Raw genomic sequence first — 57671 nt, 5'->3', positions numbered from 1 at the left:
CGTAACCAATGATATCGGTGCCGCGCGGCGTAATACGCAGTTCATAAGCACCGGAAACCGCATTTGCACCCTGGAAATGATTAACGGCGATACGGGTATGAACCGCATAACCCGCTGACTGCGGTTTGAGCCCCATCAAATCGAAACGCTGTTTAACCGCATCAGCCTGGTTGTCCGCCAATACCTCAAGATGCAAGGCAACGCCACGGCTCAGATCGACATCCGCCGCATGAACTTTCACCGAACGCGGCGTTGGGGTGATTTGTCCGCGCAGCGCGCTGGCAGGCAGTTGCGCCACATCGGCATTCTTTGAGAAGCGACTTTGCGGCAGCATTAGCACGTTTTTATCGTCGGCAATGCGCTTCCATTGGCCGCCAAACGGCTTAACAAAGTCGCTGAGGTTTTCGGTATCGGTGCTGGTGATAATTTTTGGCGTGGCATTGGCGGCGGTGACATACCAGCGCGGCATCACGTCGGTGATAAACAGCTGCCAGTATTCATTGACGATAGGGATCTCAATCGACTCACCCGCCGCGATACCTTTGAATTTCTCCGTCGGTTCCAGACGGGTTAAATCGCCGACGATATGAGTCATTTTGAACTGATCGTTATCCACCCGCAGCGTTTCGTGCACGTTGCTCATGTAGATTGCCCAGTTTTTACTGGTGAGCGCCGGACCGTTGTTGGTCAGCGTGATGGTAGCGGTGTTGCAGGATGCCCAATCGGCACCGAGTTTCGCGCAGTTCACGCCGTGATCGGCCGCCTGGTTGTCAGTGACCTGATACTGCACGCCGAACTGACTGATTTGATCGACGACCTGCTGATTACTGCGCGGGGATGAACTGCAGGCGGCAAGGCTCATCACGCTCAGCGCCAGTAAACTGATTTTTAACTTTTTCATGTTGTTATCCTTCTCCACGGAGGTAAGTCTCTGGCTCCTGCCAGATCGGGGTCAAAACAGGGTGAATGGCGCGACGACCATAAATTTGATGTCTTTCTCGTCCTGGAAGATGTTGCCGTAGCCGCCGCTATAGCTGGGAAGATCGCTGTGATTGTCGTAGCGGGTGTAGTGCAGTTTGAATTGGGTGTCTTTGGCGCGGCCTTGCTGGATGGTGTAAACCAGGTCGAGGCTCCATGCGGACTCTTTCAGGCGCTGATTTTGGTCGTACAGGGGATTGGTGGAAGGCTTCGCGTCCCAACCGTAGGCGTACGATGTACCGACTTGCCAGCCAGGTAATTGCCAGTGTCCCAAATCGACCATCACACCGGCGAAGAGCGCTTTCTCACCGTTGGCGTTCCAGTCCGAGCGTGAATCCCACCACACATCCATGCGGCCATTCGAGCTGGCGTAAGACGGCGTCATACGTTGCAGGAAGAAGCCCTGATTACCCTCGGCTTTTACCCATGTGCCTTCCAGGCGGAAATCGAACGCGCCGAGCGTGTAGCCGAACGTCAGCGCCTGCAGCCACGCGAGGCCATCGTAAACATCGTTCACCTGGCCAACGCCGCTGTTGTCACGATCCTTCGCGCCATAAAATTGATAACTGGTGCGCAGCGGTGCATCGGCCAGCGGCAGCTGATAAGAGGCTTTGGCGAAATACTGATCCATGTAATTCGCCGCCTGGCCGTAGGCGCCTTCCAGCACCAGCGCATTTTTAAAATCGTATTTGGCACCAAAGGATTGCAGCCACGGAATCTCCGTCACGCCATCGGCTTTACGGAAGTTGTACATGTCGCGATACCACGGCGCTTTGTATTCGTCAGTCCACATCCAGGAGACGGAAAGGGCGCCGGCGTCGCTAAAATCAAAGGTGGTGCCGGCCTCAACGCCGCGATAGGTGCCGGGCAGGAAGCTCCAGTGCGGTGCCAGCAGCGTCTGCCCGGTGGGCTGCAGATAGCCTGCGCGCAGCCAGTTATCCTGCCATTTTGCCTTGATGGCGGCTTTATAGAGACTTAAGCCGCTCTTATCTCCGCTCCAGTCCTCATCCCAGCGCGTACGGGCATTGCTGAAACCAATTTCATTCGGTGCCGCCGGGCCGCCGTTGCTTAACTCCAGCGCGCCAAACGCTGCCAGATCGAGGCCGATCACCTCACCGGCGTAACCGGATGAGAAGTCGAGATTGGCATTCGCAGAGGCGTGATGCAGATTGGCATCATACTGACCGTACGAGCCTTTTTGCGGATCCATCTCTTTGCGATCGCGCTGGCGTTGCCAGTAAAACAGATTGCCAGAGAGAGTGGCGTCTTCGACAAAACCCACGGCGTGTGCGGAGGGAACCGGCACAAAAGTGCCGGCAAACAGGGCAGAGACAATGGCCGCAGAGAGCGGCGCGCGTGGAATCCGACGCATAGCAAATCCTCCGTGATGCTTCCATGAATAATTAACAAATCCGTATTGTTTCGTCATGAAACAAGTTGCCGGCGATGCTATTTTTCGCGACGCGAATTATCAATGGAATTTATTACAAAGTATGACGCAGCACGCAAAAAAGCGTCGTTTTAAGGCGTTTTATCAATAAGTTACATGAATGTGTAATTTGTTGCTTTGTGAGCCAGATTCCAGGAAAGCGGCGTTTACTTGCTTTACCCCAACTTGTTCCCTATGCTCGCCAACGTAGTTTTGACTCGGGGTGCCCCTTTAATACAGGGCTGAGATACACCCGCCGACCTGATCTGGATAATGCCAGCGTAGGGAAGTCAGATGCCTGACCGCATTCGCCTTCTTGATCGCCGGTTGGGAGCCTTATGAAACAGCCTGACCTTCTTTCCCCCGCGCAACTCGCGCACTCTCTGCAATTGCTGCGTCAGCAAGCGCCGCTGGTGCACTGCATGACCAATGACGTGGTGCAAACCTTTACTGCCAACGTGCTGCTGGCACTGCAAGCTTCGCCCGCGATGGTGATCGATCCTGAAGAAGCGGCGCAGTTTGCCGGTTTTGCCGATGCGTTGTTGATAAACGTAGGTACGCTGACGCGCGAACGTCGTGATGCGATGTGGGCGGCGGTGCAAGCGGCGCAAACCGCAGGCACGCCGTGGACGCTGGATCCGGTGGCGGTCGGCGCACTAACGCTGCGCACCGCATTCTGTCAACAGTTACTGAGCCTGCAACCGGCGGCGATTCGCGGTAACGCTTCAGAAATTCTCGCACTGGCGCAACAGGCTAGCGGCGGACGCGGTGTCGACAGTCTGCATCAGGCCGATATCGCGTTAAGCGCTGCCCAGCAGCTGGCGCGTGATTACCACACCGTTGTGGCGGTGACCGGTGAAGTGGATTATGTCACTGACGGCGTGCAGACATTCGCCATCCCCGGCGGCAGCCCGCTGATGACGCGCGTGGTTGGCACCGGCTGCGCGTTGACGGCGGTGGTTGCCGCCTGCACCAGCTTGCCGGGCGATCGCCTGCAGCATGTCGCTGCGGCCTGCCGCGTGATGTCGCTGGCGGGTGAGCAGACAGCGCGCCAGGTCGCCGGGCCAGGCAGCTTTGCCGCTGCTTTCCTCGATACGCTGTGGACGCTGGAGGTCGAGGCATGAAACGCATCAATGCATTGACCATTGCTGGCACCGATCCGAGCGGCGGCGCAGGTATTCAGGCCGACCTCAAAGCTTTCTCCGCGCTGGGCGCGTATGGCACCAGCGTCATCACCGCGCTGGTGGCGCAGAACACCTGCGGCGTGCAGTCGGTGTATCGCATCGAACCTGATTTTGTTGGCGCACAGCTCGATTCGGTGCTGAATGATGTGCGCATTGATGCTGCGAAGATAGGCATGCTGTCCGAAACCGCTATTGTCGAGGTGGTCGCCGAGCGGCTGAAACGGGCCAGCCTGCCGTTTGTGGTGCTGGATACGGTGATGATTGCCAAAAGCGGCGATGCGCTGCTGTCGCCGGATGCGGTGGCGAGCGTGCGCGAATTGCTGCTGCCGCAGGTATCGCTGATCACACCAAACCTGCCGGAAGCCGCCGCGCTGCTGGGACGCGCGATGGCGCAGGATGAGAAAACCATGTTGCAGCAGGGCGATGCGCTGCTCGATCTTGGCTGCGAAGCGGTGCTGATGAAGGGCGGACACCTTAGCGATGCCGAAAGCCCGGACTGGCTGATTACCCGCGACGGACGTCAGCGCTTTACCGCGCCGCGCGTCAATACGCGCCACACGCACGGCACCGGATGCTCGCTTTCAGCCGCGCTGGCGGCGTTGCGTCCGCGCCATGATTGCTGGGCGGCAACGGTCGCTGAAGCCAAGGCGTGGCTGCAACAGGCGCTGCTGCACGCCGATTCGCTGGAGGTCGGCAAAGGCATTGGGCCGGTGCACCATTTCCATCAATGGTGGTAGGGCGTAACGCCAGATTGCCGCTTTTTCACTGCGCATCCGTCTGAAAAATGGAGTCAGCAATTTGCCAGCCTGGCGCTTTCCGGTCCAGGCTGTTGGGGGCGAATCGGCAACGGCCGGTTCCAATCCAGCCATTTATCAGGAGCGAACATGACGGACATCGTACAGTTATTGGGCAAAGAGGCGGATAGCCTTCTTCAACATCGCTGCATGACCATTCCAGCGGATAGCCTCTATTTACCCGGCGCGGATTATGTTGATCGCGTAATGATCGACAACAATCGTTCTCCTGCCGTACTGCGCAACATGCAAACGCTGTACAACACCGGACGTTTAGCCGGCACCGGCTATTTGTCGATTTTGCCGGTCGATCAGGGCGTTGAGCACTCGGCGGGCGCATCCTTTGCGGCCAATCCAGCTTATTTTGATCCAAAAAACATTGTTGAGCTGGCGATTGAAGCCGGCTGTAACTGCGTCGCCTCTACCTACGGCGTGCTGGCTTCGGTTTCTCGCCGCTACGCGCACCGCATTCCGTTTATGGTGAAGCTAAACCACAACGAAACGCTGAGCTATCCGACGCAATACGATCAGACGTTGTACGCCAGCGTGGAACAGGCCTTTAATCTGGGCGCGGTGGCGGTTGGCGCCACCATCTACTTCGGTTCCGAACAATCACGTCGCCAGATTGAAGAGATCTCGGCGGCTTTTGAACGTGCGCACGAGCTGGGCATGGTGACGGTGCTCTGGGCCTATCTGCGTAATGATGCGTTCAAGAAAGAGGGCGTCGATTACCACGCCAGCGCCGATTTAACCGGCCAGGCCAACCATCTGGCGGCGACCATCGGTGCGGATATCGTCAAGCAGAAGATGGCGGAGAATAACGGCGGCTATAACGCGGTGAAGTTTGGTCACACCGATGAGCGCGTCTACAGCAAGCTGACTACGGAAAACCCGATAGATTTGGTGCGTTACCAGCTGGCGAACTGCTATATGGGACGCGCGGGTTTGATCAATTCCGGCGGCGCTTCTGCGGGTGAAACGGATATCGCGGAGTCGGTGCGTACGGCGGTGATCAATAAGCGTGCCGGCGGCATGGGGCTGATTCTGGGGCGCAAGGCGTTTAAGAAGACGTTGAAAGAGGGCGTGCAGCTGATTAATGCGGTGCAGGATGTGTATTTGTCGAAGGATGTGACGATTGCTTGATTGAGTGGGGTCTGTGCTCGCTGTCCCCCATCCCGGCCTTCCCCCGCGAGCGGGGGAAGGAGATGCTGCCATATGCGGCTTCAACACTTACATTTTGCAGCATCTTCCTCCCCCATTAATGGGGGAGGACCCAGGAGGGGGACCGCGAGCACTAAATCAAGGCGCCTCAAACCACTCACTATTACGCTCGGCAATCGGCGTAATGGTCAAAATCATCTCCTGCAGATGACGGCGCATTGCGCTTTCAGCTGCCTCAACATCATGCTCTTTCAACGCGTTATAGATATCTTCATGCTGCTGAATCAAACGCTCCGGCGGTGACACTTCGCTCAGGGTCAGAAAGCGCACGCGGTCCATGGTAGCTTTAATGTTCTCCACCGTTTCCCACGCCAGCAGGCAATTAATCCCTTCAGCAATTAAGCGGTGAAACTCATCGTCCAGCCCCAGGAAAGCCTGGCTGTCATGACGTTCAGCGGCGAGACGCTGCAGCTGCAGGTTATGCTCCAGTGCCATCAATCCGGTCGCACCCATCTCCTGCGCGGCGCGGCGAACCACGGCGATCTCTACCGCTTCCCGGATAAAACGACCGTCGGCCACGCGCTGAGCGGAGATTTTGCGCACGAAGGTGCCGCGCTGCGGTAGCACCTGCACCAGTCCGGCTTCCGCCAGCTTGATAAAGGCTTCACGTACCGGCTGACGTGACACGTTAAAACGCGCCGACACTTCCTTCTCCGACAGCAGCGAGCCCGGATGAATAACGCAGGTCACAATATCTTTGCGCAGATAACGATAGATCTGCTGATTTACCGGTTCGCTGGTGGTTATGGTATAGGCAGTCGACATGCAGCAATATCCGTATTACGGCTGGCATCTGCCAGCCCGTTAAGAAAGGTTCAGTCTAATCAGCACGCTGCGTCTGCGCTACACATTTGTGCAGGCGCTTAGCCTTGTGTGACGAGGCTTTGAACGGTGGCGCGCGCGCCCTGTTTAACCAGTTGCTGATAGAGTTCAGTCACGCGTGAGACAAAGGCGGGCTGCTGCTGCAGATCGTCACCGAACACGGCGTTGAGGCTGAGCAACGCCTTAACGCGTGGCGCACCGTCCTCACTGTTTGCCACAATGTCCGCCAGCTGATCTTTCAGCGGATCGCGAATCTCCATGGCCTGACCTTGCTCATCCACGCCGCTGACGTAGCGCATCCAGCCCGCCACGCCCAGCAACACGAAATCGCACGAGGTGCCATTGCGCAGATGCCAGCGCGCGCTATCCAGCAGGCGCTGCGGCAGTTTTTGTGTGCCATCGGTGGCGATTTGATAGGTACGATGTTTGATGGCGCGATTCTCGTAACGCGCAATCAGGGAATCAGCGTAGGCGTCGAGATCGACGCCTTGCGTGCGCAGCGTCGGCGCCTGATCCTGCAACATCAACGCGCGCGCCGCCGCACGATAGCTGGCATCCGCCATGCAATCGCTGATGTGTTCATAACCGGCGAGAAAACCGAGATACGCGAGGAACGAGTGGCTGCCGTTGAGCATCCGCAGCTTCATCTCTTCGAACGGCAGCACATCGCTGACCAGCTCCGCACCCGCGTTTTCCCACGCCGGACGTCCGTTAACGAAGTTATCTTCGATGACCCACTGGAAAAACGGTTCGGCTTCAACCGCCACCGGATCGCGGCTGCCCAAACGTTCCGTCAGCGTGTCGAACGCTGCATCGGTCATGGCCGGGACGATGCGATCAACCATGGTCGAAGGGAAAGTAATGTGCGCCTGGATATACTCCGCCAGCGCAGGGTTGTGGCGCGCGGCCAACTGGGTGATCACGTTGCGCGTGACATGACCGTTCTCTGGCATATTGTCGCAGGACATCACGCTAAACGGCGGCAAATTGCGTTCGCGGCGGCGGATAATGGCCGCCAGAATCAAGCCGGGCAGCGAACGTGGCTCACCAGGATGAGCGAGGTCGTGCACAATATCGGGATGATCGGGATTGAGCTTGCCGCTCGACGGCATGTAGCAATAACCTTTCTCGGTTACGGTCATCGAGACAATCGCCACGTCCGGCTGGCTCATCGCCTCGATCACCGCCTCAATGCCGTCGCCTTTGCCATGCAGCGCTTGCGTCACCACGCCAATCACCCGCGTGTGTAATCTCTCATCCGCCATTTCGGTTAGCGTGTAGAGCAGATCCTGCTGACGCAGCGCCTGAATCAGCGTGCCGCTGTTGAGATTCACTTCGCAATAGCCCCAGTCGCTGCCCTGAGCGGCCAGCTTATCGGTCGCCAGCGCCTGATGCGCGCGGTGGAAGGCACCAAAGCCGATGTGCACCATGCGGGTCTTGAGTTGGCTACGATCGTAAGCGGGGCGTTGGACATCAGCGGGGAGGCGTTCAAGCTCTAACATAGTCATTCCTTTTAGCAAATGGGGCGCTCAGCGCCCCATGAGATTTACACTGAAACCGGTTTATTGGTGGCTTTTGGTTCACGAATCACCAGCAGCACCAGCAGCGCACCGACGCCAGCCACCGCACCTGCGAGGATAAAGGCGCTGTCAAACTTACCGGAGTGCTGCACGATGAAGCCAGTCACCACCGGGCCGATCACACCGGACAAGCTACCAATCAGATGGATAAAGCCACTGATGCTGCCGACACGGCTTTTGTGCACCACGTCCTGCACAATCGCCCAGTAAATTGCGCCGGTGATGTAGAGGAAGAAGATCGAGATCGACATCATGATCACCGCCGAGTTGACCTCTTTTATCGTACCTGCCAGCGCCACGCAAATCGCCGCGGCGGTAAGTGAAACCACCAGCACAATTTTTCGTGAAAGCAGCAGCTTGCCGGTGATGTTGAAAATCTTATCGGAGATCCAACCACCCAGCGCCAGGCCCACGAAGCCAACAATCCACGGGATCATGGTGGTGATGCTCATCGCTTTGATATCGAGGCCGTGCGCCTGCACCAGATACGCCGGGAACCAGCTCAGGAAGAAGAACAGAATGTAGTTGTAGCAGAAGAAGGCAAAGGCGGTGACCAGAATGATCGGCTGGCGCAGATAAAAGCCTAAACCATGCGCGGCGCCGCTTGAGTCGATCACGTCGGCCGGTTCTTCGGCTTTCAGTTTTTCTACTAAGGCGCGCTCTTCTGCCGAGACGCGCTTACTTTTCGCCGGATTATCTGACGCGAAGAAGAACCACAGCGCCAGCCAGACGAAGCCAATCGCGGCGATCACTACAAACGCCGGACGCCAGCCGAACGACAGCGCCAGATAGCCAACAATCGGACCGGCAACCGCGCCACCCAGCGGTGAACCCGAGCTGAGTAAGCCCATTGCGGTGGCGGCCTGTTTTTTCGGGAACCAGCCGTTAATGGCTTTGTTCGCTGAGGCAGAGATGGGGCCTTCCGCCATGCCAAACAGCACGCGCAGAATCATCATCGACCAGAAGCCAGTCGCCATCGCGGTCAGGCCGCAGAACAGCGACCACATGCCAACGGCGGTGCCGAGCACGATGGTCGGGCCAAATTTATCCGTCGCCAGCCCACCGATGAAGTTAAACAGGGCATAACCGAAGAAGAAGCTGCCGAAAATCATGCCGAACTGCTCGGCGTTGATCATCAGGTCTTTTTCCACCAGCGGTACCGTCAGAGAGAGGGCGATACGATCAAGGTAGTTGATCATAAACACCAGGAACAACAGCAGTACGAGGGTCCAGCGCAGGTTCTTAAACATAGAAACTCCGTCATCGTCATTTTTTATAGTAATAATGCCGGCGGGTAAGGGACCGGCATGGGGACACCTGGTGTGCGGGTTAACTTAACCCATTTGTAGGATCACTTTGCAGCAGGTGCGGGGATCTTTTTCGAACAGCGTCATGGCTTGCTCAACGTCTGCCAGCGGGAAATAGTGCGTCACCAGTTTCTCCGGCTGGATCTGGCCTTGCTCAATCCACTCAATCACCTGCGGGAAGCGATTGCTGTTGAGACGCGAGGTGAACAGCGACAGCTCTTTGCTGGTGAGACTTTGCTGCGTGATGCTGCACGGCTCGCCAGAAAAACCCAGCAGGCCGATACGCGCCGCCGGTGAGGCGAGGGCGGCGGCTTCTGCCAGGATCGAAGGATGGCAGGCGGCGTCGATAATCAGCGTTGGTTGCACGCCTTCCAGCTGCGCGGCGAGCGGAATTTCGCTGTTGTTGAACACCTGATCGGCACCGTTTTCCTGCGCCAGCGCCAGCCGTTCTGGCAGACGATCAACCACCAATACCTGTTCAACGCCATACACGCCTTTCAGCACCTGAATGGCGGTAAGGCCCATTGGCCCGGCACCGTAAATCAGTGCCACATCGTTTGGTTGTGGTTTGAGGAAGGCGGTGATATTGGCCGCGATGGTGAAAGGTTCGACCATGCTGGCGAGTTTGTCGGGAACGCTATCCGGCAGGCGGAAGGCGTTTTTTGCTGGCGCCACGGCATATTCGCTAAAGCCACCGTCGCGGTGCACGCCAATCACCTGCAACTCTTTGCAGACGTTTGGGCGACCAATCGAGCAGGGATAGCAGTGACCGCAGCTGACCACCGGATCGACCGCCACGCGTTCGCCAATGCGGCTGGCGGCAACGTCATCGCCAACCGCATCAATCAGGCCAAAGAATTCGTGACCAATCACGCGTGGATATTTAGCGAAAGGATTGTGACCGTGCCAGATATGCACATCGGAACCGCAGATGCTGGCAAATTTCACCTTCACGCGTACTTCACCTGCAGCGGGTTGCGGCAGCGGACGCTCTGCCAATACCAGTTCGCCCGGTTGCTCAATCACTACACTTTTCATCATTTACTCCTTGCTGGCTGCCACCTTCAGTGGCTCAACCGGCTTTAACGGGAATGCAATGATGAAAAAATACGCGCACAAATACTACCATACAAGTCGGCGTTACAGAGTTGTGAACAGAATCACAGGGCGCGTGGCTGCCCTCACCCCAACCCTCTCCCAAAGGAGAGGAAGCCGATCGGCGTACGCATAAAGGAATGTTGCATTGGACTGTTCCCTCTCCCGCTGGGAGAGGGCTAGGGTGAGGGAAAAAGCGCACCCAAATCGCAGACATAAAAAAAGCAGCCTTGTAGGCTGCTCTTTTTAAGAATTTGGCTCCTCTGACTGGACTCGAACCAGTGACATACGGATTAACAGTCCGCCGTTCTACCGACTGAACTACAGAGGAATCGTTTGAACGGGGCGCATATTATCGAGCGGACCTCGCCTTGTCAAAACACTTTTTCACAATTCGGTCTGACTGCTGAATAAAGCGTCAATTGCACGCTCGGCATCAACTCAGCGCCGCAAAATCGCCGCTGACGGCAGCTTTTTTGTGACGATGATCACCATCTCTATGCAAAATTACATTCTGATTTGTCGATTTTGTCAGATACCTCGCATGCATGATCACAGATATTTCATTTCGCCGTTGTCGGGGCAAAAAGCGAAACATATATTCCAGATCAACTCTTAAGCGAATGCGGGAATAGTCATGAACAAAGTCAGAATCGGAATGATTGGTAGTGGTTACATCGGTCGTTGTCACGCGATTGCTTACGCTCAGGCACCTACGGTTTTTGCCCTGAAAGGCGAGATCGTGCGTGAGATGCTGGCGGAAGTGAATCCTGAGCTGGCAGCGAAACAGGCGGCAACCTTTGGATTTGCCCGTTCAACTGGCGACTGGCATGAGCTGGTGCGCGATCCTAACATCGATGTGGTTGATATCTGCGCGCCGAACTTCCTGCATAAAGAGATGGCGCTGGAAGCGATTCGCAACGGCAAACACGTTTACTCGGAGAAACCGCTATCGCTATCAGTGGCCGATGCGGAAGAGATGGTACAAGCGGCGCAGCAGGCCGGCGTTAAAACGCTGGTCGGCTTTAACTACATGAAAAACCCCACCAGCCAACTGGCGCGCGAGATTATCGCGCGTGGTGAAATCGGCGATGTGGTGCACTTCTACGGCACGCACAATGAAGATTATCTGGCACGGCCGGAAACGCCGCTCGATTGGCACTGCCAGAAAGCGTTGGCCGGATTAGGCGCGCTTGGCGACCTCGCTGCGCATATTGTGAATATGGCGCACTATCTGGTCGGTGATATTGAAGAAGTCAGCGGCGATATGATGACGGTGATTAAAGAGCGTCCGGATCCGAAGGATGCTTCACGCCTGCTGCCGGTGGAAAACGAAGATCAGGCCAGCGCCTTGCTGCGCTTTAAAAACGGTGCGCACGGCGTGTTTGAAACCTCGCGTATCGCCTGCGGCAGCAAAATGGGCCTGACCTATGTGGTCACCGGTACCAAAGGCACGCTGCGTTATACCCAGGAACGTATGGCCGAGTTGGAGCTGTATATTCACGATGAACCGGCAGGCCGCCAGGGTTTCAAAACCATTTTGACCGGTCCGGCGCATCCGGATTACGCCAATTTCTGCGTCTCTGCCGGGCACGGCATCGGTTTCAACGATCAGAAAACCGTCGAGATTCGCGATTTAATCAATGGCATTGCCGCTGGCGATCGCATGTGGCCAGATTTCGCCGAAGGATTGCAGGTGCAGAAGGTGCTGGAAGCTGTTGCGGTTTCCGCACTGGAACGCCGCTGGATGAAAGTGTAATTACAGTTAACTGAACAACATCGTAGCGGCGCAATGTATTGCGCGCCGTTGAAAGCGCGCCGCTACGGTAATGTGCATTAAGCAAGTAACGGGCATTGCGGCGGCAAACGGCAGCTCAGTGCGCCCGCCATCACTTCAATCTCAAACTCACTTCCCGTCAGCGGTTCGCCATCCAGATTAAACGTCATCTCATGGGGTGAACGGATGGTGAGCGACTGCAGCTGCGCCGTGACGATATTCGGATTTTCATCATCACGCGTCAGCGAATGCAGCAACGTTGGCAGCAGCTCTTGCGCGGTGACGATGCTGAGGTTGAGCTGTCCATCATTGATAAGTGCATCCGGGCAGAGCTTTTGTCCGCCGCCGGCCTGACGTCCATTGCCGATGCCAATTACCAGCGCATCGCCTTGCCAGTTAAAGCCGGGGCCGCTGATTTCACAGCGATCCGGTTTCAGCGCATCGACGCGCATCAAACCATGAATAAAGTACGACACGCCGCCGAGTGCCGATTTCAGCTTTTCAGGCGTTTCGGTGGTGATGCGTGTACCAAATCCGCCGGTCGCCATATTGATAAAGTAGCGATCGCCGTTCACGCGCGCCAAATCGATAGCCGTGGCTTTTCCCACCAGCGCGAGACGTAAAGCCGGTTCCATCCCTTCAGGAATACCGACGCTGGTGGCGAAATCATTGGCGGTGCCGAGCGGTAAAATGCCCAGCGCCGGACGCTGCTGCTCGGGTAATCCCGCCAGCGCGGTCGCGATCTCATTAATGGTGCCATCACCGCCGCCAGCCACCACGGTTTCTGCCTGCAAAGCGACCGCTTCTTGTACATAACGATCGCCATCACCTTTTTCCCAGGTGACGCGCACCGCCAGATTAAAGCCTTCATCACGCAGCGTATTCACCGCAGCGCGCAAATCTTCATTACCTGCGCCTTTCCCGTTGAGGATCAGCAGCGTCAGCGGTTTGTTTTGCATTATCAGTTCCTTGATGCTAGAGACAGAGCACTGGTTATAGCATAGCTGGGGAGAGAACTTTATCGGCGGGCGACGAAAAAATCGGTGGGCGATTAAAAAAGAAAACCCGCACGGGGGAGCCGGGCGGGTGAATGAGGTGGTTCCTGGTACTACCTGCTTTTATTCTTACTCGTTAGCAGCAGGCGAGATTCTAAAGCGAGGCGAAGAAAGGGTCTGTGATCCTACTCTAACTTCGCCATTTTCTTTTCTTTATGTGCGATTTTTCCCGTGAGGATCGTAGGTGCTGTTGCCATCGGTGAAGTTACGCAGCAGCAGGGCGAAGGCGAGGTTGACCGATTTCGGGACCGGGATCCACACGCGGTGTCCATCGCCTGGCGCCACGTCCACCGCCGATCCTTTATCGTTCTGCATGGTTTCCAGCGTGCAATTAAGGTTGCCTTCGGGCGTCATGATCTCGACAGAATCCCCGAGCATAAACTTATTCTTCACCGCAATTTGCGCCCAGTCGCCGCGACGTTCGCCGGTGAATTCGCCGACAAACTGCTGGCGCTCGGAGATGGAGAAACCTTGCTGGTAGTTCTGATAGCTGTCATGGGTATGACGACGCAGAAAGCCTTCGGTGTAACCGCGATGCGCCAAACCTTCCAGCGTCTCCAGCAGCGCTGGATCGAAGGGTTTACCCGCAGCGGCATCGTCAATGGCACGGCGATAAACCTGTGCGGTACGCGCGCAGTAGTAGAAGGATTTAGTGCGGCCTTCGATTTTCAGCGAGTGAACACCCATTTGGCTTAGGCGTTCAACGTGCGCCACCGCGCGCAGATCTTTAGAGTTCATGATGTAGGTGCCGTGTTCATCTTCGAAGGCGCTCATCACCTCACCCGGCTTCATCTTCTCTTCCAGCAGGAACACGCGGTCGGTGGTGGCGCCGACGCCCAAAGTCGGCTCCTGCACCTTAACCGGCTCATGGAAACCGACGATATTGCCCATCTCATCCTGCTTGCCTTCTTCCACTTTGTATTCCCAGCGGCAGGCATTGGTGCAGGTCCCTTGATTAGGATCGCGTTTGTTGAGGTAGCCCGAGAGCAGGCAGCGGCCGGAGTAAGCCATGCACAGCGCGCCGTGCACGAAGATCTCAATCTCCATTTCCGGCACCTGCTGACGGATTTCTGCAATCTCATCCAGCGATAGCTCGCGTGAAAGAATCACGCGCGTCAGCCCCATCTGCTGCCAGAATTTCACCGTGGCCCAGTTGACCGCGTTGGCCTGCACCGACAGATGAATCGACATCTGCGGAAAGGCTTCACGCACCAGCATAATCAAGCCGGGATCGGACATGATCAGCGCGTCCGGCTGCATGGCAATGACCGGCGTCAGATCGCGGATAAAGGTTTTCAGTTTGGCGTTGTGCGGGGCGATGTTGACCACCACGTAGAATTTCTTACCGAGCGCATGGGCTTCATTGATGCCCTGCGCCAGAATCTCGTGGGTGAATTCGTTGTTGCGCACGCGCAGGCTGTAGCGCGGTTGGCCAGCGTAGACGGCATCAGCGCCGTAGGCAAAGGCATAGCGCATATTCTTCAGCGATCCCGCTGGAGAAAGCAGTTCAGGTTTTAACATGGATTTTCTCACTGATGTCAGGTCAGCATGCCATCGTGGATGGCAGGTGCAGCGGCCGCATTATACGGCCCTGCAAAAGGTGGGGAATTGTAGGCAGGCCCGCACCCGATGTAAATTGACCTGGATCAATGTAAGCCGTTGCAGGCTACAGCAAGCGGCAGACGTCCGCTTCCCAGCGATACCCCATGCCGTACACCGCGCGGATAAACGGCTGTTCCGCATCGAGGCTTTCCAGCTTGCGGCGCAGGTTTTTGATGTGACTGTCGATAGTGCGATCGGTGACTACGCGGTAATCGTCGTAGAGATGATTGAGCAACTGCTCGCGCGAGAACACTTTTCCCGGCTCCAGCGCCAGCGTTTTCAGCAGACGAAATTCGGCGGGCGTCAGCTCCAGTTGTTGTTCACGCCAGCTGGCCTGAAAGCGGCTCTCATCAATATGCAGAGGCGATTCCTGCTGCGCCTCTTCCGGCGAACGTTTGACGCGGCGCAAAATGGTTTTGACGCGCGCCACCACTTCACGCGGGCTGAACGGCTTGCAGATATAGTCATCCGCGCCGATTTCCAGCCCCAGCAGGCGATCAATCTCCTCGGTGCGCGCGGTCACCATGATGATCGGCAGTTCCGAGAAACGGCGAATTTCGCGGCACAGCGTTAAGCCGTCGCGGCCGGGCAGCATCAAATCCAGCAGCATCAGGTCCGGCGGCGTGTGCTGAACATAGCTCAACACCGCGTTACCGTCGGCAATGTGGTGCGTGCGATAGTTGGACGCCTGCAGATAATCAATCATCAGCTGCGCCAGTTTGGGTTCATCTTCTACAACAAGGATCAGAGGGTCGCTATTTTCCGGGCTCATAAGTGGCGTCTAGTGAGGAACATACGGCAAGTTTAGCGTGATTTGCAGTCCACCTAAATCAGAGTGATCCGCACTGATGCTGCCGTCATGCGCTTCCACGATATTTTTACAGATCGCCAGGCCAAGCCCAGAGCCGCCGCTGGCGCGATTGCGTGAACTTTCTGCGCGGAAAAATCGTTCAAATAATTGTGCCTGATGGGCCGGATCTACGCCCGGCGCGCTGTCCGCAAACCGCAGCTGCCAGTTTTCGCCCGCCAGCTGCATCGAGAGCTGCACCGCGCCACCGCTGTCGGTGTAACGCAGGCTGTTTTCCAGCAAATTGGTGAACAGCTGCATCAGGCGATCGGGATCGCCAAAGCTCTCCGCCTGCGCGGGTAACGCCAGATTAAGAGCTAAGCCGCGGCTGCGATAACGTTCGCCGAAGCTGCCGGCCACCACTTCCAGCAGAGTGACCAGGTCAACCGGCTGCTTGCGATAGGCGAGGGCGCCCGCGTCAGATAATGACAGCTGATGCAGATCCTCCACCAGTTTGGTCAGTACCACCACTTCGCTTTGTAGCGAGCTGATGGCTTCCGGCGTCAGCTTGCGCACGCCATCCTGCATCGCTTCCAGCTCACCACGCAGAATCGCCAGCGGCGTGCGCAGTTCATGGGAGATGTCGGCCATAAAGGCGCGGCGGTTGCTTTCGTTCTTTTCCAGCGAACTGGCAAGCTGGTTGAAGTCGCGGCCCAGTTGGCCGAGTTCATCGCTGCTGCCGACTTCCACGCGGGTAGCGAAATTGCCCGCCGCCAAATGGTGCGTGCCATCCACCAGCCGTTTTACCGGTGCCAGTAAACCGCGCGCCAGCAGCCAGGTGACCAGCGCGGCGAGTAACCCGGTCAGCGCCACAATCATCCAACTGGTGCGCCGCTGTTGCTGATCAAAGTTGATGTCGGTGCTGCGCGTCAGACGTTCAGCCGGTGAGGCAATCACCCAGCCAACAATTTTGCCGTTGCTGGTGGTGATATTGCGCCTTGTGCCTTCCGGCGGCACCGGCTGGCGCGGCCCTGACAGCACTTTGTATTGCTGGTCGATAATCCAGAACTGCGTGCGCCAGCCGTGCGGCGGTAACTGATTCACGCTGCCCGGATTCTGCTCCAGCGAGCGCAAAATAGAAAAAATCAGCTTGTCATTGCTGCGCAGAAAATCCCAGCTACCGTGCTGTTCATACTGATCGGCCAGCGCATCGCTCAGCAGGGTTAAGCGCTGCTCGTTGCCTTTTTTGATGTAATCCACAAAGCCGTGCTCAAAGCTGAGCCGCACGCCCCAATGCATGGTGATGATCACCAGCATGCAGGTGGAAAAAATCGCCGCAAACAGCTTGGCACCAATGCCCCATTTTACCGGCCGCTTCATCCTTTGCTCCTGCCTCTAAGGTCAACGTTTTTACTGACATCCTTCGGTACGCGCCAGAACACCAACGCCGGCAGCGCAATCATCAGCGCCATGCACAGATAGGTGTAAATGAAGGTTTGATGCGCCGCCGCGCTGTCGGTTACCACGCCGTGGCCAAATGCGCCCAGCAGCAAACCGGCCACGGTGACGCCAATACTCATCGACAGCTGCATGATCATCGACAACAACGAGTTGCCGCTGGAAGCCAGATCGTCCGGCAGCTCTTTCAGCGTCAGCGTGTTCATCGAAGAGAAGCGGATGGCGTTGACCATGCCCTGCAGTAATAACACCACCGGCAGTAGCCAAATCCATCCCAGCAGCGCCACCAGCGGGAACAGCAGCACCACCAGCGCCAGCGCCAGGGTCGCGCCGACCAGCGCATTGCGATAGCCGAACAGGTTGACGATGCGCACCACCACGCGCTTAGTGCCCATGTTGCCGAGCACCATTGGAATCATCATCAATCCTGCGTGGAATGGGCTGTAGCCGAGGCCGACCTGCAGGAAAATGGGCGTCATAAACGGCAGCATGCCGCTACCGATGCGGCCGGTAAAACTGCCGAACAGGCCAATCGAATAGATGCGGTTATCAAACAGTTTCAGGCTGAACAGCGCGTTATCGTTGTTGCGGCCGTGCATCAGGTAGAACAGCAGCGAAAACACCCCAACCAGAATCAGTAAGCCGAGCAACAGCGGCGATCCGCCGGCGCTGCGCTGACCATCCAGCGCCAGCGTTAAGGTCGCCATGCCGACGGCCAGCAGCACAAAACCGAGGAAATCGAAGCGCCGCGTCTGCATGGTGTAATTCGGCATCAGCGTCAGCGTGGCAATCGCACCAATGATGCCAACCGGAATGTTGATCAGGAAAATCCAGTGCCAGCTGGCGTACTCCACCAGAATCCCGCCCAGCGCCGGGCCGAGCAGCGGACCAATTTGTCCCGGCGTGGTGACGAAGGTCATCGCCGACATATATTGCTCGCGCGGCACAATTTTCATCACCGTTAAGCGGCCAACCGGCACCATCATCGCGCCACCAATGCCTTGCACCACGCGCGCCATAATCAGCTCATCGAGCGTGGCGGAGAAGGCGCACAGCAGCGAGCCGATGCTGAACAGCACAATCGCGCAGAAGAAGATATTGCGCACGCCAAAACGGTCCGCCAGCCAGCCGCTGATCGGCAACGTAATCGCCACGGTCAGCACATAAGAGACGATCACCGAGTGCATATTCAGCGGGCTGACGTTGAGATCGCGCGCCATCGACGGGATCGCGGTATTGACGATGGTGGTATCCAGCGCCTGCATAAAGAAGCCAAACGCGACGATCCACAGCTGCCAGCGCACGGTGGCGTTTTGAGGTGACATGCAGGTACCCGTTAAGTCAGATCCAGTTTTCGCAGATCAGCCCATTCACGCGTGAAAACTCACGCAAATTGTTCGATACCAACGTCAGGGCGGCACTGCGGGCATGAGCGGCGATATGAAGATCGTTCAGGCCGATAGGCGTGCCATTTTTCTCAAGCTCTGCGCGGATAGCGCCATAGTGGAAAGCGGCTTTGGCATCGTAATTCAGCACATCAAGGCGTGAGACAAAATCTTCAACGATGCGTAAGTTCCGCTCTGGAAAGGCGCTCTTTTCTGAGCCATGAAACAGCTCCGCCAGGGTGATCGTCGAGATAACCATCCGGCCGACATTGGCGTTGAAACGTTCGAGCACCTCAATCGGCCGCCGCTTGATGACGTAGATAACAATATTGGTATCCAGCATGTAGCGATGCATTAAAACGCTTCCCGCTCAGATTGTTCCTGCGAAGCACGCTCATCCATAAAATCATCGCTCACCGTCGGACCGTCGAGGAAAAAACTGTCCCAGGCGTTCTCTATGGGCGTGAGGATGCGCTCCTTGCCAATCGCTCTGACGGTGACGTTTTTCACATCATCAGGAAAACGAACGTCTGCTGGAATGCGAACGTTTTGCGTCCTGTTGCTGGTAAACACGGTACCTTGTGACATATAAACCTCCACAGTAATGAATGGGTTAAAGTTTACGCTCTTCATGCTACATAGCAAGCGTATGTAGCAAGTCATTCAGCTATCAGTTGAACCTTTGTCTTACGCCGCCGCAGCTTATCCATCATCAAATAGACCACCGGCGTGGTGTAGAGCGTCAGCAGCTGGCTCATTACCAAACCCCCGGCGATGGTGATGCCGAGCGGCTGACGCAGCTCCGCGCCGTCACCGCTGGTCAGCACCAGCGGCAGTGCGCCAAACAGTGCGGCGAGCGTGGTCATCAGAATCGGGCGGAAACGCAGCTGGCACGCCTGGAAAATCGCATCGCGCGGCGACAGATTGCCGTTGCGCTCGGCATCCAGCGCAAAGTCGACCATCATGATGGCGTTCTTCTTCACGATACCGATCAGCAGCAAAATGCCGATCAGCGCAATCAGGCTGAACGGCGTGTTGAACAGCTCCAGCGCCAGCAGCGCGCCGACGCCCGCCGACGGCAGCGTGGAGAGAATGGTCAGCGGATGCACGTAGCTCTCATACAGAATGCCCAGCACGATATACACCGCCGCAATCGCCGCCAGCATCAGGTAGAGCTGATTGGATTGCGACTGCTGGAACACCTGCGCGGTGCCGGCAAAGCTGCCGCGCACGCTGGAAGGCACGCCAAGCGCGGTGATGGTGCGGTCAATAGCTTCAGACGCCTGCGACAGCGATACGCCTTCCGGCAGGTTGAAGGAAACGGTGGATGCCGCCGACAAGCCTTCGTGGTTCACCGACAGCGGCGCGTTGGCCGGTTGCCATTTGGCAAACCAGCTCAGCGGAATCGCTTTGCCGTCGCTGTTAATCACAAACATCTGATCGAGTGAACTGATGTCCTGGGTGTAGCGCGGATCAACTTCCATCACCACTTTGTACTGATTAAGCGGCTGATAAATGGTGGAGATCTGGCGCTGACCAAAGGCGTTATTCAGCAGGGCATTAGCGGCAGAGACATCAATGCCGAGCCGCGCCATGCTTTCACGGTCGTAGGTCAGATTCATTTCGCTGCCGTTGTCCTGCTGATCCGAGTTGACGTCCGCCAGCTCGGGCAGGGCGGCGAACGCCTGACGGATTTTCGGCTCCCATTCGCGCAAATCATTCAGGTTATCCGACAGCAAACTGTACTGATAGCTGGCGTTGGACTCACGTCCGCCAATGCGAATGTCCTGCACCGCGTTGAGATAGAGATTGGCACCGGGCTCTTTCGCCAGCTTGATACGCAGCCGGGCAATCACTTCCTGCGCGCTTTCGCTGCGCTCGGAGAGCGGCTTGAGCGAGACGAACATCGAACCGCTGTTGGTACGTGAACCGCCGGTAAAGCCGGTGACGTTATCCACTGCCGGATCGGCTTTGATGATGTTCATGAAATCCTGCAGCTTGCCGCGCATCGCCTGGAACGAAATGCTCTGATCCGCCGAGATAAATCCTTGTAAGCGGCCGGTATCCTGTTCCGGCATAAAGGTTTTCGGGATCGAGATGAACAGCCAAACGGTGAGCGCCACGGTGCCGAGCAGCAACATCAGCACCCAAATGGCGTGATTCAGCACCCAACCCAATGAGCGCGCGTAGCCGTTTTGCACCTTCATCAGCAGCTTGCCGAAACCGCGGATGCGTGGCTGGCTGCGCTTGACCTGCGGCTTCAGCAGATAGGCGCACATCATCGGCGTCAGCGTGACCGAGATAAACAGCGAGATCAGAATCGCCACCGACAGCGTAATGGCGAACTCCGAGAAGAAGCGACCAATAATGCCGCCAATCATCAGCAGCGGCAGGAACACGGCAATCAGCGACAGGCTCATCGACAGCACGGTAAAACCGACCTCGCGCACGCCGGTCAGCGCCGCCTGCAGCGGTTTCATGCCCGCTTCGACGTGGCGCGCAATGTTCTCCAGCACCACAATGGCGTCATCGACAACAAAACCGGTGGCGATGGTCAACGCCATCAGCGACAGGTTATTCAGGCTGAAGCCACACAGATACATGGCGGCGAAGGTGCCAATCAATGAAACTGGCACCGCAGCGGCGGGAATCAGCGTGGCGCGCCAGTCACGCAGGAAGGCAAACACCACCAGAATCACCAGCGCGACGGCGATGATCAGCGACTGCTCCACTTCATGCAGCGAGGCGCGAATCGTTGGCGAACGGTCCTGCGCAATTTGCAGATCGATGGCGGCGGGGATCACGTCGTGCAGTTCCGGCAATTCGCCACGAATGCGATCGACGGTATCGATGATGTTGGCTTCCGGCGATTTACGCACCACCAGCAGCACCGCCGCTTTACCGTTGGTCATCCCGGCGTTGCGCACATCCTGCACCGAATCCTGCACGTTAGCGACATCGCTGAGGCGCACCGCCGCACCGTTGTTGTAATGCACCACCAGCGGCTGATATTCGCTGGCGGTTTGCAATTCTCCGTTGGTACGTAACTGCCAGCGCTGCTGCACATCGTCAATCGCGCCCTGCGGACGGCGCTGGTTGGCGTTGCTGATGGCGGTGCGCACCGCATCCAGTGATACGCCCTGGTTGAACAGCGCCTGCGGATTGAGTTCAACGCGCACCGCCGGCAGCGAACTGCCGCCGACTGTCACATCGCCCACGCCCTCAATCTGCGACAGTTTCTGCGCCAGTTGCGTTGAGGCGTAATCATACAGCTGACCGGGATTATAAATGTCTGAGGTCAGCGTCAGGATCATGATTGGCGCATCGGAAGGGTTGGCTTTGCGATAGCTGGGACGACTCGGCATGCCGGTTGGCAGCAGGCTTTGTGCGGCGTTGATCGCCGCCTGCACATCGCGCGCCGCACCGTTGATGTCGCGATCAAAATCGAACACCAGAATGATGCGCGTGCTGCCTAGCGAGCTGGTGGAGGTCATTTCGCTGACGCCCGCGATGCGCCCCAGCGAGCGCTCCAACGGCGTTGCCACCGATGCCGCCATGGTTTCCGGCGACGCACCGGGCAGCGAAGCCGAAATCAAAATCACCGGGAAATCCAGCTGTGGCAGCGGCGCCACCGGCAGCAGACGGAAGCCGAGAATACCGGCCAGCGCAATCGCCAGCGTCAGCAAAGTGGTGGCGACCGGACGATGGATAAACAGCGCGAAAAACTTCACGACTGCGCCTCCGGGCGCTTAAAGCGACGGCGCGTGGCGTGCGACAGGCGATCAAACAGCAGATAGATCACTGGCGTGGTGAACAGCGTCAGCACCTGGCTCACCACCAAACCGCCCACCATGGCGATGCCCAGCGGACGACGCAACTCCGCGCCAACGCCGGTGCTCAGCATCAGCGGCAGTGCACCGAGCAGTGCCGCCAATGTAGTCATCAGAATTGGGCGGAAACGCAGCAAGCACGCCTGATAAATCGCCTCGCGCGGCGGCATGCCTTGCTCACGTTCCGCTGCCAGCGCGAAGTCGATCATCATGATGGCGTTTTTCTTCACGATACCGATCAGCAAAATAATGCCGATAATGGCGATGATATCCAGCTCATTACCGCTCAGCATCAGCGCCAGCAGCGCGCCGACACCGGCGGTGGGCAGCGTCGAGAGAATGGTGATGGGATGGATAAAGCTCTCATACAACACGCCGAGCACGATATACATCGCCACCACCGCCGCCACAATCAGCCACACGGTGCTGGACAGCGCCGCTTCAAAGGCCAGCGTGCTGCCCTGGAACTGCGTCATCATTTCGGCGGGCATGCCCACCTGATCTTCCGCTGCGCTCACCGCTTTCACCGCATCGCCCAACGAATACCCTTCCGCGACATCAAACGAGAAGGTCGCCGACGGGAACTGGTCGAGATGGTTGATGCTGAGCGCGGCGTGGCGCTGCTCAATCTGCGCGATGGCGCTAAGCGGCACGCTGCCGCCGTCGCTGCTGGTCAAGCGAATGCCGTCCAGACTCGCCAGTCCTGGCGTGGCGTCGCTGTTCTGCTCCAGCACCACGCGATACTGATTAGCCTGGGTGTAAATGGTGGAGATTAGGCGCTGGCCAAAGGCGTTATACAGCGCGTTATCCACGTCGGCCATGCTGATGCCGAGGCGGCTGGCGCTGTCACGATCGACTCTTACAAAGGCTTCCAGACCTTGATCCTGCCAGTCGCTGCTGACGTCGCTCAGTTGTGGCAGCGTGTTAAGTTGCGCCAGCAGTTTCGGCACCCACAAACTCAGCGACTCCAGCGAACCCGATTGCAGCGTGAACTGGTACGGCGTGCGGCTCGCCTGGGTATCAATGGTCAAATCCTGCACCGGCTGCAGCCACAGGGAAATGCCGGGCACTTTGGCTAACGCCTGTTGCAGACGCTGCTGCACAGCCGGAATGCGATCGTTACGCTCATCCAGCGGCTTCAGGTTGATTTGCAGGCGCGCGCTGTTGAGCGCGGCGTTGGTGCCATCGACGCCGACAAACGAGGTCATGCTCTGCACCGCCGGATCTTTCATGATGATCGAGGCGACATCGCGCGTGCGCTCTGCCATGTTGGCGTAAGAGACCGACTGCGGCGCCTGCAAGGTGCCCTGAATAATGCTGTTATCCTGCTGCGGGAAGAAGCCTTTGGGGATCACGATCCACAGCAACACGGTGATCAGCAAGGTGCCGAGCGCTACCGATAAGGTGATCCACGGATGCAGCAGCACGCGCGTTAAGCCGCGTCCGTAACGGGCAATAATGCGGTCAAACATCGCTTCGCTGGCCCGCGAGAAGCGGTTCTGCTTGCGCAGCGATTCGGCGCTTAACATGCGGGCGCACATCATCGGCGTCAGCGTCAGCGACACCACGGCGGAGATCAAAATCGCCACCGCCAGCGTCACGGCGAATTCGCGGAACAGGCGGCCAATCACATCGCCCATAAACAGCAGCGGAATGAGCACCGCAATCAGCGAGAAGGTGAGGGAGATAATGGTGAAGCCAATCTCGCCCGCGCCTTTCAGCGCCGCCGTCAGCGGCTTTTCGCCTTTTTCGATATAGCGCGAGATGTTCTCGATCACCACGATGGCGTCATCAACCACAAAACCGGTGGCGATGGTCAGCGCCATCAGCGTCAGGTTGTTGATCGAGAAGCCCAGGAAATACATCGCGGCAAAGGTGCCGACCAGCGACAACGGCACGGCGACGGCGGGAATGAGGGTCGCCGGAACGTTACGCAGGAACAGGTAGATGATCATCACCACCAAACCCATCGCCAGCATCAGTTCGTGCTGGGTATCGCTGACCGACGCGCGGATGTTGGTGGTGCGGTCGGTAAGCAGTTTCACCTCCACCGATTTCGGCAGCGTGGCGGTTAATCCGGGCAGCATGGCGCGAATATTATCGGCGGTGGCGATGATGTTAGCGCCGGGCTGGCGCTGCACGTTCAGCACAATCGCCTGCTGACGGTTCGCCCAGGCGCCCAGCCAGCTGTTTTCGGCACCTTGTTCGATTGTCGCCACATCGCCCAGTCGCACCGGCGCGCCGTTGTTATAGCTGATGATCAGCTTGCGATAGTCTTCCGCCGAGGTCATCTGATCGTTAGCCGACAGCGTAATTGAGCGCGTTGGGCCGTCGAGGCTGCCTTTCGCCGAATTGACGTTAGCGTTAGTAATGGCGGTGCGCACCGATTCGCTGGTCAGGCCGAGCGCGGCCAGCGCCTGGGTGTTCATCTTCACGCGCACCGCAGGACGTTGCCCGCCCGACAGCGTGACTAAACCCACGCCCGAAACCTGAGAAATCTTCTGCGCCACGCGTGTTTCCACCATATCCTGCACCTGCGTGAGCGGCATGCTGGTGGTGGTGACGGCGAGCGTCATGATCGGCGGGTCGGCCGGATTTACTTTGCTGTAGACCGGTGGATTTGGCAGATCGCTCGGCAGCAGATTGGTGGCGGAGTTGATCGCTGCCTGCACTTCCTGCTCGGCAACATCCAGTGGCAGCGTCAGCTGAAACTGCAATGTCACTACCGACGCGCCGCCCGAACTCTGCGACGCCATCTGCTTCAGGCCAGACATCTGGCCAAACTGGCGTTCCAGCGGCGCGGTAATGGAAGAGGTCACCACATCGGGAGAAGCGCCGGGATAGAGCGTAACCACCTGAATAGTCGGATAATCGACTTCAGGTAACGCGGAGACCGGCAGAAAACGGTAGCCGAGCACGCCGGCTAACAGAATGGCGATCATTAGCAGCGTGGTGGCGACCGGGCGCAGAATAAACAGGCGCGAAGGTCCACCGCTGCTGTCAGGAGGCATCACCTGCATTATTGACGCTCTCCGCGTGCGGGCTGCGCAGCGCGCGTGCTGTGGGTCGCGGCGCTTTGCGGTGCCACCACTTCAACGGTGGCACCTTCCGTCAGGCGATCGAGCCCGTCGGTCACCACGCGTTCGCCTGCTTCGAGGCCCGCGCTGATCACCACTTTCTGGCTGTCCTGTAACCCAGCGGTGACGCGTTTTTTGCTCACTTTGTTATCACTGTTGACCACCCAGACAAAGTGACCGTCGTTGCTCATCTGCAACGCGGCGGTGGGGATCACCACCGCATCCTGCAAGGTGTCCACTTTCAGACGCGCATTGACAAACTGATTAGGGAACAGCGTGTCATCTTCGTTGCTGAAGCGTGCTTTGAGTTTGATGGTGCCGGTGGTGGCATCAATCTGGTTATCGAGGCTCAACAGCTTGCCGCTGGTCAGCAGCGTTTTGTTGCTGCGATCCCAGGCTTCGACGATCAGCGGCTGTCCGCTTTTCTGCGCTTTGAGGATTTGGCTGATGTTGTTCTCGGCGACGCTGAACACCACGTCAATGGGGTGCGTTTCGGTGATCACCACCAATCCGGTGGTATCGCCGGAGGTGATGTAGTTGCCGACATCCACCTGCTTCAAGCCGACGCGTCCACCAATCGGCGCAGTAATGCGGCTGTAGGTGAGATTAAGCTGGGCGCTGGCGACGTTGCCTTCATCAGCTTTAAGGGTGCCGAGCGTTTCGCTCACCAGCGAACGTTGCGTATCGAGTTCCTGCTGCGATACCAGCGAGGTTTTCGCCAGTTTTTCATAGCGACTGAGATCGCGGCGCGCGTTGGCAAGCGTAGCCTGGTCTTTTGCCAGTTGGCCCTGCGCCTGAGTTAATGCCACCTGATAAGGGCGTGGGTCGATTTCCGCCAGCAGCGCGCCAGCGGCCACTTGCTCTCCTTCCTGGAAGTGCAGCGCCATCAATTGGCCGTCAACGCGGCTGCGCACCGTAACGGTGTTGGCGGCGGTCACGGTGCCAAGGCCACTGAGGAAATACGGCACGCTTTGGGTGGTGGCAGCGGCGGCTTGCACTGGCGCTAAGGGGCGTTTGCCACCTGCGCCGCGACCACGCTGCTGCTGACCTTCGGCCTGCGGCTGTTTATTCGGTTCCGCTGGATGCTGCCACCAATAATATCCGCCCGCCAGCACGGCAATCACGGCTACGGCCAGTAAGCTTGTTTTAATTCGACGGTTCATCAAGGCGTGTGCTCTCCAGCATTTTTCGTTTTCCCCAATGCGAAATATAAAAATAGCCATTTCGCAAACGAATGATTGTAGTCGCCCGGACCGGGCAAAAATTGAAGGAAATAAGAATATCGCCCCATTGAAGGTAAGTATTCATATTCTGTAAATATTCTGCCAGCAATAGGCATAAGCGCGGCAATTTCCTTTGCTAAGCTCAATACAGACCTGTCTCGTTTGAATAAGGAGAACAAAATGAGTCAACAGAAACTCCGCCAGCTCGGCGACAGCGGTATTGAAGTTCCCCGTCTCACCTTTGGCGGCAATGTGTTTGGCTGGACGGTGGATGAGAAAACCTCATTTTCCCTGCTTGATGCGCTGGTGGAGAAGGGCTTGTTCTTCATCGATACCGCCGACGTTTATTCGCGCTGGGCGCCGGGTAACGAAGGTGGCGAATCGGAAACCATCATCGGTAAATGGCTGAAGAAAAGCGGCAAGCGCGACAGCATCGTGCTGGCAACCAAAGTTGGCATGGAGCTGTCGCCGGAGAAAACCGGCCTCAAACCGGCTTACATTCGTCAGGCGGTAGAAGATTCGCTGCGCCGCCTGCAAACCGACGTCATCGATCTTTATCAGGCGCACCGCGATGATGACGCGACGCCGCTGCTGGACACGCTGAAAGCCTTTGATTCGCTGATCAAAGAGGGCAAAGTGCGTGCCATTGGCGCGTCTAACTACAACGCTAAACGTCTGCAGGAAGCGCTGGACGTGAGCAAGCAACATGGCCTGGCGCGCTATGAAACCCTGCAGCCGGAATACAATCTCTACGATCGCCAGGAGTATGAAAGCGGTCTGGAGCAGGTTGCGGTGAAAAATGGCCTCGGCGTGATTAACTACTATTCGCTGGCCAGCGGCTTCCTCAGCGGTAAGTACAAAAAGCCAGAGGATGCCAGCAAAAGTCAGCGCGGGCAGGGCATCGTCGACAAGTACCTGAATGAACGCGGTAAGCGCATTGTTGAAGCGCTGGAAGATGTCGCCGCCTCGCACGATGTGTCGGCAACGCAGGTGGCGCTGGCGTGGCAGATTGCCCGTCCGAGCATTACCGCCCCGATTGTCAGCGCCACGTCGCTGGAGCAGTTGGATGAGTTGGTGAAAGCCACCCAGCTCGAGCTCAGCAAGCAAGAGATCGAAGAGCTGGCGAGCGCCAGCAAACTGTAAGGTTTTCAGGGACGCTGCGGCGTCCCGCTATTTTCCAGCTCTGCCTCACAAAAAATGCCATTTCCCACAAAAGATTTTCAATCATCGACAGACGTCACAATTGCGCTAACGCACTATCATCCTGCGGTAAACTGCGCACATATTTGCAAAAACTGACAAATCCTCAGCACTATCCTCTGTTCGATCCATTCCAGTAACTTCATATAAGAATAACCATCATGAACAGAAAAGAAGCAGTGCAGCATTTACCCCGCCTGGCAGCGGGAACTCTGATGTTTGCGATGCTGAGTGCATCTGCGCTGGCCGCTGATGCTTTCAGTTACGACTCTCCCTATATGTTTGGTGATTGGGGCGGTTACCGAACGCAGCTGGAAAATGACGGCATAAAATTCGACGTTAACTACACCATGGAAAGCGGCTCCAATCTGGCGGGCGGCGCCGATACCAACACCTCAATGCGCTACAGCGATCAGTGGGCGTTTGGCGCTAACTTCGACCTGGAAAAACTGCTCAACTGGCAGGATGCGCAATTCCAGATGACGATTACCGATCGTAATGGTCAGAACATTTCCGACCAGGTCGCCGATCGTCGCACCGGCATGTTGTCCTCCACTCAGGAAGTGTACGGACGCGGCCAAACCTGGCGTTTAACCCAGTTCTGGTTAAGCAAAGGTCTGTTCGATAACACCGTGAACCTGAAAGCCGGTCGCGTTACCGTCGGTGAAGATTTCGATAACTTTGACAGTAAGTTCCAGAACCTGGCGTTCGGTAGCGGCCAGGCCGGTAACTGGCGTGGCGATCGCTGGTTCAACTGGCCGGTGTCCCAATGGGGCGGCCGCGTGAAGGTGAATATCACACCTGAGGTGTTCTTCCAGGTGGGCTTCTATAACCAGAACCGCGCCAACTACGATCGCGGCGACGGCTTCCGTCTCGATACCAGCAACTCCGAAGGCAATCTGGTGCCGGTAGAGTTGGGCTGGAAACCGACGTTAGGCGCCGACAAGCTGCCGGGTAATTACCGTATCGGCTATTACTACTCTTCGGCTAACGGCGACAACTACGGCAGCTGGCGCGATGGGGCTTATCAAAGCCAGGATCACGCATACGGTGGCTACGTGCTGTTGCAACAGCAGCTGACCGCGCAGGGCGGCGATGCCAGCCGTGGTTTGGGCGTCACCGTTCAAGCGGTGATGAACGACCATAAAACCTCGAAAACGGATAACTATCAGTCGGTGAGCTTCACCTGGAAAGGGCCGTTTGATGCGCGTCCGCAGGATGAGATTGGTGTGGGTGCGGCACGTATTCACGTTAACAGCGCTTACACGCGTTCGCAGCGTGAGCAGAACAACGCGAACGGTGAGACCGACTTCAATAGCCCAACCTATCTGCCGATTCAGGATGGATCAGAGTATAACTATGAGATCTACTACAACGCGCAGCTGACCAAATGGCTGCAATTGCGTCCGAACCTGCAATATGTGGTGGCGCCGGGGGCGGTAAGTGAAGTGAAAGATGCGTTTGTGGGTGGGATCAGTGCGAACGTGAATTTCTAATCTGGCAGAATGTGTGACTTTGCCCTCTCCCTTTGGGAGAGGGCAGGGAGAGGGAATTATCTGAACATCACTTCGGCCCAGCGGGCGAGGCCGGCGGTCACCGAGGCGAAGTCATCGCCGCTGGCGATAGGCGTATCGGGCAGCGCCTGTTGTAGCGCCGCGCGCAACACCGGAGAACGTGCGCTACCGCCGGTGAGATAAATCACTTCCGGCTTGGTTTCGCAGGTGGCGAGCGCCAGATGCACTTGCTCCAGAATGCGTTCCAGCGGTTGATTAATCGCTTCTTCCAGCTGCGCAGCGCTGATTTGCGCCTGCAATTGCGCGGCGATAAACGCCAGCGAGGCATCGGTCTCTTTCACCTCCGACAGCGCAATCTTGCTCTCTTCCGCCGCACGCACCAGACGATAGCTCAGCTTCTGCTGCCACACTTTCAGCAGGTGCGCCACTTTGTCGCTGTGTTCAGCATCGCGGATCAAATCGCGCAGCAGTTTGCCGCTGGCCGCGGAATAGAAGTCGCTTTGTGCCGGAACGTCGTTGATCGCCACCGCATTCCACCACGGCAGCGCGGGCAGCGCGGTGCCTTTTTGCGTATTGCCACCGAGCCCCAGCAGCGGCATCAGGGTTTTAAACGCCAGCATAATGTCGAGATCGTTTCCGCCCACGCGGCATCCGCTGTGGCCAAGTAAACTTTCACGGCGATCGGTTTTATGACGCCATTCCGGCCCCATCAGCAGCATCGAGCAGTCGGTGGTGCCGCCGCCGATATCGACGACTAATACGCGCGTCTCTTTCTGCAGCGTGGCTTCGAAATCGAGGCCCGCCGCCACCGGCTCAAACTGGAACTCCACATCACGAAAACCGGCGCGCTGTGCCGCACGCAGCAGAATGCCTTGCGCCTGCTGGTTAGCCTCTTCGCCGCCTAAACCCTGGAAGTTAATCGGGCGGCCAATCACCGCTTGCTCAATCGGGCGATCGAGCTGGGTTTCGCCTTGCTGACGAATGTGCAGCATCATCGCGCACACCAAATCTTCAAAGAAGGCGATCTGCTGTGGCTTCAGGCCGTTAGCGCCGAGGAAGGATTTCGGTGACTTCACGAACCACACTTCTTCGGGATCGACCATATATTGCTGCAGCGCGGTCAAACCGAACTGCACGCTGCCTGGCGTGACGTCGATATCTTCTTCGCGGTTATAGCGCAGCGCACGCTGCAATAAGGCGGTGCCTTCGCTGTCGGGCGTTGGCACCTGATGATGGCGATGCAGCCATTCGCTGATCGCTTCACGCGTTGGCGCGCAAATCATGGAGGGAAGCAAGCGCTGACCATTCTCCAGTGTCAGCAGGCGCGGCGTGCCATTATCGCTGACCGCAATTGAGCAGTTTGCTGTGCCGTAATCGAATCCGATAAACATATTTATCCCCCATGCCGGAAAAAAGGGGGCGACTTTAGCGCAGCCAGCACGGGCTGGCAATGGGCAGACGTGGCAGATTACATCTGCACTTCCTGATAAACGTGATACTGACCACGGCCCGCGTGTTTTGCGCTGTAACAGGCGACATCGGCCTGTGACATCACCACATTGCTGATGCAGTTACGTTGATCAATTTGCGTGATGCCGGCACTCGCGCCGACGTGATAAGTCTGCTCCTGCCACATAAAGCGATATTCGCTCACGGCGGTGACGATACGCTGCACCACGTCGCGCACCTGATCCACTTCGCAATTCGGCATTAGCACGCCAAATTCGTCGCCGCCCAAACGCGCCAGCATATCGCTGCTGCGCAGATGATGCGGCATCAGCTCTGCCAGTTCGCGCAGCAGCGCATCACCGGCGGCATGCCCGGCGGTATCGTTCACCGCCTTGAATTTATCCAGATCGATAAATACCAAGACGTGATGGGTGTGGTTGGCCGCCGCATCGTTCACCAACTGCTTCAAACGCTGCTCGAAGCTGTGGCGATTTGGCAGGCGCGTCAGCATATCGTGTGAAGCGCTGTAGCTCAGGCGCTTCATCACCTTGCGCGATTCACTGACGTCCTGAATAACCATCACCGCGCCGATGCTGGCGCCGGTCAGGGTTTTCAGCGGCGTGATGCTGTAGTGGATCTCCACGCGCGTGCCGTCTGGTGTATGCAGCACCAGCTCTTCATCGAGTTCGGGAGAGATTTTTTCGTCCGGCAGCTGGCACAACAGCAAATTATCGACGCGCGGGCCGCTCGCGCCGCGCGTGATGTTAAGCAGTTCGGTAATGGGTACGCCTGCGGCTTTTTCCTGTGGCCAGCCGCTCAGCGTTTCGGCCACCGGATTCATAAAGGTGACGCGCATTTCATCATCGGTACTGATCACCGCTTCACCGATGGAATCGAGGGTGATCGCCATGCGCTCTTTTTCCTGGAACAGCGCTTCATTCAGCGCGCGCAGCGGCGTGATGTCCTGACAGATGCCGAGCATACGTTCAATCTGACCATCCTGACTCAGAATGCGGTTGGCCTCAGAGCGCACGTAGCGCGGGCCTTCCGGTAAATTAATCCGGTATTCCAGCTGGAAAGCGCTGCGGCGTTCGATGGCCTGCTGCACCGCAAGCGTGGCGGTTTCCCGCTCGGCCGGATCAAGCAGATGCACCCACAGATCGTAGGTGGGCGTCTGGTGCGGACTTAAGCCAAATAGCTCATACATGCGCTTGTCCCACAACATCTCGCCGGTCAGCAGATTCCACTCCCAGACGCCAATGCCGCCAGCTTCATTGGCCAGCGTGATGCGCTCCATCAAGCGTCGATTAATCTGCTCACTCTGCTTCAATTCGGAGATATCGATAATCTGCGCGATGAAGTAGTGCGGCTGTTGCGCGGCGTCGCGCACCATCGATACCGTCAGGCGCGCCCAGACGATTTCGCCATCCTTGCGGAAATAGCGCTTCTCCATGGTGTAGGTCATGATTTCACCCGCCACCAATCGCTCCAGCTGCTGTAAATCGTTGTTGAGATCGTCGGGATGGGTGATTTGCTGGAAGGTGAGCTTTTTCAGCTCATCGGCCGGGAAACCCAGCGTCTGGCACAGCGAATGATTGACCTGCTGCCAACCGCCATTCGGCGAAACCAGCGCCATGCCAATCGCGGAGTATTCCATAGCGTTACGGAAGCGGGTTTCACTCTCGCTGATATGATGCTTCTCGCGCTGGAAGGCATCCATCACCAGCGCCATCACGTGGCTCGGCAGCAGCACCAACAGAAATGGCAGCCATGTGCTGACCTGGCCGAGCAGCATGCCGTTTTGCGCCAGGTTGACCCAGTTAAAGGCCAGCAGAATCGAGATGAAACTGGCGTTGAGGAAGAACAGCAGAAACGCTTCGAACTTGGGTAGCCGCACCGAGCACCAAAAAAGAATCACCACAATAAAAGTGAAGGGCCACGGCAGAAAACGCAGCGACAAATAGCTGGCGAGCAGCGTGACAAGCAGCGTCAGGCCGGTTTCCAACTGACGGCCTGGCGTCAAAATCTGGCGCAGCGGTTTATTTGGCCACAGCAATAACACCGGGCCAAACGCCAGCACGCCGATCACCTCAGAAATCACCCACGTCGAGAAGAAGGGCAGTGACGCATTGCTGCCCACATGCAGCATCCACAATGCCACGACGCCACCTAACAGCGGCGCAATCAGGCCGGCGCACAGGGCAAAGCGCACCCAGTCGAGTAAAGAATTGAGCGGGGCGCGGCGATCGAGCAGCGCGCGCAGCATCACGCCGCCCAGAATCGCCTGCACCATATTTAAGATGGCGAACTTAATGTTGCTGAGCGCGGGGCCAATAATGATCAGATTGGCTAACGCGGTACCCAGTACGCAGGCAAGCAGCAGCAAGGGAACGTGTTTGGAGTGGGCGCGAAACACGATCACCGTCATCAGCGCGGTGGAGTACCAAAGCGGCGAAATACGGCCACTGACAACAATCAGTTCCAGGCAAAATAGCGTCAGTAGAAAAGTGAGCCCGCCAATGAACAAGGCATTGAGCCAGGTTCGCTGTGGCCTTTCCTGTGAAGTTAGTATCTCGAGGGTCATGCAAGAATCCAGCAGCGCGCACCTGATTCACGATGGAAAATGCGCCAATCAATCACTATTTTGCATGCTAGCACATCTGTTTGAGATGTCTGCGGGGAATTCGACTTTAGTCGTTATTCACTGAATTGATTGGCCCTTTGCGCGCAAAGGGCCAAACGGGATTAGCGAAAAAGATCGGCGCGGGTAAACGGCTTTTCTAAGCCGGCAAGATTGGCAGAGAAGCGTTCGAGGAACTGTTGCGTGGTGGCGACGCGGCCGTGGCTCAGCAGCAACAGCGGCACCAGCAGCGCGACGCCAATCTGCGGCAGGCTAAAGCCCTTTAGTGAAGTGCGGCGCTGCGTCAGCAGGAATGCGGTGCTAAGCGTAAAGCCGAGCATCAGGCCCGCCAGCACTTCGCTTTTGGAATGCGCGTGGATGACCAGGCGCGACAGGCCAACCATCAGCGGGATCAGATAGCCGATGCCAATGGTAAACAGGCGCCAGCGCGGCGACCAGCGGCCGGAGATCAGCCACATCATCACCGGCCAGAGCGTGGCCGACATCGCGCTGTGGCCGCTGAAGCCGGTAAAGTTGAATCGGGCGCTACCAATGCCAAAGCCGAGAAACAGGATTTTCGAGACGCTCACCACCAGGCCAGCCAGACCAAACGCCAGCACCCAATACCAGACGGTTTGGCGGTTGTCGCTTTTCCATGGCAAGACCAGCGCGATGATCACCGCGGTCGGGATCAGCAACATGCTGTCGCCAAAATAGGTCAGGGTTTTCCAGCTCATACTTTTCCTTGCGGCTATATTCGGAGTGCCAACGCCGGCTGCAGTGTTGGCAGATCAACAGTGTATCGATTAAGCGTCTGGCTGCAAAAGGGGATATTCTGAAAAGCCGTTGGCCCATTTCTCTGGCATCAACCCGGTGAAATACCTATAATTGCCGCCAACTAACCCTCTCATTCGGCCCGTTGCAGCTTCGGCTTAGGCAGGCTCCAGTTATCAGGTCTTAAAAAAGTATGACTGACAAGTCTCATCAGTGCGTGATCGTTGGCATCGCAGGTGCATCCGCATCCGGAAAAAGTCTTATCGCCAGCACGCTCTATCGTGAAATCCGTGACCAGGTCGGTGACGAGCATATCGGTGTGATCCCCGAAGATGCCTACTATAAAGATCAGAGCCACCTCACCATGGAAGAGAGGGTCAAAACCAACTATGACCATCCGAGTGCGATGGATCATGATCTGTTGTTGCAGCACCTGCGCGCGCTTAAAGCTGGTCAGGAAATTGAGTTGCCGGTTTACAGCTATGTTGAGCACACCCGCACCAGCGACTGTATTCATCTCAAATCGAAAAAAGTCATCATTCTCGAAGGCATCTTGCTGTTAACCGATGCGCGCTTGCGTCAGGAGATGAATTTCTCCATCTTCGTCGATACACCGCTGGATATCTGTTTGATGCGCCGCATGAAGCGCGATGTGAATGAGCGCGGTCGCTCCATGGATTCGGTGATGAGCCAGTATCAGAAGACCGTGCGTCCGATGTTCCTGCAATTTATTGAACCTTCCAAGCAGTACGCTGACATCATTGTGCCGCGCGGCGGAAAAAACCGTATCGCCATTGATATCCTCAAGGCCAAGATTAATCAGTATCTTTGACGACATGGCGTCCGCCCCGGCGTGACGCGCTGTCGTAGCCATTCGCTACACTTAATTCATGGAGTACCTGCGATGAGATTATGCGATCGCGATATTGAAGCCTGGCTGGACAACGGAAAGTTGGCGATTGAGCCGCGCCCGCCAGTGGAACGCATCAACGGCGCCACGGTGGATGTGCGCCTCGGCAATCAGTTCCGCACTTTTAGCGGTCATACGGCGGCGTTTATTGATTTGAGTGGTCCAAAGCATGAAGTCAGTGCCGCACTGGACCGTGTGATGAGCGACGAGATTGTGCTGCCGGAAGGCGAAGCCTTTTTCCTGCATCCTGGCGAGCTGGCGCTGGCGGTGACGCTGGAATCGGTCACCATTCCTGACGATCTGGTCGGCTGGCTGGATGGCCGCTCGTCGCTGGCACGCCTGGGTTTAATGGTGCACGTCACGGCGCACCGTATCGATCCGGGCTGGCAAGGCCGCATCGTGCTGGAGTTCTATAATTCAGGCAAACTGCCGCTGGCGCTGCGTCCAGGTATGTTAATTGGTGCATTGAGCTTTGAGCCGCTGTCGGGCCCAGCTGCGCGACCGTATAACCGTCGCGAAGATGCCAAATATCGTGGTCAGCAGGGCGCGGATGCCAGCCGCATCGACAAAGACTGACTATCAGTAAGTGGCCGGGGTGAGCGAGTGCAGCCAACGCTGCTGCAACGTGAAGTATGAAGGCAATGAGGATGTGATGAGAAGAGTGATAACAACGCTGGCCATCCTGTTAGTGGTGGTGGTAGCGGGCATGACGGCATTGGTGTTGCTGGTCAATCCCAACGACTTTCGCACCTACATGGTAAAGCAGGTAGAACAGCGCAGTGGTTATCAGCTTCAGGTAGGCGGCGATCTGCGCTGGCACGTCTGGCCGCAGCTTAGCATTCTCGCCGGACGCATGAGTCTGACCGCGCCGGGTGCGACGCAGCCGATGGTCACCGCCGATAATATGCGCCTGGATGTCCATCTCTGGCCGCTGTTGTCGCATCAGCTGAGCGTCAGCCAGGTGATGCTGAAAAACGCCATCATCCGCGTCACGCCAGACAGCGCCGCACAAAAGCCGAGCGGCGCGCCAGTAGGCCCGGGTGATGCCGAGCCAGTGAGCAGCAGCGATAACGGCTGGTCATTCACGATTGGCAAACTGCGTCTTGCCGACAGCCTGCTGATTTGGCAGCAGCCCGGCGGCGACGAATATAATTTCCGCGACCTCAATCTCAACCTCGATCAGGATGCCAGCAAGCAGGCCAGCATCAATCTGGCTACCCGGATTTCGCGTAATCAGCGCAATGTTAGCGTCAATCTCAAAGGGCAGATGAATGTGGCTCAATATCCACATCGTCTGGTCGGACAGCTGGATGAGTTGAATTACGCCATCGACGGCGCCAATCTGCCGACGCAGGGCATCAAAGGCACCTTGAGCGGTCAGGGCGAATGGAACGGTGACAATCAGCGTTTCTCCCTACAGAAGATGCAGCTCACCGCCAATGACAGCGCACTGGATGGCAGCGCCGAGGGGCGTCTGGCGCTGCCGCAGCAGCTTAATCTGGCGCTACACGCCACCCGTTTAGACATCGACGCGTTGATGGCGAATGCACCGGTGACGGATAGCAGCGCGCCGCAGCGAGCCAATGTGGTGAGCACGCCAGTGATTGCTGAACCGCGAATGCGTGATAACAGCAACTCGCCGCTGAATCAGCTGGATTTGACGCTCAATCTCACCGCCGATAGCAGCGTGTGGCGCGGCCTGACGCTGACCAACTTGCAGATCGATGCCAGCAATCAGCAAGGTTTGATGACGCTAAGTAAGCTGCAAGGCAAATTTGGCGAAGGCCATTTCTCCGTTCCTGGTTCGGTGGATATCCGCAAACCGGTGACGCAAGTGGCATTCCAGCCTGAGCTGGATAACATTGCCATTGCGCCGCTGCTGAAAGCATTAGAACTGCCAGAAACGCTGCAAGGCACGGTTTCACTGCAAGGCGATGTGAGCGGCGCTGGATTGAGCATTGAAGAGGCAAAACGTAACTGGCAGGGCAGTGCGGATCTGGAAGCCACTAATTTGCAGCTTTCGCAGCTGAATCTGCAGCAGATGGTGCGCCGTGCGGTGGCGCGCGTCAGTAATCGTGTCACCAACGATCAACCCGACGATCAGGGCATTCAGCAGTTGAGTGGGCGCGTGAGTCTCAAGCAAGGCATCTTCAGCCTGCCGGATCTGCAGGGCGGCAACAGTCGTCTGGCGGTGCAGACCAAAGGCAATGTCGATATGGTTAAACAGCAGCTCGACGTCACCATTAATATGATGCTGCGCGGCTGGCAGGGCGACGATAAATTAGCCGCGCTGCTGAATCAGCAAACTATTCCGCTGCGCATGTACGGCGGCTGGAATAATCTGCAGTACTCGTTGCCGGTGGATGATGTGGTGCGTCAGCAACTGCAAAGCGAAGCGAAGTCGCGGCTCAATCAGTGGCTGGATCGCCAACAACCGGCGAAGCAGCCGTAGGGGCGCCATTTATGGCGCAATGCCGCTCAGTTAAGCGCCGTCTCAAATCACCGCACATTCCGTAGCGGCGCGATTTATCGCGCAAAGAATTGCGCCGCTACAATGTGTGCTCTCAATAATTATGGTTTTCATGTTTTAACTGACGAGCATTACGCCATTTATGGCGACCGGGTTAATTACGGTGCTATCGGCACTATTTCCACTTTCTGCACGCGGTGATTTTCTACCTGCAACGTTCGCAGCAGATAATCACCGATCTGTAACTCTTCGCCTTCCTGCGGCACATGTTGCAGGCTGTCCATCAGTAATCCCGCCAGCGTGTGGTAATTGCGCTTTTCATCAAGTGGCAGCTGCACGTAGACGGCTAAATCCTCTAACGGCATATGACCATTCGCCACCCAACCGCCGTCGGGCAGCACTTGAATATCATAGCGCGCATCGATTTTTTCCCCTTCATTCGGCAGATTGCCGGCGATGGTTTCCATCAGGTCGCTCAGCGTGACCACGCCTTCCACCGAACCAAACTCATCCACCACAAAGGCGAAGTGGGTGCGCGCGTTGCGGAACTGTTCCAGCGCCTGTAATAAGGTGACGCGCTCAGGAAAGATCAACGGCTGGCGAATCAGCGAGCGTAAATCCAGTGATTTGCTGTGCAACGACTGATGCAGGAGATCAATCACGTGCACCACACCGAGCGGGTCGCGGCCCTGTTCGGTCACCAGAATACGCGTGTGTTGATTGCGATCGAGCTTCGCCATAATCTCCGCCGGATCTTCGGTGAGGTCGATATGCTCGACGTCGTGGCGCGACGTCATGATGCTATTAATCTGGCGCTGACCCAGCTCCAGTACGCGCGCAATCATGCGCCGTTCCTGACGGTTAAATAGTGCGCCTTCTTCGCTATCGCTTACCAGTGACGCGGTATCGGCGTCCAGTTCCGCACGCTGCGCCTCGCCGCGCAGAATGCGCAAAACGGCTTCTGACGTGCGCTGACGCAGTGGACGGCCGGCAGTGAGAAAGCGGCGGCGATTGAACATCGCCAACTGATTGAGTATCTCAATGACGATAGAGAAACCAATCGCCGCGTAAAGATACCCTTTCGGAATAATGAAGCCTAACCCCTCGGCCACCAGGCTGAAGCCGATCATGAGCAGGAAGCTCAGACAGAGAATCACGATGGTTGGATGGCCGTTAACGAAACGCGTCAGTGGCTTACTCGCCAGCAGCATCAGCAGAATCGCCACCGTTACAGCCGCCATCATCACCGGCAGCTCGTTGACCATGCCAACGGCGGTAATCACCGAGTCCAGCGAGAAGATGGCGTCCAGCACCACTATTTGCGCCACCACCGGCCAGAATTTAGCACCGTTCTTATTTTGACCAGTTTCCTCGTCAGCGCCTTCCAGGCGACTGTTTAACTCGGTGGTGGCCTTATAAAGAAGAAAGAAACCACCGCACAGCAGCAGCAGATCGCGGGCGCTGAAGTCGTGGTGCAACAGAGTAAACAGCGGTTGTGTCAGGGTTACCAGCCAGGAAAGTGAGGCGAGCAGCACTAAACGCGACACCAGCGCGAGAAGCAGGCCGATAATGCGCGCACGGTCGCGTTCCTTCGGCGGCAGCTTTTCGACGAGGATGGCAATGAAAACGAGGTTATCAATGCCCAACACCAGCTCCAGAACGATTAGCGTTACTAATCCTGCCCAGAGCGACGGATCAATGATCCACTCCAACATGTGTTAATCACCTTAATGTCTGTGTTATGCGCTTAATCTGATGATAGTGAAACGGCGTTAAGCCTGTAAATAGCCGCTGACTCGGTCAATTGGCGGGTCAGCTACGAGAGAAGAATATCGCTGATTGCCGATTTGCACCGATAAGATGAAAGTATGGATAAAGATTGCACCTGAATGAAAGAGACAATTATTTTTTTTCAGCAGATAACCACGTGCATTTTTAATGCAGTCTATTGCGTGGTTGAGTATCGAATTAATCTGAATTTTGCAGGGGAATGGCCTGAAAGGGCTGGCATCAATACTTATCGCTGGTAGTCTTTTTCCTAAAATAGTGCAGGGAACACGGGGCCTACTTGTAAACAAGCCAGTAATAACTAGTATAGCAACGTGTTAGTAAATGTCTGCGCCAAAGTTGTTTATAGCGTGCTCCTTAGCCTCTTAATGTTGCGAACTGTGATCGCACGCGGACCACGGCCAGTAATTAGCGCAAAAATGCCGCATAAAACAAGTTGTAATTAGGATGAAAGCGGTATTGGCAGCGACAGCCAAGGGCGGTAGCGTGTCTGAAGCGCCTTTCTCTTGGTTTAATGGTCTGCCACTGTGGTAAGGGAAGTCGGACTAATCTGTTGGTATTAATCACAATTCTCTTGCTTACTATTGTGAGAATTGATTTGGCCTCAGAGAATTTACCGCAGATTGCCTCAACAAATGCAGTGAATATTTCGCTCATTTATCAGACAGCGTTGAGGCATTAGGGATTAAAGAAATAATATAAAAGAGTTAACTATGCGCGATAACGAAATTACATATAAAAGTCTTCTGACAAAAATTTTACTGGCGTGCTCGGATTTAATTTGTTTCAACGCAGCATTATTTATTGCGATGGCATTGATTAATTCGTTTACCCATTCTCCACTGGCAGATATATCTGAAAAATACCTGCATTTAAAAATTGCTACGCACATTGCGCTTTCCGTTATTTGCGTGGGCTGGTTCTGGGTTCGCCTGCGTCATTATACCTATCGCAAGCCATTCTGGTTCGAGCTCAAAGAGATCTTTCGTACCATTCTTATTTTCTCTGTCATCGATTTGTCAATTTCAGCCCTTTCACAGTGGCAAATGTCGCGCTTTGTCTGGGTAGCGACCTGGGTTCTGGCGTTGATTATGATTCCTTTAGCGCGCGCCATCTCTAAGCGTGTGCTGAATCATTATGGCATGTGGAAGAAGCAAACCATCATCATCGGCAGCAGCCGCAATGCCCAGGAAGCCTGGCAGGCGCTGCAGAGCGAAGAGGTGATGGGCTTCGATGTTATCGCCTTCTTCGATGTCGATAAGAGCAGCCCACAGGCCAGCATCTCAGGCGTGCCTGTGCTGCATAATGAACAAGAGTTGTGGCAGCTGACCAACAGCGAAACCCAATTCATCGTGGCGGTTGAGTTCGAACAGAGCCAGCACCGCGACCACTGGCTGAAAACCCTGGCGATGCACAATTGCCGCTCGGTTTCTGTTATTCCAACACTGCGCGGTGTACCGCTGTACGGCACCGACATGGCTTACATCTTTAGCCATGAAGTGATGATTCTGCGTGTGAATAACAATCTGGCCAAGCGCACGTCACGTTTCCTTAAGCGTGCATTCGATATCGTCGGCGCGCTGAGCATTATCCTCGCGCTGTCCCCGGCGTTGCTGGTCCTTGGATTTATGGTTGGCCGCGATGGCGGACCACCGATTTACGGTCATGAACGTGTGGGCTTAGGCGGCCGTAAGTTCAAATGCCTGAAATTCCGCTCAATGGTGATTAACTCGAAAGAGGTGCTGGAAGAGGTACTGCGTACCGATCCTGTTGCCCGCGCCGAGTGGGATAAAGATTTCAAACTGAAGAACGATCCGCGCATCACCAAAGTCGGCCATTTCATCCGTAAAACCAGTCTGGATGAGCTGCCGCAGCTGTGGAACGTGGTACGTGGCGATATGAGCCTGGTGGGGCCGCGCCCGGTGATTGAAGATGAGCTCTGCCGTTATGCCGGTGATGTCGATTATTACCTGATGGCGAAACCAGGCATGACGGGATTGTGGCAGGTTAGCGGTCGTAACGACGTTGACTATGAAACACGCGTCTATTTCGACTCGTGGTATGTCAAGAACTGGTCGCTGTGGAATGACATCGCGATTCTGTTTAAGACGGTTGGCGTAGTGCTGAAACGCGACGGCGCCTATTGATAGACAGCGAAGCCGGGGAGGGCATGAAGCTTCCCGGTTGAAAACTGCGGGTGCTGGGTGTGTCGTTATTAGACAGCTGCACTGATTGAGTCTGTATAACCATTTTAATTGATGTCGTCTTTAGACTCGGTGACAACATAAAACCAAGGGAGCGCATAATAATGACCCACAGTTTCAGTGTTTAACCCGTCACATTCCATTTTTGTAAGACGCTACACAGCGGGCGATTTCGCCTCTATCAATCAATAACTGATAGCGAAGAATCAGATGATAATGAAAATTAAATTGATACCTTTACTGGTATCCGCGACTTTTCTCTCCGGATGCACCATTGAGCCGGGTTCTCACCTTTCCACCAGTGGAAAAGATGTCATAGAGCAACAGGATAGCAACTATGACATCGACAAATATGTCAACGTCTTCCCGCTGACGCCGCGTCTGGTTGAACAGATGCGTCCGAAGCCGTTAGTCGCGCAGGCTAACCCGATGCTGCAAAATGAAATTCAGAGCTACGAATACCGTATCGGTGTCGGCGACGTGCTTAACGTCACCGTCTGGGATCACCCAGAGTTGACCACACCTGCCGGTCAGTACCGTAGCGCCAGCGACACCGGTAACTGGGTACAGGCAGATGGCACCATTTTCTACCCGTACATCGGTAAAGTGCGCGTAGCAGGCCGAACGGTTACCGAGATCCGCAGCGAAGTGGCGCGTCGTCTGGCGCAATACATCGAAAGTCCGCAGGTTGACGTTAACGTCGCCTCGTTCCGTTCGCAGAAAGCGTACGTGACCGGTTCGGTCACCACCTCCGGACAACAGGCGATCACTAACGTGCCGCTGACCGTGCTGGATGCCGTCAACGCCGCCGGCGGTTTAGCGGCTGACGCTGACTGGCGCAACGTGGTGCTGACGCACAACGGCAAAGAACAACGTCTCTCGTTGCAGGCGCTGATGCAAAACGGCGACCTGAGCCAAAACCATCTGCTCTATCCGGGCGACATCCTTTACGTGCCACGTAACGACGATCTCAAAGTCTTCGTGATGGGTGAAGTGAAGCAGCAGTCAACGCTGAAGATGGACCGCAGCGGCATGACGCTGGCCGAAGCACTGGGCAATTCGCAGGGTATGGATCAGACCACCTCTGATGCTACCGGCGTGTTCGTGATTCGTCCGATTCGCGGCGCCAACCGCACCAAGATCGCCAACATCTACCAGTTGAATACCAAAGATGCGGCATCGATGGTGATGGGCACCGAATTCCAACTGGAGCCGTACGACATCGTCTATGTCACCGCGACACCAATCACCCGTTGGAACCGTGTGATTTCGGGCCTGCTGCCGACCATCGTAGGTATTGACGATGCCAGCTCCTCGGCCCTTCGTTTCCGTAACTGGTCGAACTAAGGGTTCGCCATGATTAAGTCCGTGTTAGTCGTCTGCGTCGGCAATATCTGCCGCTCCCCCACCGGGGAGCGTCTGTTCAAACGCGCGCTACCAAACATCAGGATTGCCTCCGCAGGGCTCAGCGCGCTGCAAGGCTATCCGGCGGACCAGAAAGCCCTGGCTGTGGCCGCCGAACACGGCGTGTCGCTGGAAGGGCATCAGGCTCAGCAGTTAACGGCCAGCATGTGCCGTGACTATGACCTGATTCTGGTAATGGAAAAGCGTCACATTGAACAGGTGAATCGCATCGATCCAGCCGCACGCGGAAAGACCATGCTGCTTGGCCACTGGCTCAATCAGCAGGAAATTGCGGATCCGTACAAAAAAAGTCGCGAGGCCTTTGAAGAGGTCTACGGGTTACTGGAAAACGCTACCCAGAAATGGGTCAACGTATTAAGCCGATAGTTGGGAATATCCATGAATATCAAAAACAAGGTTATGACCGCGCCAAAGGAAGATTCGAATGGATGGGATCTGGCGCATCTTGTGGGACAGCTGATTGATCATCGCTGGATCATTGTTGCCGTTACCGCCTTCTTCATGCTGGTAGCCACGCTCTACACACTGTTTGCTACACCAATCTACAGCGCGGATGCGTTAGTCCAGGTTGAACAGAAGAATGCCAGCTCAGTACTGAATGAGTTAGACAGCATTCTGCCGCCAACGCCGGCGTCCGATACCGAGATTCAGATTCTGGAATCGCGCATGGTTATCGGTAAAACCGTTGACGATCTGGGTCTGGACACCGTTGTCACCCAGAACTATTTCCCGGTAATTGGTAAAGGTCTGTCGCGTTTGATGGGTAACAAGCCATCAACTGTCGCCATCTCCCGCCTGGAAATTCCACGCACCATCGATAAGCGTACTGTTGAACTGGAAGTGACCGGTCCTGACTCGTATACCGTGTCAGCGGACGGTGATGAACTGTTCAAAGGTAAAGTCGGTCAGCTGGAAACGCACGGTGATGTGACCATGCTGGTAAGCGGCATCAATGCCGATGAAGGCACCAGCTTCAGCGTTACCAAACTGAACGAGCTGCAGGCGATTAACTCCGTACTGGCCAACCTGACCGTTGCGGATAAAGGCAAAGACACGGGCGTGCTGGGTCTGGAGTATCTGGGTGAAGATCCAGAGCAGATCAGCAAAGTGCTGAACCAAATCGTCAATAACTACCTGCTGCAGAACGTTGAACGTAAATCTGAGCAAGCGGAAAAGAGCCTGGAATTCCTGCGCAACCAGCTGCCGCAAGTGCGTGGCAAACTGGATGATGCCGAAGACAAGCTGAATACCTTCCGTCGCCAGAACGAGTCGGTTGACCTTTCGCTGGAAGCGAAATCGGCGCTGGATTCTTCTGTCAGCGTGCAGAGCCAGTTGAACGAACTGACCTTCCGTGAAGCCGAAGTGTCTCAGCTGTTTACTAAAGATCACCCAACCTACCGCGCGTTGCTGGAAAAACGCAAAACGCTGGAAGGTGAGCAGGCGCAGCTGAATAAAAAGATTTCTCAGATGCCACAAACGCAGCAAGAGATCTTGCGTTTGACGCGTGATGTGCAGTCTGGTCAGGAAATCTACATGCAGTTGCTGAACCGTCAGCAAGAGCTGGGTATCAGTAAAGCCAGCACCGTGGGTGATGTACGCATCATCGATGGCGCAGCAACCGGCAACAGCCCGGTGGCACCGAAGAAACTGCTGATCATCGCGGCGAGCGTGATTCTGGGTCTGATGGTTTCTGTTGGTCTGGTGCTGTTGAAAGCGCTGCTGCATCACGGCATCGAAAATCCAGAGCAGCTGGAAGAGCTGGGCATGAACGTCTATGCCAGCGTACCGCTGTCAGAATGGCAACGTAAGAAAGATACCGAAGCACTGGCGCGTCGTGGCAACAAGGTGAAAACCGATCCCCACGAAACGCTGCTGGCGCTGGGCAATCCAACTGATTTGTCAATCGAAGCGATTCGTAGCCTGCGTACCAGCCTGCACTTCGCGATGATGGAAGCGAAAAACAACATCCTGATGATCACCGGCGCCAGCCCAGGTATTGGTAAAACCTTTATCTGTGCCAACCTGGCAACGCTGGTCGCCAAAGCGGGCCAACGTGTGCTGTTCATCGATGGTGATATGCGTCGCGGTTACACCCACGAACTGCTGTCAGCCGATAACAAATCCGGTCTGTCTAACGTGTTGTCAGGCAAAACCGAGTTCAGCCCGGCGCTGATTCAGAAAGGCCCGTACGGTTTTGACTTCCTGCCACGCGGTCAGGTGCCACCAAACCCATCTGAACTGCTGATGCATCGTCGCATGGGTGAGCTGCTGGATTGGGCGAGCAAGAACTACGACCTGGTGTTGATTGATACGCCTCCGATTCTGGCGGTCACCGATGCGTCCATCATCGGTAAGCTGGCCGGTACGTCGCTGATGGTGGCGCGTTTCGAAACCAACACGCCGAAAGAACTGGATGTCAGCTTCAAGCGCTTTGCCCAGAACGGTATTGAGATTAAAGGTGTGATCCTCAACGCCGTGGTGCGTAAAGCCGCCAACTCTTATGGTTACGGTTACGACTATTACGACTACGAGTATGGCAAACCGACCAAAAGTTAATTTGCCCGTCATTCACAGTTAATGATGAGGGTAATCCGGTGAAGAAAGGGGCGGGTTGACCGCCCCTTTTGATCGCACCGTTTGAATGACGACACGCAACGATTTACACAGGTGATTCTCTCTATAACGCCATTAAAAGCCACCGCTGGCACGAGAACTTGTGGAATTAAGGAATCACACCATGGCTCCATATTGGTATTTATCAGGGTTTTTGCTGTTGCTTGCGCTGGTCGAAATCCTGTTGAAGAAAGACGAACGCACCACCCATATTCTGACTTACCTGCTGTGCATCGCCACGGTCACGCTGATTATTTTTGCCGGTATTCGCGGTCTCGGTACCGGGATGGACGACTATCAATATCGCAGCTTCTTTGCCGACTTCGTCCGCCGTATTGAGGTCAACGGTTTTGCCAACACCGTCGCCTTCTTCCGTTATGAACCGCTGATTTTTGCTATCGCGTGGATCACCAGCCTGTTTTCACACAATGCCAGCGTGTTCCTGTTTGTGTTCAGTATTCTGGCAGTTTCAACCAACGCCATCTTCTTCAAAAAGATGTCACCGTATCCGGTGTTGGCATTGGCGCTTTACTCGGCGCATATCTTTATCAACAAAGACGTAAACCAGATTCGTTTTGGCCTGAGCTCGGCGCTGTTCCTTGGCGTGATCTGGACTATTTACCTCAAGCAATACTGGTGGGCGTTTGCCTTCTTTATTCTGTCCTTCCTCAGCCACAACACCGCAGTAATGGTGGTGACCATCATTCCGTTCCTGTTCATTCGGGAATCGCGCTGGTGGCCGGTGGCCATCATTATATTCAGTGTGCCACTTTCGGTGGTGGGCGGGACCGGCTTTATTGCCTTGATCGCCGGACATCTGGGATCGATGGGCGAGAGGGCCGCAGGCTACAGTAATGAAGCCTCGAATGCCGGTGACGGCAGCGTGGTGTCAGTGTCCAACCTGAAAAACATCATGCTGGTGTTTATCTTTGTCTACTTCATGCTGAGCAACCAGCTTAAGCGCGAACAGTACAACGTGTGGAAGCTGAACTACCTGTTGATTCTCACTTTTGCCATCGGCGGCGGTATCAGGATCTTCTTCTACAACTACTCATCGGGTGCGCGCCTGTCGAACTACCTGCTGCAGGTCGAACCGATTATTTTGACATCGCTAATCTTCCAGTCAAAACGCGTACTGAAACCCGCGATGTTTGCGATGTTCGCTTTCTTCCTTGTTTATTACCTCTACTACAACACGATCTCACTGAAGCAGGCCGTTGTGGGCTATGAAGTTGCTCGTGAATTCAAATTGTTTCATTAACCGATGAGAGGAAATATGCGGAAGACTTTACTGGCAATTCTGATCACCTCTGCGCCGCTACTGGCGCAGGCAGAGGATCATCCCGGCACCTTCATCATCGCCGCCTACGGTGACTCCACCACCGCCGGCGTTACCGCGTCGGGCAATCGCAATATCCTCAGTAAAAATAATGAAGTGAGTTTTTTGCAGCAGATGTTGCGTGAGAAATACGGCAACAACATTGAGGTGAAGAACCACGGCATGCCGGGTGCACAGGTTTCGGTGCTGGTTTACGACAAAGACAATACGCCGATGGATTGGTCAGAACGCATGGCGAAATCTGATGCCAACATGATTCTGATTAACTATGCCATCAACGATGCGCGCATCAACTTCTTCAAAGACAAAGGCGAGCGCATTGAAACGCCGCAAGAGTATAAGCGCATCATCACCGAGCTGGTCAAAGGCGCGAAGGCGAATAACAAGCTGGTGGTGTTACAGGAACCGAATCCCATTTGTGGCAAAGCCGAGCGCTGGAACGTCTGGCCGTATGTTTATCAGTTAAATGAAGTGGCTAAAGAGCAGCAGGTGCCAATTGTGAAGCAGTACAGCGCCATCAAGCAGAACCGTGACTGGCAATCTGAGATGTCGCCTGATTGCATTCACCCGAACGAGATGCTTTATAAGCAGAAAGCAGAAAGAACCTTCAACGTCTTAAGCAGCACTTTCGATAGCGTTTTGTCGCGGCACAGCAGCTAACCCAACTCAGATTCAGGAGCTGACATGTATGTATTAATCATGGTGCTGTCATTTTGTCTGGCGCTAATCATTCTGCGAGTATTCTCCTTCCACAAAGGCGTGTACAACAGTAGCGGTATTAAAAGTATCTCTGGTATGCGCGCGCTGCTGGCCAGCATCGTGGCGTTCTCACACTTCGCGCACTACATCTATTCGCTGGATGGTCAGTGGGTGTTCGATAAAGACTATTTTGCCTGGTTCTCCGAAGGCAACTTCTTCGTTAACTCCGGTAAATTCGGTGTACTGCTGTTCTTCATGATCTCCGCCTTCCTGTTCTATCGCTGGCTGGATAATGAAACCCTGACGCCAGGGCAGCTGACGCACAAGCTGCTGAAGTCGCGTATCCGCCGTATCGTCCCGATGTTCTGGTTCTCCGGTTTTGTCATCATCGCGGTAGGCGTGGTGCAGGGCGATCTCACTTATAGCCTCACGGCAGTGAAAGATGCCGTGCTGTGGTTGCTGTTTATTGGCAGCTATCGCATGGGTGATTTCCTGACGGCGGATGTCAACGCCGGTGTGGAATGGACGCTGCGCCTCGAATGGTTGCTGTACCTGTCGATTCCGCTGATTTACGTGCTCAACCGCGCCACCAAAGGTAAATACAAAACGTTGCTGATTCTCGGCTCGATCGGCGTGATTTTCTGCGTGGCGGTTGGCCTGCGTCTGTGGGGCAAAACCTATACCGATCCGCGTCCGGTGCTGGGCTTCGCCATGGGTTATCTGGCGTATAAGTATCGCGACATGTTTGCGCACTACAAAACCTCCAGCCTGGCCGGCTTTGCGGTGATTGTGCTGTCGCTGTTCTCGCTGTCGTTCACCAGCAATACCTTCTGGTATCTGATTTTCCTCTGCTGCCTGACGGTAATCTTCTTTATTGTCAGCAGCGGCAACGCCGTGTTTGGCATTCTGGAAAACAAAACCCTGATGTCGATTGGTGAGGTGAGCTACAGCCTGTATCTGATTCACGGTGTGGTGCTCTATTTCATCAAGCAGATTCCGGAAACGCTCTATCCGCATTCGTTCCTGTTCTACACCTTGCTTTCAACGTTGTTCTTTGTCGCCTCCTTCTATGTGGCGAAATTGACGTATCTGTTTGTCGAGAAACCGTTTATCGGCAGTAGCAACAAGAAGAAAGTGGCGATGAAGACCTCGCCGACAAATTAGGACATCACCCATTATTCTTTTGAGCCCACAAGTTATATCATTGATTTTGTAACTTTTTTAATGAGGTGCTGGCAATGCAGGAGATTCGCTTCTCAATTGTTATTCCCGCGTATAACGCGTCGAAATCGATTGTCACGACGCTAGATTGCGTCAAAGCGCAAACCTATCGCAATTTTGAAGTCATTATTGTTGATGACAAATCGGCCGATGCGGCTGAACTGGCGCAGGTGGTACGCAGCGAACGTTATCAGGATTTGGCTATCAAACTAGAGCTGTCTGAGGTCAAACTCAACGGCGCTGGCGCCCGTAACAAAGGTATTGAGCTGGCAACCGGCGACTTTATCAGCTTCCTCGATGCCGACGATGAGTGGCATCCGGACAAGTTATTGGTGGCGAGTGAAACCATCGCCAAACTGGAAGCGCAGGGCAAATCGCGCTACGTCATCTTTAGTCAGGTGAACATCCATCAGGATGGCAGCTTCCTCAAGGTGATGCCGATGCAACCGCCCGGCAAAAACGAAACCGTGGCCGAGTATCTGTTTGGCTGTTACGGCTTTATTCAAACCAGCACCATTGTGCTGAAGCGCGAAGATGCGGCGCAAATCCAGTTTGACGCGCGCTATATTCGCCATCAGGATTATGACTTCTGCATCCGCGCTGACCGCATGGGTTACGCCTTCGTGATGATCGATAAGCCGCTGGCAACCTACCATCTGGTGACCAAATTTGGTTCCAAGCACAAAGGCGAATCGGTCAAATACTCCTTCTTCTGGCTCGATACCATGAAGCCGCATCTGACCACGCGTGACATCCATACTTACAAGGCGTTCAAGCTGCCGCTGCGCTACAAGATGGATGGTAAATCGCTGCAGGCCAGCCTCAGCTTTGCACGCTACTTCTTCCTCACCAACCGTGACAATCGCGCCTACTTCATGAATCGCCTGCTCGATAAGGTGAAGTCGCGCTTCTCGGGCAGAAGAGCCGTCTCCTGATTCACTTTTAAACACTTTCACTTGCTCCCTACACGGGGGCAATTTTTTGGTTCCTGAAACTCCGGGTAGACAAATGACAAATCATGTTGGCACCGTCGGTATTGTGATGCCGATGTATAACGCGCGAAATACCGTTCTGCGCGCGGTTGAGTCGATCATCAACCAGACCTACAGCGACTGGCATCTTTACCTGATCAACGACAAATCCACCGATGATTCACTCGCCTTGGTGCGTGAACATTGTCAGGACGCGCGTATCACCATTCTCGACAACGAGGTCAATCAGGGCGCAGCCGAAACCCGTAACGTGGGGCTGCGCGCAGCGAAAGAAGCGATCATCGCGTTTCTCGACAGCGATGACGAATGGCACCGCGAAAAACTGGCCGAACAGACGGCCGCGATCGCCGCCGGCGACGATTTCGTGATCACGCATTATCACTACAAAACCAAAACCGCTGACCACGATATCAACTACAGCAAACCCTACCTGCAGCAGGAAAACTTCGTGAAGAAGCAATATCGTGTTTGCTTCTCCTCGGTGTGTTTCCGCCGTCCTCCACAGGGCATCTTCTTCCAGCGTAAAGGCCACGAAGATTTCCTGTTCCTCTATGAGTTGTTCCTCCGCTACAAACAAGCCCGCGTGATCCAGAAAACCCTGGTCAACTATTACGAGTTGGGCGATTCACTGTCGCGCAACAAAAATAAAGCGGCGAAGTGGCACCTCGAATTATTAAGAATTATCTATAAAAACAATCCGTTAAAAGTATATTACTATTATGTCTGGTATATGGTGAATGGGGTTCTTTTTGCCTTAAAACACCGCTAAGCGCAACGGTGATTTAGCTGCTTTTATATTTTTGAGGTGGAAAGGATTGTATGAAAAAGATCGTTTTGGTGATTAAAGATGCCTACTCGTATGCGGGCACGGAAAACATCTGCAACTTTATGTCTGAGTGCCTCGGCGAGCAGCATGAAGTCACCATTTACTCGCTGGAAGGCCATGGCAAAACCTTTTATCCGTTCGAACGGGTGAAAAAAATTGTCAGCTTTGAAGGCCACAGCAACCCAATTAAAAGCGCCGTTAGCAGCATTCATCAGGAAGGCTTCGACAGCGTATTCCTGATCAGCATGGGTCGCCTGAGCGTGATGTTTGCCTTCTGGAACCTGATGGCGCTGAAGAAGAAGCGCTTTAAGGCGTATGCCTGCGAACACATCGCGATTAACTCGTTCAGCAAGCCGATTAAGCTGCTGAAGTGGCTGATGCTGCGCTATTACGACCAGGTGATCGTCCTGACCGACAAAGATCATCAGGTGTTTAACCGCTGGAATATTGCCAGCCAGCAAATCCCCAATCCGGTGGTGTACAAAGCGTTTCAACGTCAAACGCGCAGCCGTCAGGCGCTGGCGGTGGGACGTCTTGATAACCAGAAAGGCTTCGACCTGCTGCTGGATATCTGGGCCGACTTCAGCAAGAAACATCCCGAGTGGAAACTGGTGATTGCCGGTGACGGCGAACTACGCCAGCAGCTACACGATCAGGCTGCGGCGTTAGGTATCACTAATAGCGTTAACTTTGTCGGCAAAGTCAGCAACATCAACGATTACTACCGCGAAAGCGACATGGCGCTGATGACGTCGCGCTATGAAGGCTTGCCGCTGGTGCTGCTGGAAGCCAAATCCTGGTCGCTGCCGGTGGTGGCGTACGATTGCCCAACCGGGCCGCAGGAGATCATCAACCACGGTGAAGATGGCTTCCTGGTGCCGATGAATGACAAAACCACCTTTATCAAGCGGATGGAGCAGCTCGCCAGTGATGATGGCCTGTTCTACGCCATGAGTGAAAAAACCAAAGAAACCGCGCTCAAGTTTGACGGTAATCAGATCAAGCAGAGCTGGCTCGCCCTTGTTTAGCGACAATTATCGTGCCTCGGGAATCCTTTTTGGCCGCACAACCACGGGAATTGAAGCATGAAAAGAAGAGAAGTCTTGCAGGCCGCAGCCTCCTCGATTGTTACTGCGCTCTCAGTGAGTGCGTTTTCCAGCTACGCCGCAAAAAGTGGTCAGCCAACGTTAAAATCCGTCGATCCTGCCAGCGTACCGGCAGGCGATGTGCCGATTCTGACGCCAGAAAACGTCTATACCATGCCGCCGCAGTTCTGGCAGAACTTCGAGGGCAAACTGTGGATCGGTAAAGCGGGCAGCGATGCCAGCCAGGCCGGCAACCAGATCCCGGTGTTTCTGCGCGATGCCAATGGCAAAGTGTCACAAATCAGCCAGCCGATTGCGCTGAACAAGGGCAACTTCGCCCAGTTCATTCACGACAATGCGGCGTTGATCGCCAATCCCGCGCACTCAATGGTGGTGGAGGACGATCAGGGCCATACACTGTTTTCTATCAGCGATGTCTCGCGCCCTAATCAAAGCAACTTCAGCCAGCGTCTGGCGCAGCCGAACGGCTACCAGCTGATTGGTGAAATCCCATCGGTTGAAGAGCTGCGCAAAACCCGTCCGCTGTTTGCCGGTGCCAAAATCAAGCTGAAAAGCTGGCACGAAGGGCTGGAAGTGGGCGGCGGCGAGTTTGTCGGCACCTTCGGTGATGGCAAAGATGATGGCGGCGTGAACTTCAGCGGCAACGGTTTTACCTGGCGTCGCGTGGTGGAAGATTTTAATCGCCTGACGCTGTTTGATTTCGGTGCTATTGCCGACGGCAAAACCGACACAGCACCGGCGATCAAAGCCATGTATCAATGGTCGATTGATGCCAGCCAGCAGATTTGCGTGCAATTCCCGGCTGGCACCTTCTTTGTCTCTGAATGTGATTTCGGTGACGAAGGACGTCGCTTCTTCCGCATTTCCGGCGCGATGGTCAACTTCGGTTATTTCCCGGCGACCACGCTGGTTTCCGACGGTCGCTCCGAATTCCTGTTCCAGGTAAATGCGCGCTGGACGGAAATCTCCAACCTGAATTTCAACGGCAACACCGACAAGCGTCCAAACAAGCAGGGTTTGTTCCGCAATACCTGTCCGGGCGGCCAGTTCTTCCGTGGTGCCTGCTTGCGCTTCAATCAGGTGGGCGGCGTTTCGCTCAGCCTGCTGGATACGCTGGATTGCAAAATCGACCAGTGGTACGCCAACGCCTGTACCGGCGATGTGATTAAGGCCAGCTGGTCGGGGCAAAAGGCCGGTGCCTGGGACCACAGCACCGCGATTGAGCTCTCCAACTTCAACGCCCAGCACTGTAAAGGCGGCATGGTGTTGAATCTGCCGCGCTGCAGCCAATCCATCATCCACAACGGCTGGATTGAGCACAGCGATTTCCCTGGCGACATCTCGAACGGCCAGTGGATTGTCGATGCGCTGAGCATTGAGGATTGTAAGAACCCGCTTAACGCGCGTAACTCGCGCCTTAATATGCGCCAGACCAATCTGCAGTCGGGCAGCTGGATTGATAACTCGCTGGAAGGTGAGCGCTGGCTGAACATCTGGGAAATGGGCTCAACGCGCGTTGAATCCTACGGCGTCGCCATTGATGGCAGTCTGAAATACAACTACATCACCTCGCGCTTCCGCCTGACCAACAACAGCGATCAGCAAACCTGGTTTGAACTCGGCAACTTCTACTCGCCAACGGTGGGCGATAGCTGGGAGATCGAGGTATTTGGTCAGTCACAGTTTAATAACGGTACTGCCAATCAGCCGCTGATGGATGTTATCGACGGCAAAGGCACCGGCGGACGCGCGGTGATTCATCTGCAGCGCAAGAAAAACAAAGCGGAAGCCAGCTGGTCAGCGGAAGGTAGCTCGCCGGTGGTGGAGGTTCGTTTCGAACCGCGCACCGATACCGACACCAAAGTGTTCGTGAAGTTAGCGGGCTGGACGCCGACCACCGCTGTGCTGATCAAAAGCACCGCCAAGGATCGCTTCTTGACCGGTCGCTGCGCGCGCGTTGACGCCGTGATGGACAAAGGCGCGCCGGGCAGCGCAGCGCAACAGGCCCCGCAGCGTTTTAGCCTGCACAACGGCAAAGCCGGCGTCGGCGGTAACGAGCAGGGCGATCTGCTGCTGGCCTCTCGCGCGCTCAAGCCGGAACAGGTGGATACGCGCGAACCCAAAGGTTTCATCTCGGTAGTGATCAATGGCGAGCAGGTGGCTATGCCGTATTACACCGTGAAGTCATAACACACACCCATCGTAGCGGCGCAATTCATTGCGCAATGCCAATTTCAGGTACGCGCGATGCATCGCGCCGCTACGGAATGTGCATAGTTTGTAAGCAGTACTGAATAGAAATGCAATTAGCACCACTTTTTTGGGGTTTACTCCCATTGCAGTCCTTTGAATCAGAGTTCACTTTGCCAGTGCAGCTATTGGCGGCTTGTAAAAATTACAAAAATTTTTCCGGAGTTTTTTTATGAAGATTTTATTGGTAGGAAACCATACCTGTGGAAATCGTGGGGATGGCGCGATTTTACGTGGGCTGATTGATTCACTGAAATCCGCGCGCGCGGATTTGGATATCGATGTGATCAGCCGTTATCCAACAAGCTCTGGCTATTTACTGCAGCAGGATATCCAGCAGGATTCCCTGTTCCTGCACAACAGCAAGTCGGGCAAAGGGTTAGTGGGCAGCCTGAAACGCAAGGTGGCAAACCGCCTGATGCCGGACATCATGATGGCGCACCTTGGCAAAGGCGGCGTGTACAAATCCTTCTCGGTGCCACCGCATCTGGCGGCGTTCACCCAAAGCCTTGCACAATATGACGCGATTATTCAGGTTGGCGGCTCGTTCTTCGTCGATCTCTACGGCGTGACCCAATTCGATCACGCGCTTTGTGCGCTGATGGCGAAAAAGCCGCTGCATATGGTCGGTCACTCGGTCGGTCCGTTCGAGAACCCGCGCGTTAATGCGCTGGCGAACTTTGTCTTCGACCGCGTTGACAGCCTGGTGCTGCGCGAAGAGGTGAGCTACGACCGCCTGAAGCAAGATGGCGTGACCACCAGCAAAGTGAAGAAGGGTGTTGATACCGCGTTCCTGGTTGAAGCGCGTGAAGTGGCCAATCCAAGCTATAACCTGCTGCACTGGCAGGCGATTATCAGCGCACGCAAAACCATTGCGATTACCGTGCGTGAACTGGCGCCGTTCGACAAACGTCTTGGCGTCACGCAGAAAGAGTATGAAGCTGCCTTTGGCCGCGTGATTAACGCGATGATTGCCGAAGGTTATCAGGTGGTTGCCTTCTCTACCTGTACCGGTATTGATAGCTACGCCAAAGATGACCGCATGGTGGCGCTGACGTTGCGCGATCATGTCGAGCATCCCGAGCATTACCATGTCATCATGGACGAGTTCAACGACCTCGAACTCGGCATCCTCCTCAGCCATTGTCATCTGACCATTGGTACCCGCCTGCACTCCGCCATCATCTCCATGAACTTTGGTACGCCAGCCGTGGCCATCAACTACGAGCACAAGTCGCTCGGCGTGATGAAACAGCTTGGCCTGCCGCAGATGGCCACCGATGTGCAGAGCCTGATGGACGGTTCGCTCATCGATAAAGTGCAGACGGTGCTGGCCGACTACGACAACGTGAAACACAAAGTTGATACCGCGGTGGCGCAGGAGCGTGAGATTGGTAACCGCATTACAGCAGAAATTCTCAACGTCCTGGGGTGAAGTGATGAAGCTGACCTTTTTCACCATGCGTTTTCCTGTTGCCTCTGAGACCTTCGTGCTCAATCAGGTGACGCATTTCATCGATGCAGGCTACGACGTGGAGATTATCTCCGTGTTTCCGGGCGATATGATTAATCGCCACGCCGCGTTCGATGACTACAATTTGGCAGCGAAAACCCACTATTTACTGCCGGAAGAGAAAGTATCCAATCTTGATAAGCTGACGCAGCGTATCGGGTTGATACTGCCGAAAATCACCAAAGGCGCGCTGCTCAAGTCGCTGAATGTGCGTCGCTACGGCGCACAGGCCAGCAAACTGCTGCTGCCGGCGATTGTCGCCAACACTAAACAGCCTTACACCGCCGATGTGTTTCTGGTGCACTTTGGCTATGCCGGCGCGCTGGCTAACAAGCTGCGCGAACTCGGCGTGCTGAAAGGCAAGCAGGCGACGGTGTTCCACGGCGCGGATATTTCGCGTCGTCACATCCTGGAAGAGCACAAGCTCGACTACGTCAACCTGTTCAAACAGAGCGAACTGATGCTGCCTATCAGCCACTTGTGGGAGAACAAGCTGATTGATATGGGTTGTCCGCGCGCCAAGGTGCATGTCACGCGTATGGGCATCGAGCCGGAGAAGTTTAACTTCCGTCCGCGCGAGGCGTTCCATCAACCGTTGCGCATCGTCTCAGTCGCGCGTCTGACCGAGAAGAAAGGGTTGGATGTGGCGGTGAAAGCCAGCGAAATCCTGCGCAATAATGGCGGCCAGTTCCAGTTCACCATCATCGGTAACGGCGAGCAGGATGGCATGATGCGCGAGCACATCGCGCGCGCTGGATTGCAGGATTACGTCACCATGCCGGGCTTCAAGCCGCAGGATGAGATTCGTCAGGCGCTGAACGAGGCGGACATCTTCCTGCTGCCGTCTAAAACCGCCGCAGATGGCGATATGGAAGGCATTCCGGTGGCGCTGATGGAAGCGATGGCAGTTGGCTTGCCGGTGGTGTCGACCTATCACAGCGGCATTCCTGAACTGATTGAGAATGACGTCAGCGGATGGCTGGTGGCCGAAAACGATCCTGACGAGCTGGCAGCGACGTTGCTGCGCCTTTCGCGTGGCGACGTGGATGTGGCACCGGTGGTCGCCGCTGCGCGGCAGAAAGTCGAAACTGAGTTCAATCAGCACATCGCTTACGGTGAGCTGGCGAAAATTCTGGAGCGCATGGTGTGAGCGGATTAAAAAAACAGGCCGTTTGGCTGTTTGGTAGTACCTGTTTTGCCGCATTGCTTCAGGTGTTACAGCTCGCCGTGCTGGCGCGCAAACTGGAAACGCACGAGCTGGGTTTACTGGCGATCATCAATGCGATTCTGGCGGTGGCGACCGTGCTGCAGGACATGGGCATGAGCAGCTACATCGTGCATCGCCAGGATATTAATCGCCGCGAGCAGAGCACCATTTACTGGGTGAACGTGTCGCTCAGTTTCTGCACCGGCTTGATTATGCTGGCGATTGCCTATCCGGTGGCGTGGTTCTATCACTTGCCGGAGCTGGTGGGCCTGATCATGCTCACCAGCCTCAACTTCCTGGTGCTGGGACATCTGTCGCAGTATCAGGCGCACTATGTGAAAACCAAACGCATGGTAACGCTGGCGAAGATTGAGATGGCCACCAAGCTGTTTGCGTTCCTGTGTACCGTGGCGATGCTGTATTACACCTCGCTTACCGTGGCCGCGGCGATTCTTGGTCTGTTCATCAACGCCTTCACGCGCATTCTTTGCATGATCTACTTCGGCGAGAAATCCTGGCGTCCGACCTGGGAGTTCGACGGCAAAACCTTCGTCAGCGCCGTGCGTTATGGCGTATATCAGCTTGGTTCGCAGACCATCAATCAGCTGCGTACCCAGGCCGATGCGCTGATCGTCGGTAAAGTGATGGGTGCGGAGATGCTGGGGATTTACTCGCTGGCAAAAGAGCTCATTCTGCAACCGCTGAAGCTGGTTTCGCCGGTGATTAACCGCCTGGCATTGCCGCGCTTCGCTGAGAAGCAGCACGATCCAGAGCAGCTGAAAAAGCTGTTCCTGAAAGGCACTTTCGTCATCATGCTGTTCAGTAGCGCGATGTATCTGGCGATTGGCATTCTTTCCCCGGTCATTGTGCGCGTGCTGTACGGCGCTTCACATGAGCAGGTTTACCATCTGATTCCGCTGATGCTGCTGTTTGGCATGCTGCGTCCG

The 57671-nt window shown here is 55.6% G+C and carries 43 protein-coding genes, 1 tRNA gene and 1 riboswitch (2 of these 45 running past the window's edge); of the genes, 23 read left to right on the top strand and 21 right to left on the bottom strand.

Translation table 11 applies throughout. The annotated features are described in order from the left end of the window. A protein-coding gene (locus ACYAC5_RS12910; RefSeq protein ID WP_462061872.1) for a family 20 glycosylhydrolase crosses the window boundary here: on the bottom strand, nucleotides 1–901 show its beginning. 1763 nt of this gene lie to the left of the window's left edge; the window shows 901 of its 2664 coding nt (coding positions 1–901); its start codon is at nucleotides 899–901; its stop codon lies off the left edge, out of view. A 51-nt stretch (nucleotides 902–952) separates the two neighbouring features. Next, nucleotides 953–2350 (bottom strand): chitoporin ChiP, encoded by a 1398-nt coding sequence (gene chiP / locus ACYAC5_RS12905; protein ID WP_192233354.1) that lies wholly within the window; start codon nucleotides 2348–2350, stop codon nucleotides 953–955. A 266-nt stretch (nucleotides 2351–2616) separates the two neighbouring features. Beyond that, nucleotides 2617–2712, top strand: a riboswitch (TPP riboswitch). A gap of 33 nt (nucleotides 2713–2745) precedes the next feature. Between chiP and thiM the strand changes: the two genes are divergently transcribed. The 3 genes from thiM (at nucleotide 2746) to fbaB (ending at nucleotide 5528) form a co-directional block, all read left to right on the top strand. Next, nucleotides 2746–3531 carry a hydroxyethylthiazole kinase gene (gene thiM, locus ACYAC5_RS12900; protein ID WP_280171875.1) on the top strand — a complete coding sequence of 262 codons (786 nt, stop codon included), beginning with the start codon at nucleotides 2746–2748 and terminating at the stop codon, nucleotides 3529–3531. Then, nucleotides 3528–4328 carry a bifunctional hydroxymethylpyrimidine kinase/phosphomethylpyrimidine kinase gene (gene thiD, locus ACYAC5_RS12895; RefSeq protein WP_280171874.1) on the top strand — a complete coding sequence of 267 codons (801 nt, stop codon included), beginning with the start codon at nucleotides 3528–3530 and terminating at the stop codon, nucleotides 4326–4328. The genes thiM and thiD overlap by 4 nt, the downstream gene beginning before the upstream one ends. A gap of 147 nt (nucleotides 4329–4475) precedes the next feature. After that, nucleotides 4476–5528, top strand: coding sequence for a class I fructose-bisphosphate aldolase (gene fbaB, locus ACYAC5_RS12890; protein ID WP_192233358.1), 1053 nt, complete (start codon nucleotides 4476–4478; stop codon nucleotides 5526–5528). Nucleotides 5529–5684: 156 nt separating this feature from the next. Here the strand turns inward: fbaB and ACYAC5_RS12885 are convergent, their stop codons facing one another. The 5 genes from ACYAC5_RS12885 to ACYAC5_RS12865 all read right to left on the bottom strand — a co-directional run bounded on the left by ACYAC5_RS12885 (nucleotide 5685) and on the right by ACYAC5_RS12865 (nucleotide 10741). Continuing rightward, entirely contained in the window at nucleotides 5685–6371 is a 687-nt protein-coding gene (locus tag ACYAC5_RS12885) for a GntR family transcriptional regulator (protein WP_462061871.1), read from the bottom strand. 98 nt (nucleotides 6372–6469) lie between these two features. Beyond that, nucleotides 6470–7930 (bottom strand): mannitol dehydrogenase family protein, encoded by a 1461-nt coding sequence (locus ACYAC5_RS12880; RefSeq protein ID WP_462061870.1) that lies wholly within the window; start codon nucleotides 7928–7930, stop codon nucleotides 6470–6472. Nucleotides 7931–7974: 44 nt separating this feature from the next. Continuing rightward, nucleotides 7975–9258: an MFS transporter gene (locus tag ACYAC5_RS12875; RefSeq protein ID WP_101763341.1), complete on the bottom strand. Its 1284-nt coding sequence runs from the start codon at nucleotides 9256–9258 to the stop codon at nucleotides 7975–7977. A gap of 84 nt (nucleotides 9259–9342) precedes the next feature. Then, on the bottom strand, nucleotides 9343–10353 hold the full coding sequence (locus ACYAC5_RS12870) for a Zn-dependent oxidoreductase (protein ID WP_462062979.1): 1011 nt from the start codon (nucleotides 10351–10353) through the stop codon (nucleotides 9343–9345). Between the two features lie 312 nt (nucleotides 10354–10665). Then, nucleotides 10666–10741: transfer RNA gene (locus ACYAC5_RS12865), tRNA-Asn, on the bottom strand. Nucleotides 10742–11047: 306 nt separating this feature from the next. Here ACYAC5_RS12865 and ACYAC5_RS12860 point away from each other — a divergent pair. After that, nucleotides 11048–12169: a Gfo/Idh/MocA family protein gene (locus tag ACYAC5_RS12860; protein ID WP_217548664.1), complete on the top strand. Its 1122-nt coding sequence runs from the start codon at nucleotides 11048–11050 to the stop codon at nucleotides 12167–12169. Nucleotides 12170–12246: 77 nt separating this feature from the next. On the opposite strand, the gene yegS is transcribed toward ACYAC5_RS12860, so the two are convergent. The 10 genes from yegS to ACYAC5_RS12810 all read right to left on the bottom strand — a co-directional run bounded on the left by yegS (nucleotide 12247) and on the right by ACYAC5_RS12810 (nucleotide 26544). Continuing rightward, nucleotides 12247–13146: a lipid kinase YegS gene (gene yegS, locus ACYAC5_RS12855; protein WP_110866633.1), complete on the bottom strand. Its 900-nt coding sequence runs from the start codon at nucleotides 13144–13146 to the stop codon at nucleotides 12247–12249. A 249-nt stretch (nucleotides 13147–13395) separates the two neighbouring features. Further along, the gene (trhP, locus tag ACYAC5_RS12850) at nucleotides 13396–14763 is read right to left on the bottom strand and encodes a prephenate-dependent tRNA uridine(34) hydroxylase TrhP (RefSeq protein ID WP_462061869.1); all 1368 of its coding nucleotides are present in this window, start codon (nucleotides 14761–14763) and stop codon (nucleotides 13396–13398) included. A 145-nt stretch (nucleotides 14764–14908) separates the two neighbouring features. After that, on the bottom strand, nucleotides 14909–15616 hold the full coding sequence (gene baeR / locus ACYAC5_RS12845) for an envelope stress response regulator BaeR (protein WP_101763346.1): 708 nt from the start codon (nucleotides 15614–15616) through the stop codon (nucleotides 14909–14911). 9 nt (nucleotides 15617–15625) lie between these two features. Continuing rightward, the gene (baeS, locus tag ACYAC5_RS12840) at nucleotides 15626–17011 is read right to left on the bottom strand and encodes an envelope stress sensor histidine kinase BaeS (RefSeq protein WP_101763347.1); all 1386 of its coding nucleotides are present in this window, start codon (nucleotides 17009–17011) and stop codon (nucleotides 15626–15628) included. After that, a complete protein-coding gene (mdtD, locus tag ACYAC5_RS12835; RefSeq protein WP_462061868.1) occupies nucleotides 17008–18414 on the bottom strand; it encodes a multidrug transporter subunit MdtD in 1407 nt (468 codons plus the stop codon). The genes baeS and mdtD overlap by 4 nt, the downstream gene beginning before the upstream one ends. Nucleotides 18415–18430: 16 nt before the next feature. Beyond that, entirely contained in the window at nucleotides 18431–18829 is a 399-nt protein-coding gene (gene vapC / locus ACYAC5_RS12830; protein ID WP_137386130.1) for a type II toxin-antitoxin system tRNA(fMet)-specific endonuclease VapC, read from the bottom strand. After that, the gene (gene vapB, locus ACYAC5_RS12825; RefSeq protein WP_101763423.1) at nucleotides 18829–19062 is read right to left on the bottom strand and encodes a type II toxin-antitoxin system VapB family antitoxin; all 234 of its coding nucleotides are present in this window, start codon (nucleotides 19060–19062) and stop codon (nucleotides 18829–18831) included. The genes vapC and vapB overlap by 1 nt, the downstream gene beginning before the upstream one ends. 71 nt (nucleotides 19063–19133) lie before the next feature. Continuing rightward, nucleotides 19134–22205 (bottom strand): multidrug efflux RND transporter permease subunit MdtC, encoded by a 3072-nt coding sequence (mdtC, locus tag ACYAC5_RS12820; protein WP_462061867.1) that lies wholly within the window; start codon nucleotides 22203–22205, stop codon nucleotides 19134–19136. Then, the gene (locus ACYAC5_RS12815) at nucleotides 22202–25324 is read right to left on the bottom strand and encodes an MdtB/MuxB family multidrug efflux RND transporter permease subunit (protein WP_462061865.1); all 3123 of its coding nucleotides are present in this window, start codon (nucleotides 25322–25324) and stop codon (nucleotides 22202–22204) included. Before ACYAC5_RS12815 ends, mdtC begins: the two co-directional genes overlap by 4 nt. Continuing rightward, nucleotides 25324–26544 carry an MdtA/MuxA family multidrug efflux RND transporter periplasmic adaptor subunit gene (locus ACYAC5_RS12810; protein ID WP_462061864.1) on the bottom strand — a complete coding sequence of 407 codons (1221 nt, stop codon included), beginning with the start codon at nucleotides 26542–26544 and terminating at the stop codon, nucleotides 25324–25326. Before ACYAC5_RS12810 ends, ACYAC5_RS12815 begins: the two co-directional genes overlap by 1 nt. Before the next feature lie 240 nt (nucleotides 26545–26784). Here ACYAC5_RS12810 and ACYAC5_RS12805 point away from each other — a divergent pair, with 240 nt between their 5' ends. Together ACYAC5_RS12805 and ACYAC5_RS12800 are read left to right on the top strand one after the other, a co-directional pair. Next, entirely contained in the window at nucleotides 26785–27747 is a 963-nt protein-coding gene (locus ACYAC5_RS12805) for an aldo/keto reductase (protein WP_110866641.1), read from the top strand. Between the two features lie 218 nt (nucleotides 27748–27965). Further along, nucleotides 27966–29300, top strand: coding sequence for a carbohydrate porin (locus ACYAC5_RS12800; RefSeq protein WP_167391199.1), 1335 nt, complete (start codon nucleotides 27966–27968; stop codon nucleotides 29298–29300). A gap of 56 nt (nucleotides 29301–29356) precedes the next feature. Here the strand turns inward: ACYAC5_RS12800 and yegD are convergent, their stop codons facing one another. The 3 genes from yegD to ACYAC5_RS12785 form a co-directional block, all read right to left on the bottom strand. Further along, nucleotides 29357–30709: a molecular chaperone gene (gene yegD / locus ACYAC5_RS12795; protein WP_110866643.1), complete on the bottom strand. Its 1353-nt coding sequence runs from the start codon at nucleotides 30707–30709 to the stop codon at nucleotides 29357–29359. A 77-nt stretch (nucleotides 30710–30786) separates the two neighbouring features. Further along, nucleotides 30787–33351 carry a diguanylate cyclase gene (locus ACYAC5_RS12790; RefSeq protein WP_277973802.1) on the bottom strand — a complete coding sequence of 855 codons (2565 nt, stop codon included), beginning with the start codon at nucleotides 33349–33351 and terminating at the stop codon, nucleotides 30787–30789. A 161-nt stretch (nucleotides 33352–33512) separates the two neighbouring features. After that, nucleotides 33513–34124 (bottom strand): phosphatase PAP2 family protein, encoded by a 612-nt coding sequence (locus ACYAC5_RS12785; RefSeq protein ID WP_101763357.1) that lies wholly within the window; start codon nucleotides 34122–34124, stop codon nucleotides 33513–33515. Nucleotides 34125–34354: 230 nt separating this feature from the next. Between ACYAC5_RS12785 and udk the strand changes: the two genes are divergently transcribed. From udk to asmA, 3 genes are all read left to right on the top strand, one after another. Then, nucleotides 34355–34993 carry a uridine kinase gene (gene udk / locus ACYAC5_RS12780; RefSeq protein ID WP_008104883.1) on the top strand — a complete coding sequence of 213 codons (639 nt, stop codon included), beginning with the start codon at nucleotides 34355–34357 and terminating at the stop codon, nucleotides 34991–34993. A 72-nt stretch (nucleotides 34994–35065) separates the two neighbouring features. Then, nucleotides 35066–35647, top strand: coding sequence for a dCTP deaminase (gene dcd / locus ACYAC5_RS12775; protein WP_007888946.1), 582 nt, complete (start codon nucleotides 35066–35068; stop codon nucleotides 35645–35647). Between the two features lie 76 nt (nucleotides 35648–35723). Further along, nucleotides 35724–37523: an outer membrane assembly protein AsmA gene (gene asmA, locus ACYAC5_RS12770; protein WP_137386123.1), complete on the top strand. Its 1800-nt coding sequence runs from the start codon at nucleotides 35724–35726 to the stop codon at nucleotides 37521–37523. Between the two features lie 176 nt (nucleotides 37524–37699). On the opposite strand, the gene ACYAC5_RS12765 is transcribed toward asmA, so the two are convergent. After that, on the bottom strand, nucleotides 37700–39256 hold the full coding sequence (locus ACYAC5_RS12765; protein WP_462061863.1) for a TerC family protein: 1557 nt from the start codon (nucleotides 39254–39256) through the stop codon (nucleotides 37700–37702). Between the two features lie 786 nt (nucleotides 39257–40042). Here ACYAC5_RS12765 and wbaP point away from each other — a divergent pair. From wbaP to ACYAC5_RS12695, 14 genes are all read left to right on the top strand, one after another. Next, nucleotides 40043–41476: an undecaprenyl-phosphate galactose phosphotransferase WbaP gene (gene wbaP / locus ACYAC5_RS12760; RefSeq protein ID WP_101763360.1), complete on the top strand. Its 1434-nt coding sequence runs from the start codon at nucleotides 40043–40045 to the stop codon at nucleotides 41474–41476. Between the two features lie 273 nt (nucleotides 41477–41749). After that, on the top strand, nucleotides 41750–42880 hold the full coding sequence (locus tag ACYAC5_RS12755) for a polysaccharide export protein (protein WP_101763361.1): 1131 nt from the start codon (nucleotides 41750–41752) through the stop codon (nucleotides 42878–42880). A 9-nt stretch (nucleotides 42881–42889) separates the two neighbouring features. Continuing rightward, a complete protein-coding gene (locus ACYAC5_RS12750; protein ID WP_101763362.1) occupies nucleotides 42890–43324 on the top strand; it encodes an arsenate reductase/protein-tyrosine-phosphatase family protein in 435 nt (144 codons plus the stop codon). Between the two features lie 12 nt (nucleotides 43325–43336). Further along, on the top strand, nucleotides 43337–45514 hold the full coding sequence (gene wzc / locus ACYAC5_RS12745; RefSeq protein ID WP_137386121.1) for a tyrosine-protein kinase Wzc: 2178 nt from the start codon (nucleotides 43337–43339) through the stop codon (nucleotides 45512–45514). A gap of 181 nt (nucleotides 45515–45695) precedes the next feature. After that, on the top strand, nucleotides 45696–46832 hold the full coding sequence (locus ACYAC5_RS12740; RefSeq protein ID WP_101763364.1) for an EpsG family protein: 1137 nt from the start codon (nucleotides 45696–45698) through the stop codon (nucleotides 46830–46832). A gap of 15 nt (nucleotides 46833–46847) precedes the next feature. Then, nucleotides 46848–47570, top strand: a complete 723-nt coding sequence (locus ACYAC5_RS12735) for an SGNH/GDSL hydrolase family protein (RefSeq protein WP_192411529.1) — start codon at nucleotides 46848–46850, stop codon at nucleotides 47568–47570. Nucleotides 47571–47594: 24 nt separating this feature from the next. Continuing rightward, nucleotides 47595–48773 carry an acyltransferase family protein gene (locus ACYAC5_RS12730; RefSeq protein ID WP_110866650.1) on the top strand — a complete coding sequence of 393 codons (1179 nt, stop codon included), beginning with the start codon at nucleotides 47595–47597 and terminating at the stop codon, nucleotides 48771–48773. Nucleotides 48774–48847: 74 nt separating this feature from the next. After that, entirely contained in the window at nucleotides 48848–49765 is a 918-nt protein-coding gene (locus ACYAC5_RS12725; protein ID WP_101763367.1) for a glycosyltransferase family 2 protein, read from the top strand. Nucleotides 49766–49838: 73 nt separating this feature from the next. After that, complete coding sequence (locus ACYAC5_RS12720; RefSeq protein WP_110866651.1) at nucleotides 49839–50591, top strand: glycosyltransferase family 2 protein; 753 nt, start codon at nucleotides 49839–49841, stop codon at nucleotides 50589–50591. A gap of 50 nt (nucleotides 50592–50641) precedes the next feature. Next, nucleotides 50642–51676, top strand: coding sequence for a glycosyltransferase (locus ACYAC5_RS12715; RefSeq protein ID WP_101763369.1), 1035 nt, complete (start codon nucleotides 50642–50644; stop codon nucleotides 51674–51676). A gap of 57 nt (nucleotides 51677–51733) precedes the next feature. Then, complete coding sequence (locus ACYAC5_RS12710) at nucleotides 51734–53944, top strand: phage tailspike protein (protein ID WP_462061861.1); 2211 nt, start codon at nucleotides 51734–51736, stop codon at nucleotides 53942–53944. Nucleotides 53945–54176: 232 nt separating this feature from the next. Then, nucleotides 54177–55439, top strand: a complete 1263-nt coding sequence (gene wcaK, locus ACYAC5_RS12705) for a colanic acid biosynthesis pyruvyl transferase WcaK (RefSeq protein WP_462061860.1) — start codon at nucleotides 54177–54179, stop codon at nucleotides 55437–55439. 4 nt (nucleotides 55440–55443) lie between these two features. Beyond that, a complete protein-coding gene (locus ACYAC5_RS12700) occupies nucleotides 55444–56667 on the top strand; it encodes a glycosyltransferase (protein ID WP_312464032.1) in 1224 nt (407 codons plus the stop codon). Further along, nucleotides 56664–57671 carry the 5' portion of an MOP flippase family protein gene (locus ACYAC5_RS12695; RefSeq protein ID WP_008104858.1) on the top strand. It continues 333 nt past the right edge of the window, so 1008 of the gene's 1341 nt are visible here — the first part of the coding sequence; the start codon lies at nucleotides 56664–56666; its stop codon lies beyond the right edge, outside the window. Before ACYAC5_RS12700 ends, ACYAC5_RS12695 begins: the two co-directional genes overlap by 4 nt.

This window comes from Pantoea sp. y20 (assembly GCF_054903455.1).
Note: the sequence above shows the minus strand (reverse complement) of the source record. Positions and strands in the feature narration are given on the sequence as shown.

Coding starts and splice junctions, on each gene's coding strand:
- ACYAC5_RS12700 (WP_312464032.1), top strand. CDS start 55,444: ATGAAGCTGACCTTTTTCACCATGCGTTTTCCTGTTGCCTCTGAGACC.
- vapB (WP_101763423.1), bottom strand. CDS start 19,062: ATGTCACAAGGTACCGTGTTTACCAGCAACAGGACGCAAAACGTTCGC.
- ACYAC5_RS12730 (WP_110866650.1), top strand. CDS start 47,595: ATGTATGTATTAATCATGGTGCTGTCATTTTGTCTGGCGCTAATCATT.
- fbaB (WP_192233358.1), top strand. CDS start 4,476: ATGACGGACATCGTACAGTTATTGGGCAAAGAGGCGGATAGCCTTCTT.
- wbaP (WP_101763360.1), top strand. CDS start 40,043: ATGCGCGATAACGAAATTACATATAAAAGTCTTCTGACAAAAATTTTA.
- ACYAC5_RS12885 (WP_462061871.1), bottom strand. CDS start 6,371: ATGTCGACTGCCTATACCATAACCACCAGCGAACCGGTAAATCAGCAG.
- ACYAC5_RS12815 (WP_462061865.1), bottom strand. CDS start 25,324: ATGCAGGTGATGCCTCCTGACAGCAGCGGTGGACCTTCGCGCCTGTTT.
- ACYAC5_RS12715 (WP_101763369.1), top strand. CDS start 50,642: ATGAAAAAGATCGTTTTGGTGATTAAAGATGCCTACTCGTATGCGGGC.
- ACYAC5_RS12805 (WP_110866641.1), top strand. CDS start 26,785: ATGAGTCAACAGAAACTCCGCCAGCTCGGCGACAGCGGTATTGAAGTT.
- ACYAC5_RS12880 (WP_462061870.1), bottom strand. CDS start 7,930: ATGTTAGAGCTTGAACGCCTCCCCGCTGATGTCCAACGCCCCGCTTAC.
- ACYAC5_RS12860 (WP_217548664.1), top strand. CDS start 11,048: ATGAACAAAGTCAGAATCGGAATGATTGGTAGTGGTTACATCGGTCGT.
- mdtD (WP_462061868.1), bottom strand. CDS start 18,414: ATGTCACCTCAAAACGCCACCGTGCGCTGGCAGCTGTGGATCGTCGCG.
- baeS (WP_101763347.1), bottom strand. CDS start 17,011: ATGAAGCGGCCGGTAAAATGGGGCATTGGTGCCAAGCTGTTTGCGGCG.
- yegD (WP_110866643.1), bottom strand. CDS start 30,709: ATGTTTATCGGATTCGATTACGGCACAGCAAACTGCTCAATTGCGGTC.
- wzc (WP_137386121.1), top strand. CDS start 43,337: ATGAATATCAAAAACAAGGTTATGACCGCGCCAAAGGAAGATTCGAAT.
- ACYAC5_RS12750 (WP_101763362.1), top strand. CDS start 42,890: ATGATTAAGTCCGTGTTAGTCGTCTGCGTCGGCAATATCTGCCGCTCC.
- ACYAC5_RS12740 (WP_101763364.1), top strand. CDS start 45,696: ATGGCTCCATATTGGTATTTATCAGGGTTTTTGCTGTTGCTTGCGCTG.
- ACYAC5_RS12725 (WP_101763367.1), top strand. CDS start 48,848: ATGCAGGAGATTCGCTTCTCAATTGTTATTCCCGCGTATAACGCGTCG.
- ACYAC5_RS12870 (WP_462062979.1), bottom strand. CDS start 10,353: ATGAAAAGTGTAGTGATTGAGCAACCGGGCGAACTGGTATTGGCAGAG.
- ACYAC5_RS12720 (WP_110866651.1), top strand. CDS start 49,839: ATGACAAATCATGTTGGCACCGTCGGTATTGTGATGCCGATGTATAAC.
- vapC (WP_137386130.1), bottom strand. CDS start 18,829: ATGCATCGCTACATGCTGGATACCAATATTGTTATCTACGTCATCAAG.
- ACYAC5_RS12735 (WP_192411529.1), top strand. CDS start 46,848: ATGCGGAAGACTTTACTGGCAATTCTGATCACCTCTGCGCCGCTACTG.
- chiP (WP_192233354.1), bottom strand. CDS start 2,350: ATGCGTCGGATTCCACGCGCGCCGCTCTCTGCGGCCATTGTCTCTGCC.
- ACYAC5_RS12875 (WP_101763341.1), bottom strand. CDS start 9,258: ATGTTTAAGAACCTGCGCTGGACCCTCGTACTGCTGTTGTTCCTGGTG.
- dcd (WP_007888946.1), top strand. CDS start 35,066: ATGAGATTATGCGATCGCGATATTGAAGCCTGGCTGGACAACGGAAAG.
- udk (WP_008104883.1), top strand. CDS start 34,355: ATGACTGACAAGTCTCATCAGTGCGTGATCGTTGGCATCGCAGGTGCA.
- ACYAC5_RS12810 (WP_462061864.1), bottom strand. CDS start 26,544: ATGAACCGTCGAATTAAAACAAGCTTACTGGCCGTAGCCGTGATTGCC.
- yegS (WP_110866633.1), bottom strand. CDS start 13,146: ATGCAAAACAAACCGCTGACGCTGCTGATCCTCAACGGGAAAGGCGCA.
- ACYAC5_RS12755 (WP_101763361.1), top strand. CDS start 41,750: ATGAAAATTAAATTGATACCTTTACTGGTATCCGCGACTTTTCTCTCC.
- trhP (WP_462061869.1), bottom strand. CDS start 14,763: ATGTTAAAACCTGAACTGCTTTCTCCAGCGGGATCGCTGAAGAATATG.
- ACYAC5_RS12710 (WP_462061861.1), top strand. CDS start 51,734: ATGAAAAGAAGAGAAGTCTTGCAGGCCGCAGCCTCCTCGATTGTTACT.
- ACYAC5_RS12790 (WP_277973802.1), bottom strand. CDS start 33,351: ATGACCCTCGAGATACTAACTTCACAGGAAAGGCCACAGCGAACCTGG.
- ACYAC5_RS12785 (WP_101763357.1), bottom strand. CDS start 34,124: ATGAGCTGGAAAACCCTGACCTATTTTGGCGACAGCATGTTGCTGATC.
- baeR (WP_101763346.1), bottom strand. CDS start 15,616: ATGAGCCCGGAAAATAGCGACCCTCTGATCCTTGTTGTAGAAGATGAA.
- thiD (WP_280171874.1), top strand. CDS start 3,528: ATGAAACGCATCAATGCATTGACCATTGCTGGCACCGATCCGAGCGGC.
- asmA (WP_137386123.1), top strand. CDS start 35,724: ATGAGAAGAGTGATAACAACGCTGGCCATCCTGTTAGTGGTGGTGGTA.
- ACYAC5_RS12765 (WP_462061863.1), bottom strand. CDS start 39,256: ATGTTGGAGTGGATCATTGATCCGTCGCTCTGGGCAGGATTAGTAACG.
- wcaK (WP_462061860.1), top strand. CDS start 54,177: ATGAAGATTTTATTGGTAGGAAACCATACCTGTGGAAATCGTGGGGAT.
- thiM (WP_280171875.1), top strand. CDS start 2,746: ATGAAACAGCCTGACCTTCTTTCCCCCGCGCAACTCGCGCACTCTCTG.
- ACYAC5_RS12800 (WP_167391199.1), top strand. CDS start 27,966: ATGAACAGAAAAGAAGCAGTGCAGCATTTACCCCGCCTGGCAGCGGGA.